Below are 55,672 nucleotides of genomic sequence, written 5' to 3' on the forward strand. Positions count from 1 at the left end.
CGCCATCGCCGCCCAGCCCGGCAAGTTCGAACAGGCCGATGGCGGCACCTTGCTGCTGGACGAGATTTCCGAAATGCCCCTGGCCCTGCAGGCCAAGCTGTTGCGGGTGCTGCAGGAGCGTGAAGTCGAGCGGGTGGGGGCGCGCAAGCCCATCGCCCTGGATATCCGGGTGGTGGCGACCACCAACCGCGACCTGGCCGGCGAAGTGGCGGCGGGGCGGTTCCGTGAAGACCTCTACTATCGCTTGTCGGTATTTCCGCTGGCCTGGCGCCCATTGCGCGAGCGTACCGCCGATATCCTGCCGCTGGCCGAGCGCCTGCTGGCCAAGCACGTCAATAAAATGAAACACGCTGCGGCCCGCTTGTCGGCCCAGGCGCAGGCGTGCCTGCTGGGTTATCCGTGGCCGGGCAATGTGCGCGAGCTGGATAACGCCATCCAGCGCGCGTTGATCCTGCAGCAGGGCGGCTTGATCCAGCCGGAAGATTTCTGCCTGGGCGGACCGCTGGCCTGTGCGCCGCTGCCGACTGTGGCGCCGGCCGTGGCGGCAGCGGTGCGCAGTGCGCCGGTGGAGGCCGAGATGCCGCCAGCCGAGTCGGCGGGAGCCCTGGGCGACGATCTGCGGCGGCGGGAATTCCAGATGATCATCGACACCTTGCGGGCCGAGCGTGGCCGACGCAAGGAGGCGGCCGAGCGCCTGGGTATCAGCCCGCGCACCTTGCGCTACAAGCTGGCGCAGATGCGGGATGCCGGAATGGATGTCGAGGCTTATCTGTTTGCAACATGAAGGGTGTGGGACGACAGCCCATGCCGGCTTTTGTTCGGTGTCTTCATGGAGCTGGCACCCTTGTTGCTAACACCTCACTAACCGCTGCGTGAGTGTCAAAAAATTGCGGGTCGTCGGAGAGAGTAGACCATGAGCCAAGGTATTGAATTTAATCGGTTGATGTTGGACATGCGGGCCATGCAAATGGACGCCATGGCCCAGCCTAAATCGGCCGCGGTGCCGCAGGTGAGCGGCAGCAGTTTTTCCGACATGCTTGGGCAGGCGGTGAACAAGGTCAACGACACTCAGCAGGCGTCCAGCCAGCTGGCCGGTGCCTTCGAGATCGGCAAGAGCGGGGTCGACCTGACCGACGTGATGATTGCCTCGCAGAAGGCCAGCGTGTCCTTCCAGGCATTGACCCAGGTGCGCAACAAGCTGGTTCAGGCGTACCAAGACATCATGCAGATGCCGGTTTAAGGACGAGATTGAGTCATGGCAGAAGCAGTCGCCGATAACGTACCGGCCAAGGCCACTCCGACAGAAGGCAAACCGCCGCTGTTCGGGTTGTCTTTTCTGGAAAACCTCTCCGAGATGACCATGTTGCGTCAGGTTGGCCTCATGGTCGGCCTGGCTGCCAGCGTGGCGATTGGTTTTGCCGTGGTGTTGTGGTCCCAGCAGCCCGATTACCGTCCCTTGTACGGCAGTCTTGCCGGCATGGACGCCAAGCAGGTCATGGACACCCTGGCCTCCGCGGATATTCCCTACACCGTCGAACCCAACTCCGGTGCCTTGCTGGTCAAGGCCGACGATTTGCCGCGCGCGCGTCTCAAGCTGGCGGCCGCCGGCGTGGCCCCGGGCGACGGCAATATCGGGTTCGAGATTCTCGATAAAGAGCAGGGCCTGGGCACCAGCCAGTTCATGGAAGCGACCCGTTACCGTCGCGGCCTGGAAGGCGAACTGGCTCGCACCATTTCCAGCCTGAACAACGTCAAGGGCGCGCGCGTGCACCTGGCGATTCCGAAAAGCTCGGTGTTCGTGCGCGACGAGCGCAAGCCCAGCGCTTCGGTATTGGTCGAGCTGTATTCCGGTCGTTCGCTGGAGCCGGGCCAGGTGGTGGCCATCGTCAATCTGGTGGCGACCAGCGTTCCCGAGCTGAGCAAGTCGCAGATCACCGTGGTCGACCAGAAGGGCAACCTGCTCTCCGACCAGGCGGAAAACTCCGAACTGACCATGGCCGGCAAGCAATTCGATTACAGCCGCCGCATGGAAAGCATGCTGACCCAGCGTGTGCATAACATCCTGCAGCCGATCCTCGGCAACGACCGCTACAAGGCCGAAGTGTCCGCCGATGTGGACTTCAGCGCCGTCGAGTCGACGTCCGAGCAGTTCAACCCGGACCAGCCGGCCTTGCGCAGCGAGCAGTCGGTCAACGAACAGCGCTCCAGCAGCCTGGGTCCGCAAGGCGTGCCTGGCGCCCTGAGCAACCAGCCGCCGTCACCGGCCAGCGCGCCGCAGACCACCGGTGGCGCCACCGCTGCCGCCGGCATGGTGCAGCCAGGCCAGCCGCTGCTGGACGCCAACGGCCAGCAGATCATGGACCCGGCCACCGGCCAGCCGATGCTGGCGCCGTACCCGAACGACAAGCGTCAACAATCCACCAAGAACTTCGAACTGGATCGTTCCATCAGCCATACCAAGCAACAGCAGGGTCGTCTGAACCGGTTGTCGGTGGCGGTGGTGGTGGACGATCAGGTCAAGGTCAACCCGGCCAACGGCGAAACCAGCCGTGCGCCGTGGAGCGCCGACGAATTGGCGCGCTTTACCCGCCTGGTCCAGGACGCCGTGGGCTTTGACGCCAGCCGTGGCGACAGCGTCAGCGTGATCAACGTGCCGTTCTCGGCCGATCGCGGTGAAGTGATCGCCGATATTCCGTTCTACTCGCAGCCCTGGTTCTGGGACATCGTGAAGCAGGTCCTGGGCGTGCTGTTTATCCTGGTCCTGGTGTTCGGCGTGCTGCGCCCGGTGCTCAACAACATCACCGGCGGCGGCAAGGGCAAGCAACTGGCGGGGCTCGGCAGCGATGTCGAGCTCGGCGGCATGGGCGGCCTGGATGGCGAGCTGGCCAACGATCGCGTCAGCCTCGGCGGCCCGCAGAGCATCCTGCTGCCTAGCCCGAGCGAAGGCTATGACGCGCAGTTGAACGCAATCAAGAGTCTGGTGGCAGAAGACCCGGGCCGAGTGGCCCAGGTCGTGAAAGAGTGGATTAACGCAGATGAGTGATAACCGAGCCGCTACCGCCAAACTGACCCGGGTCGACAAGGCCGCGATTCTGCTGCTGTCCCTGGGTTCGACCGATGCCGCGCAGGTGCTGCGCCACATGGGCCCCAAAGAGGTCCAGCGAGTGGGCGTGGCCATGGCGCAGATGGGCAACGTGCATCGTGAGCAGGTCGAGCAGGTGATGAGCGAGTTCGTCGACATCGTCGGCGACCAGACCAGCCTGGGCGTAGGCTCCGACGATTACGTGCGCAAGATGCTCACCCAGGCCCTGGGCGAGGACAAGGCCAACGGCCTGATCGACCGCATCCTGCTGGGCGGCAACACCAGCGGCCTGGACAGCCTGAAATGGATGGAGCCGCGTGCCGTGGCGGACGTGATCCGTTACGAGCACCCGCAGATCCAGGCGATCGTGGTGGCCTACCTCGACCCGGACCAGGCGGGCGAAGTGCTCGGCAACTTCGACCACAAGGCGCGCCTGGACATCATTCTGCGGGTTTCCTCGCTCAATACCGTGCAGCCAGCCGCCCTGAAAGAACTCAACCAGATCCTCGAGAAACAGTTCGCCGGCAACTCCAACGCCTCGCGTACCACCCTGGGCGGTATCAAGCGCGCTGCCGACATCATGAACTTCCTCGACAGCTCGATCGAAGGCCAGTTGATGGACTCGATCCGCGAAGTCGACGAAGACCTGTCCGGTCAGATCGAAGACCTCATGTTCGTGTTCAACAACCTCGCCGATGTCGACGACCGCGGCATCCAGGCGTTGCTACGCGAAGTGTCTTCCGACGTGCTGGTCCTGGCCCTCAAGGGTTCGGACGAAGGCGTCAAGGAAAAGATCTTCAAGAACATGTCCAAGCGGGCTGCCGAACTGCTGCGCGACGACCTCGAGGCCAAGGGGCCGGTGCGCGTCAGCGATGTGGAAACCGCGCAGAAGGAAATCCTCACCATTGCCCGCCGTATGGCCGAAGCCGGAGAAATCGTTCTCGGCGGGAAGGGCGGCGAAGAAATGATCTAAGGTCGCGTTATGTCGTCCAGCAGTGATGAAACCCCCAGCGACCTGATTCGCGCTCGGGACGTCGGTGGTTTCGACGTCTGGGCGCTGCCCAGTTTCGACCCCCATGTGCCTGAGCCCGAGCCTGAGCCGGAACCGGTTGAAGAACCGCCGGCGGAGATCGAGGAAGTGCCGCTGGAGGAAGTCCAGCCGCTGACCCTCGAAGAGCTCGAGAGCATTCGCCAGGAAGCCTATAACGAAGGCTTCGCCACGGGCGAAAAGGAAGGTTTCCACAGCACCACGCTCAAGGTCCGCCAGGAAGCCGAAGTGGCCCTGAACGCCAAGCTGGCCGCGTTGGAAACCCTGATGGGCAATCTGTTCGAACCCATCGCCGAGCAGGACACGCAGATTGAAAAAGCCCTGGTCAACCTGGTGCGGCACATGACGCGCCAGGTGATCCAGCGCGAGCTGGCCATCGACTCCAGCCAGATCGAGCATGTCATGCGCGAAGCCCTCAAGCTGCTGCCGCTGGGCGTGGGCAATGTGCGCCTGTACATCAACCCGCAGGACTTCGCCCAGGTCAAAAGCCTGCGCGAGCGCCATGAGGAAAGCTGGCGCATCGTCGAGGACGAGGCCATGTTGCCGGGCGGTTGCCGGGTCGAGACCGAGCACAGCCGTATCGACGCGACCATGGAAACCCGGATCGCCAAGATCATGGACAAACTCTCCGACCAGCTTCACGAGCAGGCTTTGCATCCCGCCGAATCGGACCTGAGCGTCGAGCTGGGGGCCGCCACGGGCAAGCCCGCCGCGGATGTCGACCCTGTCGACCTCGCGCAGGACCCCGCCGATGCGCCTTGACCGCACCAGCTTCGGCAAGCGCCTGAGCAGCTACGCCGAAGCCACCGAACTGCCGAACCAGCCGATTCTCGAAGGCCGCCTGCTGCGTATGGTCGGCCTGACCCTGGAGGCCGAAGGCCTGCGGGCGGCCATGGGCACGCGCTGCATGGTGGTCAACGACGACAGCTATCACCCGGTGCAGGTCGAGGCCGAGGTGATGGGCTTTTCCGGCAGCAAGGTGTTCCTGATGCCGGTTGGCAGCGTCGCCGGGATTGCGCCCGGTGCCCGGGTGGTGCCATTGGCCGATACCGGTCGCCTGCCGATGGGCATGAGCATGCTCGGACGGGTCCTCGACGGTGCTGGCCGTGCGCTGGACGGCAAGGGCGGGATGAAGGCCGAGGACTGGGTGCCGATGGACGGTCCGACCATCAACCCGCTCAAGCGCGACCCCATCAGCCGGCCGCTGGACGTGGGCATTCGCTGCATCAACGGATTATTGACGGTGGGCCGCGGCCAGCGCCTCGGCCTGTTCGCCGGTACCGGCGTGGGCAAGAGTGTGCTGCTGGGCATGATGACCCGCTTTACCGAGGCCGACATCATCGTGGTCGGGCTGATCGGTGAGCGGGGCCGCGAGGTCAAGGAATTCATCGAGCACATCCTCGGTGAAGAGGGCCTCAAGCGCTCCGTGGTGGTGGCATCGCCGGCGGACGATGCGCCGTTGATGCGCCTGCGCGCAGCCATGTACTGCACGCGTATCGCCGAATATTTTCGCGACAAGGGCAAGAACGTCCTGTTGCTGATGGATTCCCTGACCCGTTTCGCCCAGGCCCAGCGGGAAATCGCCCTGGCCATTGGCGAGCCGCCGGCGACCAAGGGTTATCCGCCGTCGGTCTTCGCCAAGCTGCCCAAGCTGGTGGAGCGTGCCGGCAACGCCGAAGCCGGCGGTGGTTCGATCACGGCCTTCTACACCGTGCTGTCCGAAGGCGACGACCAGCAGGACCCGATCGCCGACTCCGCGCGTGGCGTGCTCGACGGACACATCGTGCTGTCGCGGCGCCTGGCGGAAGAGGGGCATTACCCGGCCATCGATATCGAGGCCTCCATCAGCCGGGTCATGCCGGCGGTGGTGACCCCGGATCACATGACCCGCGCGCAGTATTTCAAGCAGCTGTGGTCGCGTTACCAGCAGGCGCGCGACTTGATCAGCGTCGGCGCCTACGTGCCGGGCGGCGACCGCGAGACCGACACCGCCATCTCGCTGCAGCCCTCGATGGTCGCGTACCTGCGCCAGGGGCTCAACGACAGCATCAGCCTGGGCGAAAGCGAAGCCCACCTGGAGATGGTGTTCGCTCCGGCGCCGGGCGGTTAACCGCTCATGGCCAGCAGCCGTGCCGCGCGCCTGGCGCCTGTGGTCGACATGGCCGAAAGCGCCGAGCGCACCGCCGCCCAGCGCCTGGGGCATTTCCAGGGCCAGGTGCGCCTGGCGGAAAGCAAGCTGGGGGACCTGGAGCGCTTTCGTGCCGAATACCAGCAACAGTGGATCGAGCGAGGCAGCAGCGGGGTTTCCGGCCAGTGGCTGATGAACTACCAGCACTTCCTCAATCAGCTGGAAACCGCCGTGGGGCAGCAGCGGCAAAGCCTGGCCTGGCACCAGAACAACCTCAACCGCGCCCGGGAAACCTGGCAGCAGGCCTATGCCCGGGTCGAGGGCTTGCGCAAACTGGTGCAGCGCTACATCGACGAAGCCCGCCAACTGGAAGACAAGCGCGAGCAAAAGCTGCTCGACGAGCTGTCCCAGCGCCTGCCGCGCCAGGATCCGTACTGATTGCATCCCGTTCGTCGCCGCCAGGCGGTCGCCAGCGACGCTTCGGCGGTTCGGGTTGCCCAGGCCTGTACGGGGTGCTAAACCTTGTACAGATTGCAATCACAAGGAAGCGATGTCATGTCAGTCGTTACTGAAGTATCCCCAGATGGGCAAAAACTGACGATTTCGATCAAGGGGCGTTTCGATTTCGGCCGTCATCAGGAATTTCGCGAGTCTTACGAGCGGCTCAACAAAAGGCCCGACTCCATCGTGGTGGACCTCAAGGACGCCACTTACCTCGACAGCTCTGCGCTGGGCATGCTCCTGTTGCTACGCGATCATGCCGGCGGCGACGATTCCGACGTGCGAGTGATCAACAGCAACTCGGACGTGCGCAAGATTCTCGCCATTTCCAATTTCGACAAACTGTTCGATATCAGTTGACCGACATGCAGCCGATCGAGGCGCCTCTGTGCGTGTTGATCGCCGAGGACGGTGCGACCGACCGCATGCTGCTGTCGAGCATTGTCCGGCGCCAGGGGCATGAGGTGCTGACGGCAAGCAATGGCGCCGAGGCGGTGGAATTGTTTGTCCGGCAGCGGCCGCACCTGGTGCTGATGGACGCGATGATGCCGGTGATGGACGGTTTCGAGGCTGCCCGGCAGATCAAGCGTCTGGCGGGCGAAGCGCTGGTGCCGATCATTTTCCTGACCTCGCTCACCCAGAGCGAGGCGTTGGCGCGCTGCCTGGAAGCCGGTGGCGACGATTTTCTGGCAAAACCCTACAGCCCGGTGATCCTGGCCGCCAAGATCAAGGCCATGGATCGCTTGCGGCGCCTGCAGGAAACCGTGCTGCAGCAGCGCGACCAGATCACCCAGCATCATGACTACCTGCTCAACGAGCAGCGGGTGGCCAAGGCGGTGTTCGACAAGGTGGCGCATTCCGGGTGCCTGAGCGCACCGAACATTCGCTACCTGCAATCGCCGTATGCGCTGTTCAACGGCGACTTGCTGCTGGCGGCCTTTACCCCGACCGGCGACATGCACGTCCTGCTGGGCGATTTCACCGGCCACGGCTTGCCGGCGGCCGTGGGCGCGATGCCCCTGGCGGAGGTGTTTTACGGCATGACGGCCAAGGGTTACGGGCTGCCCGAAACCCTGCGCGAGATGAATGCCAAGCTCAAGCGCATCCTGCCGGTGGGCATGTTCTGTTGCGCGACCCTTTTGTGCCTGAGCTTCCAGCGGCGGGCGGTGGAGGTGTGGAACGGCGGCATGCCGGACGGCTACCTGCATCGCCTGGCAAGCGGCGAGCGGGTGCCGCTGGTGGCGCAGCATTTGCCGCTGGGCGTACTGGGCGCCGAGGCGTTCGACGATCGCACCGAGGTCTTGCCCATGGCCCTGGGCGACCGGGTTTTCCTGTTGTCCGATGGCGTGATCGACACCTGCGACGCCAACGATCAGTTGTTCGGTGTCGAGCGCTTGCAGCAAGTGTTTGCCGCCAACCGCGAGCCCGACCTTTTGTTCGAGGAAATCCAGCAGGCCCTGGGCGAGTTCCGCGGCCAGGTGCGCGACGATGTGAGCATGGTCGAGGTCAGCCTGAGCGAGGCCCGGCTGACGCCGCCGGTGCTGGTGTACTCCGACAGTGGCCAATCCTGCCCGCTGGACTGGTCGGTGAGCTTCGAGTATCGCGCCGCCACCCTCAAGCGCTTCAACCCTTTGCCGTACCTGCTGCAATTGCTGCTGGAAGTGCACGGCCTGCGCACGCAGAGCGGGGCGCTCTACAGCGTGCTGTCCGAGCTGTATTCCAATGCCCTGGAGCATGGCGTACTCGGCCTGGACTCAAGCCTCAAGCGCGACGCCCAGGGGTTTTCCCGCTATTACCGGGAGCGCGCGGTACGCCTGGAGGCGTTGCAGGAAGGTTTTGTGCGGGTGCACCTGCAGGTGGAGCCTCAAGGCGCCGGCGGTCGGTTGCTGATCCGGGTCGAGGACAGCGGCCATGGTTTCGATGTCGGGCGAGTGCTGGCGCGGCCTGTCGACAGCGACCGCCTGTCCGGTCGCGGTGTCAGCCTGATCCGGCAGCTCAGCCGGCGCGCCAGCTGGTCGGACGATGGCCGCAGTGCCTGCGTGGAGTTTTCTTGGGAGCCTCTGGCATAATTCGCCGATTCTTGATCAAGGAGTGAGCAAGTGGCTGAGATTCATCTGGATCACGAGGTGCTGAACGCGTTGCAGGAGGTGATGGAGGACGAGTATCCGTTGTTGCTCGACACCTTCCTCTGTGACTCCGAAGAACGTTTGCGCCAATTGCACAAGGTCGACGATCCCCGTCAACTTGTCGCCACTGCCCATAGCTTCAAAGGCAGCAGCAGCAACATGGGGGCGATTCGCCTGGCCGAGCTCTGCCATCAGCTGGAGCAGCGTGCCCAGGGCTCGTCCCTGCGCGGTATCGAGCAGCTGGTCGGTGAAATCGACGGTGAATTCGCGATTGTCCGGCAACTGTGCGAACAGGAGCGACAGCGTTTTCACTGCTGAATCCGCGCTGCAACCCGGGCTTTTCCCTGCGAGCCAGCAAAGCTGGCTCGACCTTTGCACACAAGTCTTCCAACTGTACCTACGATTCCAGTGCAGCGGAGACCGTCTTCATGCCCCTTACCCCGAACATGCTGCTTCAGGCCGCTTCCCAGGCCAAGACTCAAGCGGCTTCCGCCACCCCCCAGGCGAGCGCCGCCGAGCCCGGGGATAAAGGCGCAAGCTTCGCCCGGGTGTTCGCCAAGGAAGCACTCGGCAAGCCGGTAGCGGCCGCCGACGGCCCGGCCAAGCCGGCCCGCGACAAGGGTGTCGAGGCCGCAGCCACGGCCGGTCCGGGCAAGAGCAAGGCTGCCGCCAGCGAGCCGGCGGTTGCCGATAGCGGCAAAACCTTGCCTGCCGACAAGGCCGCGACCAGCGACGACAAGGTTGCCGATGAGCAAGCAGCGAGCAGCGAGCAACCGCTGGCGGACGGTGCGCCGGTCGATCCCGCGCTCGATCCGGCGCTGATGCAGGCGACCCAGCCGGTGCCGTTGCCGACCCCAGAGCCGCAAGTGGCGGCAACGCCGGCTCCGACGCAGCCACAGCCGCAAGCGCAGCCGGTTGCCCCGGTGCTGGCCGGTAGCGCGGTGCCGGTGCCGGTCGACCCTGAATTCGACCCCGAGGCCGACCCGCTGGATGCCTTGCCGGTGGTGCGCCTGGCCATGGAGCAGAGCGGCCATGTGTCGGCTTCCAGCCAGGCCCAGGGCAAGGCGGCGCCGACCGTGGTGGCCGATGATGGGCCGACTTCGGCGCAGACCTTTGTCAGTGGCATGGCCAACATGCTGGACTTGCAGGTGGACAAGGACAGCACCGAGCAGGGCGGCGAAAAGGCTTTCAGCGGCTTGCTCGATGACGGCCTCAAGGACCTCAAGGGCGCAGCCAGCGACACCCGCGTCGATGATTTCGCCAACCGCCTGGCGGCCCTGACTCAGGCGGCCACGCCCAAGACCGCCAACGCCGTCCCGGTGAACCAGCCGCTGGCCATGCATCAGAGCGGCTGGACCGAAGAGGTGGTCAACCGGGTCATGTACCTGTCCAGCGTCAATCTGAAGTCCGCCGAGATCCAGTTGCAGCCGGCCGAGCTGGGGCGCCTGGACATTCGCGTGAACATGGTGCCGGACCAGCAGACCCAGGTGACCTTCATGAGCGCCCACGTCGGCGTGCGCGAAGCCCTCGAAGGGCAGATGCATCGCCTGCGGGACATGTTCCACCAGCAAGGCATGGGGCAGGTGGACGTCAACGTCTCCGACCAGTCGCGCAGCTGGCAGGGCGGCCAGGAGCAGGCGCAGCAGGGCCAGCATCGCAGCAACGGCACCAGCGCCAGCGGTGGGCGTGTGGATGGCGTGGATGAGGAGCTGGCCCCGAGCGTGGCTGAAGTCGCCGCCAACACCGGCACGGTCATCGGCACCAGCGCCGTCGACTATTACGCCTGACGCTTCGCGCGTCGCAGCACGGAAGATCGCCAGCCGCGTGACAACGCGGCTGGCGATCTTTTGCTTTGGGCCGCGCCATCCTTCAGTTCGGACAAATCTGGCATAACACTTGCTCTTGCCTTGCCGTGCGACTGTGAAAACCCGATTAATGACGGATTATTGGCATGGCGAAGAGCGAAGCAGCAGAGAAAACCCCCGCCGGGAAAGGCAAACTCAAGCTTATCCTCTTGATTGTTCTGGCCTTGTTGCTGGCGATCGGTTTGTCCGTCGGGGCTACCTGGTACTTCATGCACAGCAGTGCCCAGAGCAAGCCTGCCGAGACAGCCGAGGCAACCAGCAACGTCAAGCCGGCGGCCATCTATGAGCCCATGGCGCCGGCCTTTGTCGCCAACTACACGCAGAACGGCCGCCAGCGCTACATGCAGGTGAGCATCACCCTGCTGGCGCGCAACCAGGCCGACCTGGACGCGCTGAAAGTGCATATGCCGGTGATCCGCAACAACCTGGTCATGCTTTTCTCCGGCCAGAGCTTCGACACCCTGGCGACTCCGGTCGGCCAGGAAATGCTGCGTCAGAAGGCCACCGCCAGCGTGCAGGAAGTGGCCCAGAAAGAGGTCGGCAAAGTGGTCGTCGAGCAGTTGCTCTTTACTAACTTCGTACTGCAGTAGGAACACGACATGGCCGTGCAGGACCTGCTGTCCCAGGATGAGATCGACGCGCTGCTGCATGGCGTCGATGACGGTCTGGTACAGACCGAACACGCCGCCGAGCCCGGCAGCGTCAAAAGCTACGACCTGACCAGCCAGGATCGCATCGTTCGCGGACGCATGCCGACCCTGGAGATGATCAACGAACGTTTTGCCCGCTACACCCGCATCAGCATGTTCAACATGCTGCGCCGCTCGGCGGATGTGGCGGTGGGCGGCGTGCAGGTGATGAAGTTCGGCGAATACGTGCACTCGCTGTATGTGCCGACCAGCCTCAACCTGGTGAAGATCAAGCCGCTGCGCGGTACCGCGCTGTTCATCCTCGACGCCAAGCTGGTGTTCAAGCTGGTGGACAACTTCTTCGGCGGCGACGGCCGTCACGCGAAGATCGAAGGCCGTGAATTCACCCCGACCGAATTGCGCGTGGTGCGCATGGTGCTGGAGCAGGCTTTCGTCGATTTGAAGGAAGCCTGGCAGGCGATCATGGAAGTCAACTTCGAGTACATCAACTCCGAAGTGAACCCGGCCATGGCCAACATCGTCGGCCCGAGCGAAGCGATCGTGGTCTCGACCTTCCACATCGAGCTCGATGGCGGTGGCGGCGACCTGCACGTGACCATGCCGTACTCGATGATCGAGCCGGTGCGGGAAATGCTCGACGCCGGCTTCCAGTCGGACCTGGACGACCAGGACGAGCGCTGGAGCAAGGCCCTGCGCGAAGACGTGCTGGATGTGGATGTGCCGCTGAGCGCCACGGTCGCCCGCCGGCAGTTGCGCCTGCGCGACATCCTGCACATGCAGCCTGGGGATGTGATCCCGGTGGAGCTGCCTGAAGACATGATCATGCGCGCCAACGGCGTGCCGGCCTTCAAGGTCAAGCTCGGTTCGCACAAGGGCAACCTGGCTCTGCAGGTGATCGAGCCGATCGAGCGCCGTTGAGCGGCGCTGTTATGAATTCGCTTTGTTAATGATTTTTTGCCCGCCGAGGACAACATGGCTGACGAACACGAAATGACTTCCGCAGAAGACCAGGCCCTGGCTGATGAGTGGGCGGCTGCCCTGCAGGAAACCGGCGACGCCGGACAAGACGACATCGATGCCTTGCTGGCGGCCGATGCGGCCAGCGCGCCGGCGTCCAATCGCCTGCCGATGGAAGAATTCGGCAGTGTGCCCAAGAGCCATGAGCCGGTGACCCTCGACGGTCCGAACCTGGATGTGATCCTGGACATCCCGGTCTCGATCTCCATGGAGGTCGGCAGCACCGACATCAACATCCGCAACCTGCTGCAGCTCAACCAGGGCTCGGTGATCGAGCTCGATCGCCTGGCTGGCGAGCCGCTGGACGTGCTGGTCAATGGCACGCTGATCGCCCATGGCGAAGTGGTGGTGGTCAATGAGAAGTTCGGCATCCGCCTGACGGACGTGATCAGCCCGAGCGAACGCATCAAGAAGCTGCGCTAAGTGAAAAAGGCACTCGCGCTGTTCCTGGCCTGGCCGCTCTGGGCCCTGGCTGCCGAGCCGGCGGCCACTGCCGCCGCGCCGGTCGCCGGCAACAGCGGCGTGGCCGGGCAGTTGACCCAGCTGGTGCTGGGCTTGCTGCTGGTGGTGGGCTTGATCTTCTTCCTCGCCTGGCTGTTGCGCCGGGTGCAGCAGGCCGGGCCGGCCGGCAAGGGGCAGGTCATCGAGCTGATCGGTTCGCGCTCGCTCGGCCCGCGGGACCGGCTGGTGCTGGTGCAGGTCGGCAACGAACAGATTCTGCTCGGCCTGACGCCGGGCACCATCACCGCGTTGCACGTGCTCAAGGAGCCGGTGCAAGTGCCGAGCGCCGAGCAGGCGACTCCGGAGTTTGCCCAGCGCCTGATGGAGCTTTTGGGCAAGGATCAGAAGGATAAGAAGTAATGCCGTTGCGCTTCCTCTTGATGTTGGCCCTGCTGCTGGCGGCGCCGCTGGCGCTGGCGGCCGACCCGTTGTCGATCCCGGCGATCACCCTCGGCACCAATGCCGAAGGCCAGCAGGAATATTCGGTCAGCCTGCAGATCCTGCTGATCATGACCGCGCTGAGCTTCATTCCGGCGTTCGTCATCCTGATGACCAGCTTCACCCGGATCATCATTGTGTTCTCGATCCTGCGTCAGGCCCTGGGCCTGCAGCAGACGCCGTCGAACCAGATCCTCACCGGCATGGCGCTGTTCCTGACGATGTTCATCATGGCCCCGGTGTTCGACCGGGTGAACCAGGATGCCCTGCAGCCGTACCTGGCGGAGAAGCTCAATGCCCAGGACGCGGTGGCCAAGGCCCAGGTGCCGATCAAGGACTTCATGCTGGCCCAGACCCGCAGCAGCGACCTGGAGCTGTTCATGCGCCTGTCCAAGCGCACCGACATCGCCACGCCGGACCAGGCGCCGCTGACGATCCTGGTGCCGGCCTTCGTCACTTCCGAGCTGAAGACCGCGTTCCAGATCGGTTTCATGATTTTCATTCCGTTCCTGATCATCGACCTGGTGGTCGCCAGTGTGCTGATGGCCATGGGCATGATGATGCTCTCGCCACTGATCATTTCCCTGCCGTTCAAGATCATGCTGTTCGTGCTGGTGGATGGCTGGGCACTGATCATCGGCACCCTGGCGGGCAGTTTCGGCGGTGTTTAAAACCTTGTTGGCGGGTGGTGCGCAATGACGCCTGAAGTTGCAGTAGACCTGTTCCGCGAAGCGCTGTGGCTGACCACCATGATGGTCGCCATCCTGGTGATCCCCAGCCTGCTGGTGGGTTTGCTGGTGGCGATGTTCCAGGCCGCCACGCAGATCAACGAACAGACCCTGAGCTTCCTGCCGCGCCTGCTGGTGATGCTGGTGACGCTGATCGTCGCCGGTCCCTGGCTGGTGCAGACCTTCATGGAATACATCCTGCAGCTGTACGGCAGTATTCCGCAGTTGATCGGCTAAGCCATGTCTTTGCTGGCGCTTACCGACACGCAGATCAGCACCTGGGTCGCCAGCTTCATGCTGCCGTTGTTCCGGATCGGCGCCGTGCTGATGACCATGCCGATCTTCGGCACGACCCTGGTGCCGACCCGTATCCGCCTGTATTTCACCCTGGCCATTACCGTCGTGGTGGCGCCAAGCCTGCCGCCCATGCCGGCGGTCAGCGCGCTGGAGCTGAGCGGGCTGCTGCTGATTGCCGAGCAGATCATCATCGGTGCCTTGCTCGGCTTTTCCCTGCAGTTGTTCTTCCAGGCCTTCGTGATCGCCGGGCAGATCATCTCGACGCAGATGGGCATGGGCTTCGCCTCCATGGTCGACCCCACCAACGGCGTTTCGGCGGCGGTGATCGGGCAGTTCCTGACCATGCTGGTGACCTTGCTGTTTCTCGGCATGAACGGGCACCTGGTGGTCTTCGAGGTGCTGACCGAAAGCTTCACCACCTTGCCGGTGGGCAGCGCGCTGCTGCTCAATCACTTCTGGGAAATCGCCGGCAAGCTCGGCTGGGTGTTGGGCGCTGCCCTGTTACTGGTTTTGCCGGCGATCACCGCGTTGCTGGTGGTGAACATCGCCTTTGGCGTGATGACGCGCGCGGCGCCGCAGCTGAACATTTTCTCCATCGGTTTCCCGTTGACCCTGGTGCTGGGCCTGGTGATTTTCTGGGTCAGCCTGGGCGACATTCTCAATCAGTACCAACCGCTGGCCGTCGAGGCCCTGCAGTTGCTGCGCAACCTGGCACAGGCGCGTTGAACCATGGCTGAGAGCGAGAGCGGTCAGGACAAGACAGAAGACCCCACGGAGAAACGCAAGAAGGACTCCCGGGAAAAGGGCGAGATCGCCCGCTCCAAAGAGCTCAATACCCTGGCGATCACCATGATCGGCGCGGCCGGCCTGCTGATTTACGGCGCGGGGGTGGCGCAAGACCTGCTGGAAATCATGCGCCTGAACTTCTCCCTGCCGCGCGAGGTGCTGCTCAGCCCCGGCGCCATGGGCCTGTACCTGCTGCATTCGGGCAAGATCGCGATTATCGCCTCGATGCCGATCCTGCTGCCCTTGGTGCTGGCGGCGCTGATCGGCCCTATCTCCCTGGGTGGCTGGTTGTTTTCCACCAAGAGCCTGGCGCCCAAGTTCAGCCGCATGAACCCGCTCAGCGGCATGAAGCGCATGGTGTCCCCGACCTCGCTGATCGAGCTGCTCAAGGCCTTCGCCAAGTTCGTGGTGGTGCTGATCGTGGCCTTGTCGGTGTTGTCCTCGGACATCGACGACCTGCTGCGGATCGCCCATGAGCCCCTGGAGCAGGCGATTATCCACAGCGTGCAGGTGGTGGCCTGGAGCACCTTGTGGATGGCCTGCGGGTTGATCCTGATCGCCGCGGTGGACGTGCCGGTGCAGTTGTACCAGAGCTACAAGAAGCTGCTGATGACCAAGCAGGAAGTGCGGGACGAGCACAAGGACCAGGAGGGGCGCCCGGAGGTCAAGCAGCGTATCCGCCAGGTCCAGCGCGAGATGTCGCAGCGGCGGATGATGGCGGCGATTCCCGAGGCGGACGTGGTCATCACCAACCCGACCCACTACGCGGTGGCGCTCAAGTACGACGCCGAGAAGGGCGGGGCGCCGGTGTTGCTGGCCAAGGGCAGCGATTTCCTGGCGCTGAAGATTCGCGAAATCGCCGTGGCCAACGAAGTGCTGTTGCTGGAGTCGCCGGCGCTGGCGCGGTCGATCTACTACTCCACCGAGCTGGAGCAGGAAATTCCCGCCGGGCTCTATCTGGCGGTGGCCCAGGTGCTGGCGTATGTCTATCAGATTCGCCAGCACCGCGCGGGCAAGGGCAAGCGCCCCGATCCGCTCAAGGACCTGCCGATTCCGGCGGATTTGCGTCGCGATTCCTGACCCGCGCACTTGCTTGCGCGGGCAGCCAAAGCGCATTGCGCAATCACTGATGGCGCAACGCCATAAATCAGTTCGCGCTCCAGGTCAAAGTTGGAAGGCTTCTTGCAATACCCGCCCTGCGCCGCCTCCAGGCGTCAAAAGTTTGCTTTAGGGAACGGGGAATACCGGTGGATCGCTCTCAGTTAATCAGTACAGCTCGCACTAACCTGGCTGACCTCAGTCGGGGGAACCTGGGTGTGCCGCTGTTGCTGCTGGTCATGCTGGCCATGATGATGCTGCCGGTGCCGCCGTTCCTGCTGGACGTGTTCTTCACCTTCAACATCGCCCTGTCGATCGTCGTGCTGCTGGTCTGCGTGTATGCCTTGCGGCCGCTGGATTTCGCGGTATTCCCAACCATCCTGCTGGTGGCGACCCTGTTGCGCCTGGCGCTGAACGTGGCGTCCACGCGTGTGGTAATGCTGCACGGGCAAGACGGCCACGCCGCGGCGGGCAAGGTGATCCAGGCCTTCGGCGAGGTGGTGATCGGCGGTAACTATGTGGTCGGTATCGTGGTGTTCGCGATCCTGATGATCATCAACTTCGTGGTGGTGACCAAGGGCGCCGGGCGGATTTCCGAGGTGAGCGCGCGTTTCACCCTCGACGCGATGCCGGGCAAACAGATGGCCATCGACGCCGACCTCAACGCCGGCCTGATCGACCAGGCGCAGGCCAAGGCCCGCCGTTCGGAAGTGGCCCAGGAAGCCGAGTTCTACGGTTCCATGGACGGTGCCAGCAAGTTCGTGCGCGGCGACGCCATCGCCGGCCTGCTGATCCTGTTCATCAACCTGATCGGCGGCATGGCGGTCGGCATCTTCCAGCACCACATGTCTTTCGGCGATGCCGGCCGGGTGTACGCCTTGCTGACCATCGGTGACGGTTTGGTGGCGCAATTGCCATCGCTGCTGCTGTCCACCGCGGCCGCGATCATGGTGACCCGTGCTTCCGGTTCCGAAGACATGGGCAAGCAGATCAACCGGCAGATGTTCGCCTCGCCCCGCGCCCTGGCCGTCGCCGCCGGCCTGATGGCGGTGATGGGCCTGGTGCCGGGCATGCCGCATTTTTCCTTCCTGAGCATGGCGGCCCTGGCGGCCGGTGCCGCGTACCTGTTCTGGAAGAAGCAGAACGTGGTCCGGGTCCAGGCGCTGGAAGAGGTCAAGCGCCAGCAGGAGCTGCTGCCTTCACCGGCCCGGGCCATGGAAACCAAGGAGCTGGGCTGGGATGACGTGACCCAGATCGACATGATCGGCCTGGAAGTCGGCTATCGCCTGATTCCCCTGGTGGACCGCAACCAGGGCGGGCAGCTGCTGGCGCGGATCAAGGGCGTGCGCAAGAAGCTGTCCCAGGACCTGGGCTTCCTCATGCCGACCGTGCATATTCGTGACAACCTCGACCTGGCGCCCAGTGCCTACCGGCTGACGCTGATGGGGGTGATCCTGGCCGAGGCCGAGATCTATCCGGACCGCGAGCTGGCGATCAACCCGGGGCAGGTCTACGGCACGCTCAACGGCATCACCGCCAAGGATCCGGCCTTCGGCCTGGAGGCGGTGTGGATCGAGATCAGCCAGCGCGCCCAGGCGCAGTCGCTGGGTTACACCGTGGTCGATGCCAGCACCGTGGTCGCCACCCACCTCAACCAGATTCTGTACAAGCACTCCAGCGAGCTGATCGGCCACGAAGAGGTCCAGCAGCTCCTGCAATTGCTGGCCAAGGGTTCGCCGAAGCTGGCCGAGGAACTGGTGCCAGGCGTTCTTTCGTTGTCCCAGTTGCTCAAGGTGCTGCAGGCGCTGCTGGCCGAACAGGTGCCGGTGCGCGATATCCGCAGCATCGCCGAGGCCATCGCGAACAATGCCGCCAAGAGTCAAGATACTGCCGCTTTGGTGGCCGCGGTGCGCGTCGGTTTGTCGCGCGCCATCGTGCAAAGCATTGTAGGGACTGAGTCCGAGCTGCCTGTGATCACCTTGGAACCCAGGTTGGAACAGATTTTGCTCAATAGTCTGCAAAAGGCAGGACAAGGCTCGGAAGAGGGCGTCCTGTTGGAGCCAAGCATGGCTGAGAAGCTGCAGCGTTCGTTGATCGAAGCCGCGCAGCGCCAGGAAATGCAAGGCCAACCGGTGATTCTGCTGGTAGCCGGTCCGGTTCGCGCGATGCTCTCGCGGTTCGGGCGCCTGGCGGTCCCGGGCTTGCACGTGTTGGCGTACCAGGAAATTCCTGACAACAAGCAAGTGACCATCGTTGCGACAGTAGGCCCCAACGGCTGAGGTAGTGGGTTATGCAAGTTAAGCGTTTTTTCGCCGCCGATATGCGTCAGGCCATGAAGCTGGTTCGTGATGAGCTGGGCGCCGACGCCGCCATCATTGGCAATCGCCGCATCGCCGGCGGTGTCGAGCTGACGGCTGCCCTGGATTACAAACTCTCGGCACTGGCACCGCGGGTCCCGAACATGGAGCTCGAGGACGAACTGCGCAAGACTCAGTCGCGCATTGTCACCGCCCAGGCCGAACTGAGCCTGCGTGGCGATGGCGAAGCCGGCAGCGGCACCAATCGCCAGCTGTTCGCCGGCCTGCCGCTGACCGCCGCCGAGCCGCTGATCGAACCTACCTTCAACGAGCCGCAGCGCCCGGCCCCGGTTGCCGTTGCGCCGGCCGTCGACCAGCGTGCGTTCGACTCGATGCGTTTTGAACTCAACGGCCTGCGCGAGCTGCTGGAAGTCCAGCTCGGCTCCCTGGCCTGGAGCCAACTGCAAGGCAGCCGCCCCGAGCAGGCCAACCTGTGGCGGCGCCTGCAGCGTATTGGCCTGTCCGGCCCGCTGGCCCGCGACCTGCTGGCGCTGATCACTGAAATCGACGAACCCCGCCAGGCCTGGCGCATGCTCCTGGCCCACCTGGCGCGGATGATCGTGACCCCGGAAGTCGAGCCGCTGGAGGAGGGTGGGGTGATCGCCATGGTCGGTCCTGCCGGCATGGGCAAGACCACCACCCTGGCCAAGCTGGCGGCTCGCTATGTGCTCAAGTACGGCGCGCAGAACATCGCGCTGGTGAGCATGGATAGCTACCGTATCGGCGCCCAGGAGCAGCTCAAGACCCTGGGGCGGATCCTCAATGTCTCGGTGACCCATGTCGATCCGGGCCAGTCCCTGGCGCAAGCCCTCGACCCGCTGCTGCGCAAGCGCGTGGTGCTGATCGACACCGCCGGCCTGCAAGCCAGCGACCCGGCCCTGCGCATGCAGCTCGAAAGCCTGGCCGGACGTGGCATTCGGGCAAAAAATTATCTGGTCTTGGCAACCACTAGCCAGAAACAGGTTCTAACCGCCGCATACCACAGCTACAAGCGTTGCGGGCTGGCCGGCTGCATCCTGACTAAACTGGATGAAACCGCCAGTCTCGGTGAGGTGCTGAGCCTGGCGATCAGTCATGAACTCCCCGTTGCCTATCTGACCGATGGCCCGCGGATTCCGGACGACCTGCACTTGCCGCGCCGTCACCAGCTGGTCAGTCGTGCGGTGAGCGTGCAGATGCAGGAAGAACCCAGCGAGGAAGCCATGGCTGACATGTTCGCTGACCTCTACCACAACCCGACCAAGCGGGTTGGCTGAGGGAATCATGAAAAGATTGCAATGTACCTACATCGATGGTCTGCCAGGCATTGTTCCGTTAGTGAACGCGCAGCCAGTTATGTGGCCCCGTCTAAGTAAGACAAGGTAAAGAAAGAACATGGGCAGCATGCATCCCGTACAGGTGATCGCGGTGACCGGCGGCAAAGGTGGCGTCGGCAAGACTAACGTGTCAGTGAACTTGTCCCTGGCCCTAGCGGAGCTCGGCCGGCGCGTCATGCTGCTGGACGCCGACCTGGGCCTGGCCAACGTCGACGTGCTCTTGGGGCTGACCCCCAAACGGACTCTCGCCGATGTGATCGAAGGCCGCTGCGAGCTGCGCGATGTGCTGCTGCAGGGGCCGGGTGGAATCCGCATCGTGCCGGCGGCATCCGGTACCCAGAGCATGGTTCATCTGAGCCCGGCGCAGCATGCCGGCCTGATCCAGGCCTTCAGCGACATCGGCGACAACCTCGATGTGCTGGTGATCGACACCGCTGCCGGTATCGGTGACTCGGTGGTCAGCTTTGTCCGCGCCGCGCAGGAAGTCTTGCTGGTGGTCTGCGACGAGCCGACTTCGATCACCGACGCCTACGCGCTGATCAAGCTGCTCAACCGCGATTACGGCATGAACCGCTTCCGCGTGCTCGCCAACATGGCGCAGAGCCCGCAGGAAGGTCGCAACCTGTTTGCCAAGTTGACCAAGGTCACGGATCGCTTCCTGGACGTGGCCCTACAATACGTCGGCGCCGTGCCTTACGACGAATGTGTGCGCAAGGCCGTGCAAAAGCAGCGCGCGGTCTATGAGGCGTTTCCACGTTCGAAATGCGCGCTGGCGTTCAAGGCCATTGCCCAGAAAGTCGACACCTGGCCGTTGCCGGCCAACCCGCGTGGACATCTGGAATTCTTCGTCGAGCGGCTCGTGCATCAAACAGCGGGACCGGTGCTATGAGCGCCAGCGGCTACAACCTTTACAAAAAGTCGGCACGTGACAGCCAGTACGAATTGATCGAGCGCTATGCGCCTTTGGTCAAGCGCATTGCCTATCACCTGCTGGCGCGCCTGCCGGCCAGCGTCCAGGTCGAAGACCTGATCCAGGCCGGGATGATCGGCCTGCTCGAAGTCTCGACCAAGTACGACGCGAGCAAGGGCGCGAGTTTCGAGACCTACGCGGGTATCCGTATCCGTGGCGCGATGCTCGATGAGGTTCGTAAAGGTGACTGGGCGCCGCGTTCGGTGCACCGCAATACCCGGATGGTGAGCGACGCCATTCGTGCAATTGAAGCTAAAACCGGTCGTGACGCTAAAGATCATGAAGTTGCGGCCGAACTTCAATTGAGTCTCGACGATTATTACGGGATTTTGAACGACACCTTGGGCAGTCGCCTGTTCAGCTTCGACGACCTGTTGCAGGACGGCGAGCATGAAGGGCTGCATGAGGATGGCGCGAGTGCTCATCTCGAGCCGTCGCGCGACCTGGAGGACGAACGTTTCCAGGCTGCGCTGGCGGACGCGATTGCCAATTTGCCGGAGCGTGAGCGACTGGTCTTGGCGCTGTACTACGACGAAGAGCTGAACCTCAAGGAAATCGGTGAGGTCCTGGGGGTCAGCGAATCGCGGGTCAGCCAGTTACACAGCCAGTGCGCGGCCCGTTTGCGGGGGCGTTTGGGAGAGTGGCGAGCGCGCTGACAGGCAGTGTGGGGACACTGCGGACGAGACTGGCACGACGTGGCCGGTCTTGCGGTGTGTATTCCATGCAGTCGTTGAGTGCTCTGCCTGATTGATTGAATGGCGCGTTCAGGTGCTGGACGCGTTTAAGACTGCTTGGAGGTCGAATTGGACAAGAACATGAAAATCCTCATCGTTGATGACTTCTCAACGATGCGGCGGATCATAAAAAACCTGTTGCGTGACCTGGGTTTCACCAACACGGTCGAGGCTGACGATGGCACTACCGCCATCCCGGTCCTCAACAGTGGGAGCATCGACTTCCTGGTAACGGACTGGAACATGCCTGGCATGACCGGTATCGATCTGCTGCGCCATGTGCGCGCCGATGAAAAACTCAAGCACCTGCCGGTCCTCATGGTGACCGCCGAAGCCAAGCGCGAACAGATCATCGAAGCTGCCCAGGCCGGCGTAAACGGCTATGTGGTCAAGCCCTTCACGGCCCAGGCGTTGAAAGAAAAGATCGAGAAGATCTTCGAACGCATCGGTTGAGATGTGGAACCATTCCGCCACGGGGGAGCTATGGAGCACAACGAATCTTCATTGGGCGATTTCGAATCGACCCTGAAAAAACACGCACTGGAGCTGGTCGACAGCCTTGAAAAAGGCAAGTTCGGCGAAGCCGTGCAACTGATCCATGAGCTCAACCAGACCCGTGACCGCGGCCTGTACCAGGAAGTCGGCAAGCTCACCCGCGAGCTGCATAGCGCCATCGTCAATTTCCAGATTGACCCGCATATGCCGCAAGCCGAGGAAGTTTCACAGATCACGGATGCCACCGAGCGCCTGTCCTATGTGGTCAGGCTGACCGAGGCCGCGGCGAACCGCACCATGGATCTGGTCGAAAGCGCCACCCCGTTGGTCAATGGCTTGAGCAGTGAAGCCCAGGCCCTGAGCGCCGATTGGGGGCGCTTCATGCGTCGCGAGCTGGGCGCCGAGGAGTTCCGCGACCTGGCCCGCCGGGTGGACGGATTCCTGGTTCGCAGCGAGCAGGAGACGCGCGCGGTATCGAGCAACCTCAACGACATTCTGCTGGCGCAGGATTACCAGGACCTGACCGGTCAGGTGATCAAGCGCGTGACCCAGTTGGTCACCGAAGTCGAGAGCAACCTGCTCAAGCTGGTCCTGATGGCCAGCCAGGTGGATCGTTTTGCCGGCATCGAACATGACCGTGAATCGATCCTCGCTGAAAAAGATCCGCAAAAACATCTGGCCAAGGGTGAAGGTCCGCAGATTCATGCCGATAAACGTGAAGACGTTGTATCCGGTCAGGACGATGTCGACGATTTGCTTTCCAGCCTTGGATTTTAGGCTCAGACCTAGTAGGAGCACCCATTAATGAGCTTCGGCGCCGATGAAGAAATCCTTCAGGATTTTCTGGTTGAGGCCGGCGAGATTCTAGAGCAACTGTCCGAACAACTGGTCGAGCTGGAAAGCCGGCCGGATGATGCGGATTTGCTCAACGCAATTTTTCGCGGTTTTCACACTGTAAAAGGGGGCGCCGGCTTCCTCCAGCTCAACGAGCTGGTGGAGTGCTGCCACATCGCCGAGAACGTGTTCGACATCCTGCGCAAGGGTGAGCGTCGCGTCGACGCGGAACTGATGGACGTGGTGCTCGAAGCGCTGGACGCGGTGAACGGCATGTTCGGCCAGGTGCGCGAGCGTACCGAGATCACCGCCGCCACCCCGCAGTTGCTGGCCGCCCTGGCCCGTCTGGCCGAGCCTGCCGGCGCCGAGGAAGTCGCCGCACCGGTGGCCGAGGTTGAAGCCGTTGTCGAGCCGGTCGCCGAAAGCGAGTCCGGCGATATCACCGACAGCGAGTTCGAACAGCTGCTCGATTCGCTCAATGCCGCCAAGGCCGAGGCCGAAGCGCCGTCTGCTGTTGCCCCCGTGGCACCCGCTGCCGGCAGCGAAGCGGCCAGCGACGAAATCACCGATGCCGAGTTCGAGTCGCTGCTCGACCAACTGCATGGCAAGGGCCAGTTCGCACCGGATGCGGTGGCCCCTTCGGCCACGCCGCCCGCGGCGGAGAAAGCGCCAGCCAGCGACGAAATCACCGATGACGAATTCGAAGCCCTGCTGGATCAGCTGCACGGCAAAGGCAACTTTGCAGTCGACGCGCTGGACTCCGCAGTCGCCGCGGCGGTACCGCCGGCTGCGCCAAGCGCGGCCGCGGCCGGCAGCGACTTGATCACCGACCAGGAATTCGAATCCCTGCTCGACGAGCTGCATGGCAAGGGCAAGTTCTCTGAAGTACCCGCTGCCGCAGCGACTGTAGGCAGCGCCACCAGCGCTTCGGCCCCGGCGCCTGCCGCCGTCGCCAAGCCGGCGGTGAAGAAAGTCGAAGCCAAGGTCGAAGCGCCGAAGCCAGCCGCCGCTGCGCCGGCGCCTGCGCGTGCCCCGGCTGCCGCCCCGGCGGAAAAACCGGTCAGCGAAGCCGAAACCACCGTGCGCGTCGACACCGCGCGGCTGGACGAAATCATGAACATGGTCGGCGAGCTGGTGCTGGTGCGTAACCGCCTGGTGCGCCTGGGCCTCAACAGCGGCGACGAGGCCATGTCCAAGGCCGTGTCGAACCTCGACGTGGTCACGGCCGACTTGCAGACCGCGGTGATGAAGACCCGGATGCAGCCGATCAAGAAGGTCTTCGGACGCTTCCCGCGCCTGGTTCGCGACCTGGCTCGCCAGCTCAAGAAAGAGATCAACCTGGAGCTGGTCGGCGAAGAGACCGACCTCGACAAGAACCTCGTCGAGGCCCTGGCCGACCCGCTGGTGCACTTGGTGCGCAACGCCGTCGACCACGGTATCGAGTCGCCGGAAGAGCGCGAGGCTTCGGGCAAGTCCCGTGGCGGCAAGGTGGTGCTGGCGGCCGAGCAGGAAGGCGACCACATCCTGCTGTCGATCTCCGATGACGGTAAAGGCATGGACCCGAACGTCCTGCGCGCCATTGCGGTCAAGCGTGGGGTGATGGACAAGGATGCCGCCGATCGCCTGAGCGATACCGAGTGCTACAACCTGATCTTCGCCCCGGGCTTCTCGACCAAGACCGAGATCTCCGACGTGTCCGGCCGCGGTGTGGGCATGGACGTGGTGAAGACCAAGATTTCCCAGCTCAACGGTTCGATCAACATCTACTCGACCAAGGGCCAGGGCTCGAAGATCGTCATCAAGGTGCCGTTGACCCTGGCGATCATGCCGACCCTGATGGTGATGCTGGGCAACCAGGCGTTCGCCTTCCCGCTGGTCAACGTCAACGAAATCTTCCACCTGGACCTGTCGCGCACCAACGTGGTCGACGGCCAGGAAGTGGTGATCGTTCGCGACAAGGCGCTGCCACTGTTCTACCTCAAGCGCTGGCTGGTCAGTTCCGCCGCTCACGAAGAGCAGCGCGAAGGCCACGTGGTGATCCTTTCGGTCGGCACCCAGCGGATCGGCTTCGTCGTCGATCAACTGGTCGGCCAGGAAGAAGTCGTCATCAAGCCATTGGGCAAGATGCTCCAGGGAACACCGGGCATGTCGGGCGCCACCATTACAGGTGACGGCCGCATCGCACTGATTCTCGATGTTCCGAGCATGCTCAAGCGTTACGCCGCACGGCGTATTTGAATACCGGAGGGGCGGGGCCATTTGCCTTGCCCCGCCTAACGGAGTGTTTATGGCAGTCAAGGTCCTGGTGGTGGACGATTCGGGGTTCTTCCGCCGCCGCGTCTCGGAAATTCTTTCAGCGGATATCAATATCCAGGTCGTCGGTACCGCGACCAACGGTAAAGAGGCGATCGATCAAGCTCTGGCGCTCAAGCCGGACGTGATCACCATGGACTACGAGATGCCGATGATGGATGGCATCACGGCGGTGCGGCACATCATGCAGCGCTGCCCGACTCCGGTGTTGATGTTCTCCTCGCTGACCCATGAAGGCGCCCGGGTAACCCTGGATGCGCTGGATGCCGGCGCGGTGGATTTCCTGCCGAAGAATTTCGAAGACATCTCGCGCAATCCCGAGAAGGTCAAGCAACTGCTGTGCGAGAAGGTCCATAGCATCTCGCGCAGCAACCGTCGTTTCAGCAGCTACAGCGCGCCGGCGCCTCAACCGGCGGCGCCACCAACGCCGGCGCCCGTGCCTGCCAGCAGCAGTTTTACCAGCGCGATCCCGGCGCGTCCGGCTCCGGCCCCGATGCCTGCCCGCACGCCGGCCGCTGGCGCGTCCTCCCCGGCACCCAAGCGCAAGGCCTACAAACTGGTGGCCATCGGTACGTCCACCGGCGGTCCGGTGGCCCTGCAGCGGGTGCTGACCCAACTGCCGGCCAACTTCCCGGCGCCGATCGTACTGATCCAGCACATGCCGGCGGCCTTCACCAAGGCGTTTGCCGAACGCCTGGACAAGCTCTGCCGGATCAGCGTCAAGGAGGCCGAGGATGGCGACATCCTGCGTCCGGGCCTGGCGTTGCTGGCACCGGGTGGCAAACAGATGATGGTCGACGGCCGTGGCGCGGTGAAAATCCTCCCCGGCGACGAACGCCTGAACTACAAGCCGTGCGTGGACATCACCTTCGGCTCTGCGGCCAAGTCCTACGGCGACAAAGTTCTGGCGGTGGTGCTCACCGGCATGGGCGCCGACGGTCGCGAAGGCGCGCGCCTGCTCAAGCAGGGCGGCAGCGCGGTCTGGGCCCAGGATGAGGCGAGCTGCGTGATCTACGGAATGCCGATGGCGATCGTCAAGGCAGAGCTGGCGGATGCGGTGTACGGCCTGGACGACATCGGCAAGCATCTGGTCGAGGCCTGTCTCTGATGGATGTTCTAAGCCTCATCGGGATCATCATGGCGTTCGTCGCCATCATCGGTGGCAACTACCTGGAAGGCGGCCATCTGTCGGCCCTGGCCAACGGCCCGGCGGCGCTGATCGTGCTGGGCGGGACCATCGGTGCGGCGTTGCTGCAGTCGCCGCTGAGCGCCTTCAAGCGCGCCATGCAGATTCTCGGCTGGATCCTGTTTCCACCGCGGGTCGACCTGGCGGGCGGCATCGACCGTGTCGTCAACTGGAGCCTGACCGCGCGCAAGGAAGGCCTGCTGGGCCTGGAAGGCGTGGCCGATGCCGAGCCGGACACCTATTCGCGCAAGGGCCTGCAACTGCTGGTGGACGGCGCCGAGCCGGAAGCCATCCGCAGCATCCTGGAAGTGGATTTCTACACCCAGGAAAACCGCGATATCGAAGCGGCGAAAGTCTTCGAAAGCATGGGCGGCTACGCGCCGACCATCGGCATCATCGGCGCGGTCATGGGCCTGATCCATGTCATGGGCAACCTGGCCGACCCTTCGCAGCTGGGCAGCGGCATCGCCGTGGCCTTCGTGGCGACCATCTATGGCGTGGCCAGCGCCAACCTGGTGTTGCTGCCGATTGCCGCCAAGCTCAAGTCCATAGCCTTGCGGCAGTCGCGTTATCGCGAAATGTTGCTTGAAGGAATCCTGTCGATTGCCGAAGGTGAAAACCCTCGTTCCATTGAGTTGAAGCTGCAAGGCTTCATGGACTAAGGGAATAGCCATGGCACGTCGTCGCCGGCATGAAGAGCACGTCAACCACGAGCGTTGGCTGGTGTCCTACGCGGACTTCATCACCTTGCTGTTCGCCTTTTTCGTGGTCATGTACTCGATCTCCTCGATCAACGAGGGCAAGTACAAGGTCATTTCCGAAGCGCTGATCGGCGTCTTCACCGATTCGGATCGCGCCCTCAAGCCGATTCCCATCGGCGAGGAGCGGCCCCAGACCGTGACCCCGGCCAAGCCGCTGGTCAAGGACAGCGAACAGACCGATGCCGGTATCGCCGGCGCCAGCGATCCGCTGAAAAGCATCGCCGACGACATCAGTGCGGCCTTTGGCGACCTGATCAGTTCCAACCAGATGACCGTGCGCGGCAACGAGCTGTGGGTCGAGATCGAACTCAACTCCAGCCTGTTGTTCGGCAGCGGCGATGCCATGCCCAGCGACCTGGCGTTCAACATCATCGACAAGGTGGCGGCGATCCTCAAACCCTTCGACAACCCGATTCACGTCGAGGGCTTTACCGACAACCAGCCGATCCAGACCGCGCAATACCCGACCAACTGGGAGCTGTCGTCGGCCCGTTCGGCGAGCATCGTGCGAATGCTGGCGATGCAGGGCGTCAACCCGCAGCGCCTGGCGTCGGTCGGCTACGGCGAGTTCCAGCCGGTAGCCAATAACGCGACGGCCGATGGCCGTGCGCGCAACCGGCGGGTGGTGCTGGTGGTGTCGCGCAATCTCGACGTACGCCGCAGCCTGACGGGCACCGGCACGGCCCACGCAACACCGGATGCGGCATTGAAGCGGGCTGGCACACAAACTGCACCTACGCCAGTCAAGACGCCGGGACGCGAGAGTGCCGTCAATTCTCCGTCACCGGCTTTATAACGGGTGCTATTTCTCGGTCGGCCCGTGCCGGCCGGGAGGAACAATCTGAATGAGAGTCTGGGCAGTTGCCAATCAAAAAGGTGGTGTTGGTAAAACCACCAGTTCCATCGCTTTAGCCGGGTTGCTGGCCGAGGCGGGCAAGCGCGTGGTCGTGGTCGATCTCGACCCCCACGGCTCCATGACCAGCTATTTCGGCTATGACCCCGACAGCCTGGAACACAGTAACTACGACCTGTTCCTGCACAAGGGCAGCGTCCCCGAGGGCTTGCCCGGGCAGTTGCTGCTGTCGACCAGCGACGAACGTATCTCCCTGCTGCCCTCGAGCACCGCGCTGGCTACCCTGGAGCGCCAGTCGCCGGGGCAGAGCGGCCTGGGCCTGGTGATCGCCAAGAGCCTGGCGCAGCTATGGCAGGATTTCGACTACGCGGTGATCGACAGCCCGCCGCTGCTTGGCGTGCTGATGGTCAACGCCTTGGCGGCGAGCCAGCAACTGGTGATCCCGGTGCAGACCGAGCACCTGGCGGTCAAGGGCCTGGAGCGCATGGTCAATACCTTGGCGATGATCAATCGCTCGCGCAAACAGGCGCTGCCGTTCAGCATCGTGCCGACCCTGTTCGACCGTCGCACCCAGGCGTCCCTGGGCACCCTGCGGGTACTGCGCGACAAGTTTCCGGACGAGATCTGGCAGGGTTATATCCCGGTCGACACGCGCCTGCGCGACGCCAGCCGGGCCGGCCTGACGCCTTCGCAGTTCGACGGCAAGAGCCGCGGTGTACTGGCCTATCGCGCTTTGCTCAAGCACTTGCTGGCCCAGCAACTTGTCCCGCAGGTGGCCTGACGTGGCGGATCATTCAAGTCTGCTGCCAGTCTGGCCGATAAACCCTACAGGTCACTGTGCTGGGTTTTATCCGTGGGCATCCTTATGAACCGTCCTGTCGACGTCACGTCCCGGCCGCAGCTGGCGTTGCAGTCCTACCTGGACGCGTTGCTGCAGGACGCCACCGAAGAAGAATTCACGGTTCCCGAGGCGCTGCCGCAGGTGCCGGCGGTTGTCGAGGACGTCGCCGCTTCGAGCGAGGTCCTGGATGAGTTCCAGGCCGCGGTGCTCGAAGAACAGGCTCGCGATGCCCAGGTCCAGCGTACGACGCCACCGGCCGCGGTAATCGCGCCGCCGGCGCCGGTCGAGGCGCCCGTGGTCGCTGCCGTGCTGGAAGCTCCGGCGCCGCTGCCGGCTTCGCTGTCCAGCGTTGTGCCGTTGCTGCAGGGGCTGGTCGAGCCAGTGGTCGAGGTGCATCGCCCGCCGAGCAATACGCCACCGCCAGCGGCTGACGACCGGCCGAGCTGGGCGGCGGAGCCCTTCGAATGCCTGCTGTTCGATGTCGCCGGGTTGACCCTGGCGGTGCCGTTGGTCTGCCTGGGGTCGATCTACTCCCTGGCGGGGCATGAGCTGACGCCGCTGTTCGGGCAGCCGGAATGGTTCCTCGGCATCCTGCCGAGCCAGGCCGGCAACCTGAAGGTGCTGGATACCGCGCGCTGGGTGATGCCGGACCGCTACCGCGACGATTTTCGCCAGGGCCTGCAATACGTGATCTCGGTCCAGGGCTACGAATGGGGGCTGGCGGTGCATCAGGTCAGCCGCTCGTTGCGCCTGGACCCGAACGAAATCAAATGGCGCAGCCACCGTGGCCAGCGGCCATGGCTGGCGGGCACGGTCATCGAGCATATGTGTGCGCTGCTGGACGTTTCCGAACTGGCCGAGCTGATTGCCAGCGGCGGGGCGAAACACATGGCTATCAGTAAACCGGCGCCCAAGCCGATATAGATCAACAACAGGCTGCGCCGAGGCGCGGCCAGACAGAACGCCACACCGTTTCCAACGGTTTTTTTAAGGGGTCAGGGGTATGAATAAGTCGTCGTCTGCACAGAGTTCCGAAGATCCGATCCTGCAATGGGTAACCTTCAAGCTGGATAACGAGTCCTACGGCATCAACGTGATGCGCGTGCAGGAAGTCCTGCGCTACACCGAGATCGCGCCGGTACCGGGTGCCCCGAGCTACGTGCTGGGCATCATCAACCTGCGCGGCAACGTGGTGACCGTGATCGACACCCGCCAGCGTTTCGGCCTGGTGCCGACCGAGGTCAACGACAACACCCGCATCGTGATCATCGAAGCCGACAAGCAAGTGGTCGGGATCATGGTCGACAGCGTGGCGGAAGTGGTTTATCTGCGTCAGTCGGAAGTCGAGACCGCACCGAACGTCGGTAACGAAGAGTCGGCCAAGTTCATCCAGGGCGTGTGCAACAAGAACGGCGAGCTGCTGATTCTGGTCGAGCTGGACAAGATGATGAGCGAAGAAGAGTGGTCGGAACTGGAGAGTATCTGATTGATTCTCGAGGTTGCGGTAATTGTCCTGTTCTTCCTTTGGGCAGGCACGCTGGCGATGTTCCTGGCCTATATCCGTGCTCAGCGGCAGATCGCGGTGCAGCAGGCCCAGGGCGATACGCTGCGCGATCAGCGCATCAAGGACCTGGCCAAACGCGTCGACGACTATCAGAACGGTACGGTGCGCATGGGCGAAGACCTGCATGAGCTGCGCGCGGTGGTCGGCCCGTTGCCGGACAAGCTGGCCCAGCTGGAACAGCGCGACCCGTCGAGCCTGTCCTTCGCCCAGGCCGCGCGCCTGGTGGGCATGGGCGCCAGCGTCGACGAACTCACCCAGGCCTGCGGCTTGACCCAGGCCGAGGCCGAGCTGATGAGCAAGCTGCACAAAAGCTGAAATCCCTCTGTAGCCGCTGCCGCAGGCTGCGCCAAGGCCGAAGGCCTTCAGCGATCCTGAGATCCCTGCGGCCGTACCGGCCGATCGCAGCCTGCGGCAGCGGCTACAGATCAGTAATCCTCTCCGCTTTCCGTCACATCCATCTCCAGCGCCGCTTCCTGCGGTTCATGCCCGGCCGGGAACTTGCCCTTGAGGTTCCAGGCGAAGGCAATGATTTCGGCAATGGTGCGATACAACTCCTCGGGAATGCTGTCGCCCAGCTCCAGGCGTGCCAGCAGCTTCACCAGCTCGGCGTTCTCATAGATCGGCACTTCACAGTCGCGGGCGATTTTCAGGATGGCTTCGGCCAGCTCGTCGTCGCCCTTGGCGGTCAGCGTGGGGGCGTGCTGGCCGTCGTACTTGAGGGCGATGGCCTGGCGTGGCGGGTTGGGATTATTCATGCGGTTTCATCGACCCAGCGTTGTTCCAGTCGGGTTTTCGGGCCTTGCGGCGGCGTGCCGAGATGGCAGTCCAGGTCGCCGACATCCAGGCCGCAAGTAAGCAGGCGTTCACGCAGGCTGCCCAGGTGGCTTTCTATCAAGCCCGCGGTAAACGGCCGTTCGGCCCACAGCTGGCTGGACAGGCGGCCCTTGAGTAATTGCGCCTGCACCTGCAGCGGGCCCAGCGGCTCGAGGTCGAACGCCAGTTCGACACGCCACAGCTGTTGTTTCGGTTCGCGTTCCTCGCGTTTTTCCTCGGCCGGTTTTTCCGCCGGTTCTTCGCGCTGGAACTTGACCTGCAAGGGCACGACGTCCTGCATCGTGCGCATTGGAATTTCCAGTTGCCAGGTGGTCAGCAGCCGACCGTCGTCGGTCAGGCCGCTCTGTTCCAGGCTTGCCAGCTGGTGGCTCTGCAGGCGAGAAACAGCGGCGGCGGCCAGGCGCAGCAGATGCTCCAGGTCGCCTTCCTCGTCGAGGCTTTGCAGCAGCCGCGAGGGCAGGGGAAAACCACCGGGCTGGGGCTTGGCGCCGACCTGGCCGAGGGTGCCCAGGGCGCTGCGGACAAAGCTCGGCAACACCTGGGCCAGCGTGTTGGCGGCGACGACGGCATTGAAACTGGTACTGGCCGGCAGGCCTGGGGTTATCTGGGCGATCAGGCGCAGCAGGTTGCCTTTCAGGTCGCTCGCCAGCGCCGGATTGTCGCCAGCCAGCAGGCGCGATTCGAGGAACCCGCCACTGTTGGCCAGGGCCTGGGCCAGCGCCTTGGGGTTGCTCAGTTGCTGCAGGTCGGGCAGCCCGGCGAGCAGCTTGTCCACTGCGCTGCGCAACTGGCCTGGCGTGCTGTCGGAGGGCGGCAGGTTCTGCAGTGCATTGATCAGGCCGGTCAGCGAGGCCTGGCGGCTTTGCTGCGTGGCCAATTGCTGGGCGATTGCCAGTTGCTCCTGGCGCCCGCTCAGCGGCACCAGGCTCAAGCTCTGCGAGCCCTGCACCATGGCGCTCAGCAAGCTGCCGATGCGCAAGGGTTGCGGGCTATCGATGCTCAGGGTGCTGCCGCTCAGGGCGGTATTGAGCAGGCTTACCAGCGAGCGGTAGACCGCCGGTTGTCCCGCCGCCTGCGGTAGCAGCTGGGTGGTCACCACCTTGCCTTGCAGCAGGGTGCCGACGGGCAGTTGCGTGGTGTCGAGGCGGGTCAGGGTGGCGACGCTGGCGGCAATCGCCTGCTGCACGGTAATGGCCAGGTTGCCCGCCGACGGCTGGGTCACCGCCAGGCTGGTGCCCAGGGGCAGCGGCTGGTTGCTGGTGGCCTGGACCGTGGTTTGCCGGCCGCTGTCGAGGGTGAGTTTGAGCAGCAGTTGGAAGGTCTGGTCCGTCTGCTTGAGCGACAGCACTTCGGCCTTGGCCGACTGGCCCGCGGCGATCAGCCCTTCCAGCGGCTGCAGCAACTTGAGCAGTTCACCGCTGATCGGCAACGCGCGCACGGTTCCCGGGGTCAGCTGCGGCAGCGGGGGGAGGGTGATTTCGCCTGTCATCTGGACACAACCTGTGGAGAAATAAGCCCTCTTTAGAGTAGGGCATCGCATGTATAATGCCGCCCGTCTTCGGGGGGCGTGCGAAAACATCGCAAAAGTTTGACGCAGCTCTCTGGAACAGGCCGCCGATGCGTTTATTCTGCATCTCTTTAACGGCTGCTCCACTGCCGACTTGAACCGTAAAGGCCCGAGATCATTTGACCAGTCCTCTTCTTGAAGCCGTAGCACTCGCCTGTGAGCGAGACTTGCGGCTGCTCTTCGAAAAGCTCGAATTGCGTCTGGCCAGCGGCGACATGTTGCAGATCAGCGGCCCCAATGGCAGTGGCAAGACCAGCTTGCTGCGCCTGCTCGCGGGGCTGATGCAGCCGACCAGCGGCCAGGTGCTGCTCAACGGCCAGCCGCTCAACGCACAGCGCACGGAGCTGGCGCGCAACCTGTTGTGGATCGGCCATGCGGCGGGCATCAAGGACCTGCTGACCGCCGAGGAAAACCTCAGCTGGCTCTGTGCCCTGCATCAGCCCGCCGGGCGCGAGGCAATCTGGCAGGCCCTGGCGGCGGTCGGGCTGCGCGGTTTCGAGGATGTGCCTTGTCACACCCTGTCCGCCGGCCAGCAGCGTCGGGTGGCCCTGGCCCGCCTGTACCTGGACAGCCCGCCGCTGTGGATTCTCGACGAACCCTTCACCGCCCTGGACAAGCAGGGCGTGGCGCAACTGGAAGAGCACCTGGCCGGTCACTGCGAACGCGGCGGCATGGTGATCCTCACTACCCACCACACACTGAGCCGCATGCCTCGCGGCTATCGCGACATCGATCTGGGGCATTGGGCCGTATGAGTGTTTTCGGACTGCTGGTTGCCCGCGAATCCCGGTTGCTGTTCCGCCGTCCCGCCGAACTGGCCAACCCGCTGGTATTTTTCGCGATCGTTGTCTCACTGTTCCCGTTGGCGGTGGGACCTGAGACACAATTGTTGCAAACCTTGTCTCCGGGCCTGGTCTGGGTAGCGGCCTTATTATCGGTTTTGCTCTCGCTGGACGGGCTTTTTCGCAGTGATTTCGAGGACGGATCCCTTGAACAGTGGGTCCTTTCGTCGCACCCCCTGCCTCTTCTGGTTCTGGCCAAGGTACTGGCACACTGGGCCTTTTCCGGCCTGGCACTGGTATTGCTTGCACCCCTGCTGGCATTGATGCTTGGCCTGCCCACCGCCTGTCTGCCGGTGCTGTTGCTGTCCCTGTTGCTCGGGACGCCAGTGCTCAGCCTGCTGGGGGCGGTGGGTGCGGCCTTGACGGTAGGACTCAAGCGCGGCGGCCTGTTGCTGGCGCTGCTGATCCTGCCCCTGTACATCCCGGTATTGATTCTTGGCAGCGGCGCCTTGCAGGCGGCCTTGCAAGGCATGCCGGCGACCGGTTATCTGCTATGGCTTGGTAGCCTGACCGCCCTGGCAGTAACTCTGACACCCTTTGCAATAGCGGCTGGCCTGAAGATCAGCGTCGGCGAATAATGAGGTCTGATCAAATATTGATCAGTAAAGACCCTGGCTGTGCGTGACAACGCGCGGCACCCGTGATGGAAACAGTATGAACTGGACCTGGTTTCATAAGCTCGGCTCACCCAAGTGGTTCTACGGCATCAGCAGCAGGCTGTTGCCCTGGTTGAGCATTGCAGCGTTGCTGCTGATCACCGTCGGCGCCATTTGGGGCCTGGCCTTCGCGCCGCCGGACTATCAGCAAGGCAACAGCTTTCGCATCATCTATATCCATGTACCCGCCGCGCTCCTGGCCCAGTCCATCTACGTGATGCTGGCGGTATGCGGGGTGGTCGGCCTGGTGTGGAAGATGAAACTGGCCGATGTCGCCTTGCAGTGCGCCGCGCCCATCGGCGCCTGGATGACCGCTGTGGCGCTGGTCACCGGGGCCATCTGGGGCAAGCCCACCTGGGGCTCATGGTGGGTGTGGGATGCACGACTAACGTCCATGCTGATCCTGCTGTTCCTGTACTTCGGTCTTATTGCTCTGGGCAACGCCATCAGTAATCGTGACAGCGCGGCCAAGGCCTGCGCGGTGCTGGCGATCGTCGGCGTGATCAACATCCCGATCATCAAATACTCGGTGGAGTGGTGGAACACCCTGCACCAGGGGGCGACCTTCACCCTCACCGAAAAGCCGGCGATGCCTGTCGAGATGTGGCTGCCGCTGCTGCTGACGGTGCTGGGGTTCTATTGTTTCTTCGGTGCCGTGCTGTTGCTGCGCATGCGCCTTGAAGTGCTCAAGCGCGAGGCCCGCGCCAGTTGGGTCAGGGCCGAAGTGCAAAACAGCCTGGAGGCCGCCCGATGAGTTTCGCTTCCTTCGCCGACTTTCTCGCCATGGGCCATCACGGCCTGTATGTCTGGTCAGCCTACGGCATCTGCCTGGTGGTGCTGGTCCTCAACGTGGCGGTGCCGTTGCTGGCCCGCAAGCGTTACCTGCAACAAGAGGCGCGTCGTCTGCGCCGGGAGAACAATCAGTGAATCCGCTGCGTAAAAAGCGTCTGTTGATCATCCTCGGCGTGCTGGTGGGCGTGGGCGTTGCCGTCGGCCTGGCGCTGAGCGCCCTGCAACAGAACATCAACCTGTTCTACACCCCGACCCAGATCGCCAACGGCGAAGCCCCCCTGGACACGCGGATTCGCGCCGGCGGCATGGTCGAGAAGGGCTCGCTGCAACGTTCGGCCGATTCGCTGGACGTGCGTTTCGTGGTCACCGACTTCAACAAGGGCGTGACCATCACTTACCGCGGCATCCTCCCGGACCTGTTCCGCGAAGGGCAGGGCATCGTTGCCCTGGGCAAGCTCAACGCCGACGGCGTGGTGGTGGCCGATGAAGTGCTGGCCAAGCACGACGAGAAATACATGCCGCCGGAAGTGACCAAGGCCCTGAAAGACAGCGGCCAGTCGGCGCCGGTTCCGGCGAAGGAGGGCTGAGCAATGACTTCCGCACTCTTCATTCCCGAGCTCGGCCATCTGGCGATGATCCTGGCCCTGTGCTTTGCCCTGGTCCAGGCCGTGGTGCCGCTGCTCGGTGCCTGGCGCGGCGACCGCTTGTGGATGAGCCTGGCCCAGCCCGCGGCCTGGGGACAGTTTGCCTTCCTGACCTTCGCCTTCGGTTGCCTGACCTACGCCTTCATGGTCGATGATTTCTCGGTGGCCTATGTCGCCAGCAACTCCAACAGCGCCTTGCCCTGGTACTACAAGTTCAGTGCGGTGTGGGGCGCCCACGAAGGCTCGTTGCTGCTCTGGGCGTTGATCCTCGGTGGCTGGACCTTCGCCGTGTCGGTGTTCTCCCGGCAGTTGCCGCAAGTGATGCTGGCGCGGGTGCTGGCGGTGATGGGCATGATCAGCACCGGCTTTTTGCTGTTCCTGATCGTCACGTCCAACCCCTTCGCGCGGATCCTGCCGCAGGTACCCGGCGATGGCCGCGACCTCAACCCGCTGCTGCAGGACATTGGCCTGATCGTGCACCCGCCGATGCTCTACATGGGTTACGTCGGTTTCTCCGTAGCCTTCGCCTTCGCCATCGCCGCCTTGCTCGGCGGGCGCCTGGATGCGGCCTGGGCGCGCTGGTCGCGGCCCTGGACCATCGTCGCCTGGGCGTTCCTCGGCATCGGTATCACCCTCGGTTCCTGGTGGGCCTACTACGAACTCGGCTGGGGCGGCTGGTGGTTCTGGGACCCGGTGGAAAACGCCTCGTTCATGCCATGGCTGGTGGGCACCGCGTTGATCCACTCGCTGGCGGTCACCGAAAAGCGCGGCGTGTTCAAGAGCTGGACCGTGCTGCTGGCGATCGCCGCGTTCTCCCTGAGCCTGCTGGGAACCTTCCTGGTGCGTTCCGGGGTGCTGACCTCGGTGCATGCCTTCGCCTCGGACCCCGAGCGCGGCGTGTTCATCCTGATCTTCCTGCTGTTCGTGGTCGGTGGTTCGCTGACCCTGTTCGCCCTGCGCGCGCCGGTGGTCAAGAGCCAGGTCGGCTTCAATTTGTGGTCGCGGGAAACCCTGCTGCTGGGCAACAACCTGGTGCTGGTGGTGGCGGCCTCGATGATCCTCCTGGGCACCCTGTACCCGCTGGTGCTGGACGCCCTGACCGGAGCCAAGCTGTCGGTCGGTCCGCCGTACTTCAATGCGCTGTTCATCCCGCTGATGGCGCTGCTGATGGTGGTGATGGCGGTCGGCGTGCTGGTGCGCTGGAAAGACACTCCGGTCAAATGGCTGGCGAGCATGCTGACCCCCGTGCTGCTGGGCAGCGCCGCGCTGGCGGTGGTGGCCGGTATCGCCTACGGCGACTTCAACTGGGCGGTGCTGGCGACCTTCATGCTGGCGGCCTGGGTATTGCTCGCCGGGGTTCGCGACATCCTCGACAAGACCCGCCACAAAGGCCTGCTCAAGGGCCTGCCGGGCCTGACCCGCAGCTACTGGGGCATGCAGCTGGCACACCTGGGTATCGCGATCTGCGCCCTGGGCGTGGTGCTGTCGAGCCAGAACAGCGCCGAGCGCGACCTGCGCCTGGAGCCGGGCGAATCCATGGCCCTGGCTGGTTATCACTTCGTCTTCGAGGGCGCCAAGCATTTCGAAGGCCCCAACTTCACCTCCGACAAGGGCACGGTGCGGGTGGTCCGCGACGGCAAGGAAATTGCCGTGCTGCACCCGGAAAAACGTCTCTACACGGTCCAGAACTCGGTGATGACCGAAGCCGGGATCGATGCCGGTTTCACCCGTGACCTCTACGTGGCCCTCGGCGAGCCGCTGGGCAACGGCGCCTGGGCCGTGCGGGTGCACGTCAAGCCGTTCGTGCGCTGGATCTGGTTCGGCGGCCTGCTCACCGGTCTCGGTGGCCTGCTGGCGGCCCTCGACCGGCGTTATCGGGTCAAGGTAAAAACCCGGGTGCGCGAAGCCCTGGGCATGACAGGAGCCACTGCATGAGACGCTGGATAATGTTGTTGCCGCTGGCGCTGTTCCTGCTGGTGGCGGTGTTCCTGTATCGCGGCTTGTACCTGGACCCGGCCGAGCTGCCGTCGGCGATGATCGGCAAGCCGTTCCCGGAGTTTTCCCTGCCGTCGGTGCAGGGCGACAAGACCCTGACCCGCGCCGACCTGCTGGGCAAGCCGGCGCTGGTCAACGTCTGGGGCACCTGGTGCATTTCCTGCCGGGTCGAGCACCCGGTGCTGAACAAGCTGGCGCAGCAGGGTGTGACCATCTACGGCGTCAACTACAAGGACGTCAACGCCGATGCCTTGAAGTGGCTGGCCGAATTCCACAACCCCTACCAGCTGGATATCCGCGACGAGGAGGGCACCCTGGGCCTGAACCTTGGGGTGTACGGCGCGCCGGAAACCTTCTTCATCGACGCCAAGGGCATCATCCGCGACAAATACGTCGGGGTGATCGACGAAGTGGTATGGCGCGAGAAGCTGGCCGCCAAGTATCAGGCCCTGGCCGACGAGGCCAAGCCATGAAGCGCTGGCTGGCCGCTGCCCTGCTGGGCCTGTGCATCGCCGGCGTGGCCCACGCCGCGATCGATACCTACGAGTTCGCCAACGACGCCGAGCGCGAGCGTTTTCGCGAGCTGACCAAAGAGCTGCGCTGCCCCAAGTGCCAGAACCAGGACATCGCCGACTCCAATGCGCCGATCGCCGCGGACCTGCGCAAGGAAATCTTCCGCATGCTCGGCGAAGGCAAGGACAACCAGCAGATCATCGACTTCATGGTCGACCGCTATGGCGACTTCGTGCGCTACAAGCCGGCCCTGACCGGCAAGACCGCCTTGCTCTGGTTCGGCCCCGCCGGCCTGCTGCTGGGCGGCGTGGTGATCATCGCCGTGATTGTCCGGCGTCGCCGCGTACAGCGCAGCGACAGCCCGAACACTCTTTCTGCCGAGGAGCGTCAGCGCCTCGACCAACTGTTGGATAAAGACCGCGAATGATTGATTTCTGGCTCGCCGCAGGCCTGCTGCTCCTGGTAGCCCTGAGTTTTCTGTTGATCCCGGTCCTGCGCGGCCGCCGCGCCCAGCGTGAAGAGGATCGTACCGCGCTGAACGTGGCGCTTTACCAAGAGCGCGTGGCCGAGTTGCAAGGCCAGCAGGCCGAAGGCGTGCTCAGCGCCGAGCAGATGGACAGCGGCCGCGCCGAAGCCGCGCGCGAATTGCTGGCCGACACCGAGGGTGCGGAACCGGCTGGGGTATCGCGCCTGGGCAAGCCGCTGCCATTGCTGGCGGCGGTGCTGGTGCCGGTATTGGGCCTGGCCCTGTATCTGCATTTCGGCGCCAGCGACAAGGTCGAGCTGACTCGTGAATTCGCCCAGGCCCCGCAATCCATGGAGGAAATGACCCGCCGCCTCGAACGCGCGGTCGCCGCCCAGCCGGACTCCGCCGAAGGCCTGTACTTCCTTGGCCGTACCTACATGGCCCAGGACCGCCCGGCGGACGCGGCGAAGATCTTCGAACGCACCGTGGCCCTGGCCGGTCGCCAGCCGGAACTGCTCGGCCAGTGGGCGCAGGCGCAGTATTTCGCCGACGGCAAGAAATGGTCGGACAAGGTCCAGGCCCTGACCGACGAAGCGCTCAAGGCCGATCCGAAGGAAGTCACCAGCCTTGGCCTGCTGGGCATCGCCGCTTTCGAAGGCGAGCGTTATCAGCAAGCCATCGACTATTGGAACCGCCTGCTGGCGCAACTGCCGGCGGACGACAACTCGCGGGCCGCGCTGCAGGGCGGTATCGACCGGGCGACCGAGAAGCTGCTGGCCAGCGGCGGCCAAGTGGCCCAGGCGCCTGCGCCCAAGGCCGCCGCGCTGCTCAAGGTCCGCGTCGACCTGGCCGCCGATCTCAAAGCCAAGGTGCAGCCAGGCGACAGCGTGTTCATCTTTGCCCGCGCCGTTTCCGGGCCGCCGGCGCCGCTGGCGGCCAAGCGCCTGACCGTGGCCGACCTGCCAGTGACCGTCGAGCTGGGAGACGCCGACGCGATGATGCCGCAGTTGAAACTGTCGAACTTCCCGGAAGTCCAATTGGTGGCGCGCGTTTCCCGTGCCGGCCAACCGACCGCCGGCGAGTGGGTCGGTCGCAGCAAGCCCCTGGCCAGCAGCACCACCGCGCCGCAACAACTGACCATCGACAGCCCGGATAAATAAGAGAAGCCGCCATGACCGCCATTGCTCGTACCACCCTGTTAACACTGGTCCTGGGGTTGAGCGCCTGTGCGGTCCAGCAGCCGACGCCGCCTGGGGCTCCGCCACCGATTCCGCCTGCGCAGCCCAGCACCAAGCCGACGCCAAGCACCCCGAGCAAACCTTCCACGCCGATCAAGCCGGCCAAGCCGCTGCCGCGCACTTCGGCAAGCTTCGCGCCGCCACCGGGCGGTAACAGCCACTGGGACCCGCGCCTGGGTGTCTATGTGCTGGATAACCAGACCAACACTTTCTACCGCCAGCGCACCTATTACCGCTGGAACAACGGCTGGAGCCGCTCCATCAGCCCCAACGGGCCATGGGAAGAAACCGACATCCAGGGCGTGCCCTCGGGCTTGGGGCGCCAGTTCCAGTAAGCGGCTACCTGTAGGCGGCTGCCACTGGGCGGGCGACGGGCCGGTCCGGTTCAAGCAGCCGATTGGATGGCCGATACATCGGGGTGTTCCTGAGTATCGCCATCCGAGCGCCTGATGAAGAAAAGCCTGAACAAACCCTATTTCGCGCCCATGGCCTTGTGGCTCTGCGTCGTCGCTGTCTTGCTCGCCGTGCATGGCTTCGCCGATGCCGAAGTGCCGCAGCTGATTTACTTCTCCCTGGCACCGGCGTCTCTGCTGGCGCTGCTGATCTTCCTCTACTACTTCTTTTGCTGGATCTTCATTTCGGTCTTTCCCCTGGGCGAGATCGGCTGGAAGCGCGCGGACTACGGCTGGCTGTTGCTGGCTTCGCTGGCGCTGATCAGCGAGACCCAGAACGTCAGGACCGAATGGTTCCAGAGCGATTATCGACTGGCCGAATCCTATGAAGCCTCGACCCAGAGACGCCTCAAGGCCGACATCGACGACCTGCTGGGGCCGGAGCACTGCCGTGCCGCTGCGACTGTCCATAGCGCCGCCGATGCCGAGCAGGTGAACGAACTCTGTCAGCGCTTTGCCTCCTTGGAGAGAACGGCGCAGGGGCGGCTGACGCCGCTCTCGGTGGGTACCGTGGTCCAGGCGCTGGATGAGATTCGCGCTCGCTATTCGGCGCCGCCGGTATTGGCCTGGCTCGGCCGGCTCGATGAAACCCTTGGCGACCAGCGCAAGGCCCGTGGCGAGGTTTCCAGGCTGCATGAGCTGACCCGCGCGACCAATGCCGAGACCGTGTATCGCTACTTCGCTCCGGTGTTGCTGGTGTTCGCCCTGGCGCTGCGTGCCTCCAAGGTCACTGGCGAGGTGCTGCTCAAGGCGCCGCGTAAACGCAAGGTGTGGATGATCGTCAACCGACGCATGGTGATCGACGGCCTGGGGTTTGTTCGCGGTGCCCGCAGCCGTTTCGACGAGGCGCTGCGCAACTGGCGCGTGGCGAAGTGGGACGTGGTGCACCTGGCCTGTCCGTTCCTGCCCGAGGTCAGCGCGGTCGATGCCAAGGTCGCTGTGCTGCCCGGCTTCTATGAAAACGAATTCCAGCTGGCGGCGATCGACACCTTCGAGCAGTGCGGGTTTGTCCAATGGGCGGCCGCCCAATCGATCGAAACCTTGTATCTGGTGGGCGAAACCGATCCTTCGCTGATTGAACGGGTGCAACGCTGGGGCGAGGCGGCCAAGGTCGAGGTGTTGGTGCGTGGGCGAATCTGACGTCGCTCAGCCCTGAGTGGCGTCCGCGCGGGCCAGCAGCAGCTGCACATATTCGACGAAGGCCCGGGCCTTGGCGCTGGCCAGCCGCCCGGTAGGGAACACCGCCCATAACTCCTGGCGAGGCAGCGCCCAGTCCGACATCACTTCGCGTACCGCGCCGCTGGCCAGCTCGGGCGCGAACATCCATTGCGAGGCCATGGCCAGCCCCTGGTGGGCCAGCACCGACTCGCGCAAGCCCTCCGCGGCGCTGACGCGAATCCGCCCGCGGACCGTCACCGACTGCTGTTCGGCGCCGCGCTCGAACCGCCAATGGGCACCGCCGCCGAGGCTGTAGATGATCGCCGGGTGCCTGCCCAGGTCGGTGGGGCTGGCGGGTTCGCCGTAGCGGGCGAAGTAGTCCGGGGTGGCCAGCACCACGCGCCGGCATTCGCCGATCTGCCGCGCGGTCAGCCCGGAATCGCTCAGGGGTCCCATGCGCAGGGCGACATCGATACCGGCTTCCACCAGATTGATGTTGTGGTCATCCAGCACCACGTCGATATCGAGGTCGGGGTGGCGTTCGAGAAAGGGCCCCAGGTGCGGGACGATATGCAGGCGAGCGAAGGTCACCGCCGCGCAGACCCGCAGCGTGCCGCTGAGCCCCGCGCCGGCACCGCGCGCCGCCAGATCGGCTTCGTCGGCCTCTTCTATGGTCCGCCTGGCGCGCTCGAAAAACGCCATGCCGGCCTCGGTGGGCGTCAGGCCACGGGTCGAGCGCAGCAACAGCCGTACCGCCAGCCGCGCCTCCAGTTGGGCGATGGTTTTCGATACGGCCGGCTGGCCGATACCCAGCAGTCGGGCGGCGGCGGAAAAGGAACCGCTTTGCACCACATGAACGAAGGTTTGCATGGCTGCCAGCCGGTCCATTGGGACTCCTTGTATTTGCAGGTCGAGCAGGGGGCCAGTACGCTGCCGGGCCCCGCTTGTCGCAAGCCGGGGGCCGGATGCGCTCAGGCGGTAACGGGCAGCGCCTTTTGCGAACGACTCAAAAAGCACAGCAGCGCCAGCAACGGCAAGGCGCTGCCGACGCCGACTATGCCCAGCCAGCCGGCGTGTTCGTACACCGCGCTGGCAATAGACGAGCCGACGGCGCCGCCGATAAAGATGCTGGTCATGTACAGCGCATTCAGGCGGCCGCGGCTATGGGCGTCGAGCGCATAGACCGCGCGCTGGCCGAGGACCATGTTCATTTGCACGCAGAAATCCAGGACCACGCCGGTCACCGCCAGGCCGATGACGCTGTAGGCCGGGTGGATAAAGGCCGGCAGGAAACTCAAGGCGGCGAACAGCATGGCCAGCAACGAGGCGACGCGGGTGTGGCCGGCGTCCGCCAGGCGGCCGCTGATAGGGGCGGCGATGGCGCCGATGGCTCCGACCAGGGCGAACAGGGCGATCTGGCTTTGCGACAGGCCATGGTTGCGCGCCAGCTCCAGCGGTACCGCGGTCCAGAACAGGCTGAAAGTGGCGAACATGCAGGCCTGGTAAAACGCCCGCTGGCGCAGCACCGGTTGCTGGCGCAGCAGGCTGCCCAGCGAGCCCAGCAATTGGCCGTAGGTGGCGCTGTGGGCGGGCTGGCGCTTGGGTACGGTCAGCAGCAGGAGCAGGCTGATGGCGGCCATCAACACGGCGGCGGCGATAAACATCGCGCGCCAGCCGAACAGGTCGGCGACCACGCTGGACACCGGGCGCGCCAGCAGGATGCCCAGCAGCAGGCCGCCCATGATGCCGCCGACCACCCGGCCACGGGATTCCTCGGGCGCCAGGTGGGCGGCCAGGGGAATCAGGATCTGCGCCGACACCGAGCTGAAGCCGATCAGCAGCGAAACCAACAGGAAGGCATTGGGCTGTTCGGCGAACCCCGCGCCCAGCAGGCTGGCGATGGCCAACAGGCTGGTCAGGATCATCAGCCGGCGGTTTTCCAGCAGGTCGCCCAGCGGCACCAGGAAAAATAGGCCCAGGGCGTAGCCGATCTGGGTCAGGGACACGATCAGGCTGGCCATGGCGCTGCTCAGGCCGATGTCCGGGGCGATCAGTTCGATGATCGGCTGGGCGTAGTAGAGATTGGCGACGATGGCGCCGCAGCAGAAGGCGAACAGCAGCACCATGCCGCGGGTGATGTTCGTGGTGGCGGCAGGCAGCGCCTGGGTTCTCGACGTCATGACGGTTCTCGTTGCAGCGAAAGGGATGCGGGCGAGGCTAAAGGGCTGGCCCGTGGCACGGTAGAAGCTGACGAGCGATAGCACTCATGCCCAAAAGGAATAAATGCCTGGCCAGAGCCGGCCGAGAGCGGCAGTGACGGCCGGTGTCGCGCTGCGATGATACATTTACTTACATTCACTTCCATAGTTCGCTCATTGTGCCGCGGGCGCTGGAATGCTTTCTTTCGACGTCGGCGTCACCGTTCACCACAGGGAGCCCGTCCATGAAACCATGTCTTCGCCGCCTGCTCGGCGGCGCCCAAGCGATCACCCTCGGTGCCCTGCTGGTCATCAGCGCGGCCCAGGCCCAGGAAGCGCCAGGCATGCGCATCGGTGTGCGCGGGGAAATCACCAGCATTGCCGGCGACGTGGTGCGGGTCCAGGCCAATAGCGGCGAGAACGTGAGCATCAAGCTCACGCCGCAGACCCAGGTCCGTGCCGTGACGCTGGCCAATATCGAGGACATCAAGCCCGGTAGCTACATTGGTTCGGCCGCCGTGCCGCAGGCCGATGGCAGCCTCAAGGCGCTGGAGGTCCATGTGTTTCCAGCGCAGATGGCCGGCACCGGCGAGGGCCACCGGCCCTTCGACCTGGTCAAGGGCTCGAGCATGACCAATGGCCACGTCGGCGACCTGGTGGTGAGCAACGGGCGGATCCTGACCGTCAACTACAAGGGCGGCCAGCAGAAGATCCTGGTGCCGGACGATGTGCCCATCGTCAACCTGGCCCCGGGCGACCGCAGCCTGCTCAAGGCCGGGGTCAAGGTGGCGATGTTCGTGTCGCAGAGCGCGGACGGCACACTCACCGCGCAGTCGATTGCCGCCGGCAAGGATGGGGTGGCGCCACCGATGTAGCGCTTAGGCGCGCCTATCGCCGCGCAGGCCCCCTGCGTATCGGGCTGCGATTCGCCCGGGGGGCTTCAAGCCCAGGCGGTACGGCCCTGCCGGGCCGCGGATGCTGGCCACTGGCATAAAAAAAGCGACCCGGGGGTCGCTTTTTTTTGGCCTTGGGGCGTTATTTCCCGCCGTAGATCTGATCGAAGATCCCGCCATCGTTGAAGTGGGTCTTCTGCACGGTGCGCCAGTCGCCGAAGGTTTTCTCCACCGAGAGGAAGTCGACTTTCGGGAAGCGGTCGGTGTACTTGGCGAGGATTTGCGGGTCGCGGGGGCGCAGGTAGTTGTTGGCGGCGATTTCCTGGCCTTGCGGCGACCACAGGTATTTCAGGTATTGCTCGGCCACGGCGCGCGAGCCTTTCTTGTCGACCACCTTGTCCACCACCGATACCGGCGGCTCGGCTTCGGCGGAGACGCTTGGATAGACCACTTCGAACTGATCGCGGCCGAATTCGCGGGCGATCATTTCCGCTTCGTTCTCGAAGGTCACCAGTACGTCGCCGATCTGGTTGGTCATGAAGGTGGTGGTGGCGGCGCGGCCGCCGGTGTCGAGCACCGGTGCCTGCTTGAACAGCTTGCCGACGAAATCCTTGGCCTTGTTCTCGTCGCCGCCGTTCTTCAGCACATAACCCCAGGCCGACAGGTAGGTGTAGCGGCCGTTACCCGACGTCTTCGGGTTCGGCACTATCACTTGCACGCCATCCTTGAGCAGGTCCGGCCAGTCTTTCAGGGCCTTGGGGTTGCCCTTGCGCACGATGAACACGGTGGCCGAGGTGAAGGGCGCGCTGTTGTTCGGCAGGCGCGTGACCCAGTTGTCCGGCACCAGCTTGCCGTTGTCCGCCAGGGCGTTGATGTCGGTGGCCATGTTCATGGTGATGACGTCGGCCGGCAGGCCGTCGATCACCGAGCGCGCCTGTTTGCTGGAGCCGCCGAAGGACATCTGCAGCGTGATGTTCTCGTTGTGCTCGGCCTGCCAGTGCTTCTGGAAGGCTGCGTTGTAGTCCTTGTAGAAGTCTCGCATCACGTCGTAGGAGACGTTGAGCAGGGTCGGGGCGGCCTGGGCGACGCTGCCCAGTGCCAGGCCGGCGGCCAGGAGAGAGGCGCTAACGAGTTTTTTCACCGCACATTCCTTTTTGTTGAGCATGAAATATCGAGAGTGAAGGCAATTTGCCGCCGACTATAGCCGGGGACCATATATCTCTTTAAAGATTAAAAAGTACTTTGCTTATTCCGTTTTGTGCGCGACTTTCGGAAACAGCGCATTACCGCAACGCGAGCAGAACGCGGCGCCGTGTTCATGGTTGTTTTTACTGCACACCGGGCAATTGTGCTTGAGCTGTTCGCCGCGCATGGCGTTGGCCAGCTCGGCGGTGAAGATCCCGGTGGGCACGGCGATGATCGAGTAACCGGTGATCATCACCATCGACGAAATGATCTGCCCGATCACGGTCTTGGGCACGATGTCGCCGTAGCCGACGGTGGTCAGGGTGACGATAGCCCAGTAGATGCCTTTGGGAATGCTGGTGAAGCCGTGTTGCGGCCCTTCGACCACGTACATCAGGGTGCCGAACACCGTCACCAACGTGCTGACGCTGAGCAGGAACACCAGGATCTTCTGCTTGCTGCCGCGCAAGGCGTCGAGCAGGTAGTGGGCCTGCTTGAGGTAGGGGCCGAGCTTGAGCACGCGGAAGATGCGCAGCATGCGGATCACGCGGATGATCAGCAGGTACTGGGCGTCGCTGTAATACAGGGCGAGAATTCCCGGCACGATGGCCAGAAGGTCCACCAGCCCGTAGAAGCTGAAGGCGTAGCGCAACGGCTTGGGCGAGCAATACAGGCGCAGGCCGTATTCGACGGCAAAGATCAGGGTAAAACCCCATTCGATATAGGCCAGCACATTGGCGTAGTTCTGGTGCACCTCGTCAATGCTGTCGAGGATCACGATCACCAGGCTGGCGAGGATGATCAACAATAGAATGCTGTCGAAGCGCCGACCGGCCACGGTGTCGGTCTGGAAAATCATCACGTAGAGACGTTCGCGCCAGCGCCTGTTGTTGTCCGTGTTGCTGTCCATGTTGTTCGCCTGAATCGAAGGTCAGCGAAGCCTAGGGGGATTGCCCCCGGTAGCGCAAGGCGTGCTGTCCGCGGCCGCCTGGCGCAGCACCCGCAGCGCGGCGCGGACCAGCCAGCAGGCAAGGATAAAGGGCGCGGTGAGCGCGGGCAGGCCAAGCGCGGCGAAGCCTGGGGCAAGCAGCAGCGCCAGGAGCATGCCCGGCAACGCCAGCCAGGATCGGCGGCGGTCCTGGCTCAGTGCCAGAGCCACCAGCGCGCTGTTGTAGCCGCCAAGGCCCAGCAGGGCGTCGGCGGGGGCCTGTTGCAGCAGGGCGAAGCCCAGGCCCGCCGCCGAGCCGAGCAGGGCCCAGGCGGCCGCGCGGCGATCGGCCGCCAGCAGCCCGAGGGCGATCAGCGCCCCGGCCAGCGGATGCTCGAGGAACATCACCTGGCCAAGCCCCTGGATGAGTGCCTGCAGCAGTTCCAGCACCCCGGGCTCGACCCAGGGCGCGCTGGCGCTGGCGGGCAACGGCGCGGCCAGGTCCAGGAGCAACCAGCCGAGGCCGACGAAAGGCGCGGTGTAGGCCGGCAGGCAGTGTGGGTCGCGGGCGCGCTTGAGCCATTGCCGGGTGAGGATCGCACTGACTCCGCCGCAGGCGATGATCAGCGGCGGCAGCAGCACCGACCATTCGAACCGCAGGCTCAGCAGCAGGCCGAGCAAGACCCCGTTATAGCTGAACAGCCCGGCCTGCCGGTCGGCCTTGGCATAGCCCCGGCGCTGCGCGGTGAGCAGCCCGGCCACGCCGCCCAGCAGCGCACCGCCGAGCAGCGCCGGAGCGGTCAGGAGGATGGCCAGCATGCACAGCAGGCCGCACAGCGGATGGCGCTGCAGGAAGATCTGGCTGAAGCCGTTGAGCAGCGCAGTGGCCCAGTCGGGGCAATGCGCGTTGAAGTGTTCTGAAGGCATGAAGGTGGCTCTTGTAGCCGCTGCCGAGCACAGCAATGCTGCGATCGGGCGCGTAGCGGCCGTCAATCAGGCAATGCCGTGTTCCAGGCAAGTCCCGTGCTCGAGCCTGGCGAAGACTGCGTTTTCGAGCGCAGCCTCGCAGGCTCGGCAGCGGCTACAGGCTCAGATCAGGGTTTCGATACGCAGCGAATTGGTCGACCCCGGCTGGCCGAACGGCACGCCAGCGGTGATCAGCAAGGTGTCGCCGCGTTTGGCCATGCCTTGCGCCTGGGCGATCTCCAGGGCCGTGGAGCAGACCTCGTCGACCTGGCGCAGGCGGTCGTTGACCACCGAATGCACGCCCCAGGCCACCGTCAGGCGCCGCGCCGTGGACAGGTTCGGCGTCAGGTTGAGGATCGGCACCGTCGGCCGTTCCCGGGCCGCGCGCAGGCTGGAGCTGCCGGACTCGCTGTAGTTCACCAGCACCGCCACCGGCAGGATGCTGCTGATACGGCGGATCGCGCAGCTGATGGCATCGGACACCGTGGCCTCGGCCTGGGGCCGGCTGACGTCGAGCTGGGCCTGGTAGTCCGGGCCGCTTTCCACCTGGCGGATGATCTTGCTCATCATCTGCACCGCTTCCAGCGGGTACTCGCCGGAGGCGGTTTCCGCCGACAGCATCACCGCGTCGGCGCCTTCGGCCACCGCGTTGGCCACGTCGGTGACCTCGGCACGGGTCGGGGCAGGGGAGAAGCGCATGGATTCGAGCATCTGCGTGGCCACCACCACCGGTTTGCCCAGCTGGCGGCAGGTGCCAATGATGTTTTTCTGGATCTGCGGCACGCTTTCGGCCGGCACTTCGACGCCCAGGTCGCCACGGGCCACCATGATCGCGTCGCTCAGCTCGGCGATCTCGCGCAGTTGGGCGACCGCCGAGGGCTTCTCGATCTTGGCCATGAGAAACGCCTTGTCGCCGATCAGCTCGCGGGCTTCGCGGATGTCCTCGGGGCGCTGCACGAACGACAGCGCGACCCAGTCCACCCCCAGCTCCAGGCCGAATTCCAGGTCACGGCGGTCCTTGGCGGTCAGCGGGCTGAGGTCGAGCACCGCCTGGGGGACGTTGACGCCCTTGCGGTCCGACAGCTCGCCGCCGTTGAGCACCGTGGTGTCGATGGCATCGGCGTGCTTGGCGGTGACCCGCAGGCGCAGCTTGCCATCGTCCAGCAGCAGGTCCATGCCCGGCTCCAGCGCCGTGATGATTTCCGGGTGGGGCAGGTTGACCCGGCGCTGGTCGCCCGGGGTGCTGTCCAGGTCCAGGCGCAGGGCCTGGCCGCGATGCAGCTGGACCTGGCCTTCGGCGAACTTGCCGACCCGCAGTTTCGGGCCTTGCAGGTCCATGAGGATGCCCAGCGGATAGTTCAGCTGTTTTTCCACTTCGCGGATCCAGCGGTAGCGCTGGGCGTGATCGGCGTGGTCGCCGTGGCTGAAATTGAGGCGAAAGATGTTCACCCCGGCCTCTACCAGCTCGCGGATGTCGTCGATGCCGTCAATGGCCGGGCCGAGGGTGGCGAGGATTTTGACCTTTTTGTCAGGCGTCATGTTTGGGGCTCTCGAGAATCAGGATGGCGCGGAAGTCGTTGACGTTGGTGCGGGTCGGCTCGGTGACGATCAACCCGTCCAGGGCCGCGAAGTAGCCATAGCCGTTGTTGTCGTCCAGCTCGTCGCTGGCGCTCAGGCCCAGGGCGGCGGCGCGGGCGTAGCTGTCCGGGGCCATGATGGCGCCGGCGTTGTCTTCGGAGCCGTCGATGCCGTCGGTATCCCCGGCCAGGGCGTAGATGCCGGGCAGGCCCTTGAGGCAGTCGGTGAGGCTGAGGAGGAATTCGGCGTTGCGTCCGCCACGGCCGTTGCCGCGCACGGTGACGGTGGTTTCACCGCCGGAAAGGATCACGCAGGGCGCCGCCAGCGGCTGGCCGTGCAGGACTACCTGGCGGGCGATGCCGGCATGGACCTTGGCCACTTCGCGGGCTTCGCCTTCCAGGTCGCCGAGGATCAGCGGGCTGAAGCCGGCCTGGCGGGCTTTCACCGCGGCGGCCTCCAGCGACTGCTGCGGCCGGGCAATAAGCTGGAAGTGGCTGCGGGCCAGGCTCGGGTCACCGGGCTTGACGGTTTCCGACTCCGGGCTTTGCAGCCAGGTGCGCACCGCTGCCGGGACCTCGATGGCGTAACGCTTGAGGATCGCCAAGGCTTCGGCCGAGGTGCTGGGGTCGGCCACGGTGGGGCCGGAGGCGATAACCGTGGCCAGGTCGCCCGGGACATCGGAAATCGCGTAGGTGTAGACGGTGGCCGGCCAGCAGGCCTTGGCCAGGCGGCCGCCCTTGATCGCCGAGAGGTGTTTGCGTACGCAGTTCATTTCGCCGATGGTGGCGCCGGATTTGAGCAGGGCCTTGTTGATCGACTGTTTGTCCGCCAGGGTGATGCCCGCGGCGGGCAGGGCCAGCAGTGCGGAGCCGCCGCCGGACAGAAGGAAGATCACCCGGTCCTGTGCCGACAGGTCGCTGACCAGCTCCAGCACCCGCTTGGCCACGGCCAGGCCGGCGGCATCGGGCACCGGGTGGGCGGCTTCGACCACTTCGATTTTTTCGCAGGGGGCGCCGTGGCCGTAGCGAGTGACGACCAGCCCGCTGACTTCACCCTGCCAGCAGCGCTCGACCACCTGGGCCATGGCCGCGGCAGCCTTGCCGGCGCCGATGACGATCACCCGGCCGCTGCGGTCGCTGGGTAAGTGGGCTTCGAGGACGTGTTGCGGGTGGGCGGCGTCGATGGCTGTGGCGAACAGCTCACGGAGGAATTGTTGCGGATCGACCGACATGGCGGGCTCCCGGATTTCTTGTTATTCGAGGTGTGGCTGTCACGCAACCTGTAGCCGCTGCCCACGGCTGCGATAAGGTTCGAAGAACCTTCCTGCAATGTGCAAGTGCACGCCTGCTGCGCAGGCGATCGCAGCCTTCGGCAGCGGCTACAGGGGATTTCCTGGCGTTCTCTTACTGGTCGCGGATCGAGAAGTTGGCCATGTGTTCCAGGCCCTTGATCAGCGCCGAGTGGTCCCAGTTGCTGCCGCCGATGGCCGCGCAGGTGCTGAACACTTGCTGGGCGTTGGCGGTGTTCGGCAGGTTGATGTTCAGCTCCTTGGCGCCTTGCAGGGCCAGGTTCAGGTCCTTCTGGTGCAGGCTGATGCGGAAGCCCGGATCGAAGGTGCCCTTGATCATGCGCTCGCCGTGCACTTCGAGGATCTTCGAGGAGGCGAAGCCACCCATCAGCGCTTCCCGCACCTTGGCCGGATCGGCACCGTTTTTCGCGGCGAACAGCAGGGCCTCGGCCACCGCCTGGATGTTCAGGGCGACGATGATCTGGTTCGCCACCTTGGCGGTCTGGCCGTCGCCGTTGCCGCCGACCAGGGTGATGTTCTTGCCCATGGCCTGGAACAGCGGCAGGGCGCGTTCGAATGCCTGGGCATCGCCGCCGACCATGATGCTCAGGGTCGCCGCCTTGGCGCCGACTTCACCGCCGGATACCGGCGCGTCCAGGTATTGCGCGCCTTTCTCGTTGATCTTCGCGGCGAAGGCCTTGGTTGCGGTCGGCGAGATCGAGCTCATGTCGATCACCACCTTGCCCGGGCCGACGCCCGCCGCCACGCCGTCGGGGCGGAACAGCACGTCGTCGACCTGCGGGGTATCGGGAACCATGACGATGATGAATTCGGCTTCCTGGGCCACTTCCTTCGGGCTGGCCAGGGCGACTGCGCCGGCGGCGACCAGGTCGGCCGGGGCGGCATCGTGATGCTGGGACAGGAACAGGCTGTGACCGGCTTTTTGCAGGTTGCTAGCCATTGGGTGGCCCATGATGCCGGTGCCGATGAATCCGATTTTAGCCATGAGAAAATCCTCTCTTGTTATTGCTCTATAAGGTGCGGGGTACCAAGACATCCGTCTCGCGGGCAAGCCTCGCTCCTACAGGAATGCAGGCTCTTGTAGGCGCGAGCGGGCGGCGATCCGGCTTGCCCGCGATGAACGATGACGCGTTGCCCGATCAGATTGCGTTGTGGCTCTTGAGCCAGCCCAGGCCCGCTTCGGTGGTGGTCAGCGGCTTGTACTCGCAGCCAACCCAGCCCTGGTAGCCGATCTTGTCCAGGTGCCCGAACAGGAAGCGGTAGTTGATCTCGCCGGTCCCCGGTTCGTTGCGCCCCGGGTTGTCTGCCAGCTGGATATGGTTGATCGCATCCAGGTGGCCGGCCATGGTCCGGGCCAGGTCACCCTCCATGATTTGCATGTGGTAGATGTCGTATTGCAGGTACAGGTTGCTGCTGCCGACCTGCTCGCGAATCGACAGGGCCTGGGCCGTGTTGTTCAGGTAGAAGCCCGGGATGTCGCGGGTGTTGATCGCTTCCATCACCAGTTTGATGCCCGCGGCCTGCAACTTCTCGGCGGCGTACTTGAGGTTGGCGACAAAGGTCTTTTCCACCGTGGCCTCGTCCACGCCCTGGGGGCGGATGCCGGCCAGGCAGTTGATCTGGGTATTGCCCAGCACCTGGGCGTAGGCGATGGCCAGGTCGACCCCGGCGCGGAACTCTTCGACCCGGTCAGGCAGGCAGGCGATACCGCGCTCGCCTTTCGCCCAATCGCCCGCAGGAAGGTTGAACAGCACCTGGGTCAGGCCGTGGGCATCGAGTTGCGCCTTGATCTCGGCGGAGCTGAATTCGTAGGGGAACAGGTATTCGACACCACTGAAGCCGGCCTCGGCGGCGGCCTGGAAACGGGCGAGGAAGTCCTGTTCGGTGAACAGCATGGACAGGTTGGCGGCAAAACGCGGCATGGTGGTCTCCTGTAGAGGTATCAATCCCTGTAGCCGCTGCCGCAGGCTGCGATAAGGCCGAAGGCCTTCGACGATCCTGAGATCTTGCGCATCCTTCGGCAGCGGCTACATAGGGGTCAGTCGAGCAGGGAAATCGCGGTCGGGGCGTCGTTGCCGACCAGGGCCAGGTCTTCGAATTCGTTGACCGCGTTGATCTCGGTGCCCATGGAGATGTTGGTGACACGCTCCAGGATGATCTCGACGACCACCGGCACCTTGAACTGCTCGAGCATTTCCTGGGCCTGGCGCAGGGCCGGTTGGATGCCCGCCGGCTCGAATACCCGCAGCGCCTTGCAGCCCAGGCCTTCGGCGACCGCGACGTGGTCCACGCCGTAGCCGTTGAGTTCCGGCGCGTTGAGGTTGTCGAAGGACAGCTGCACGCAGTAGTCCATGTCGAAACCGCGCTGCGCCTGGCGGATCAGGCCCAGGTAGGAGTTGTTCACCACCACGTGGATGTACGGCAGCTTGAACTGCGCGCCGACCGCCAGCTCCTCGATCATGAACTGGAAGTCATAGTCGCCCGACAGCGCCACTACCTTGCGGCTCGGGTCGGCCTTGACCACGCCCAGCGCCGCCGGAATGGTCCAGCCCAACGGGCCGGCCTGGCCGCAGTTGATCCAGTGACGCGGCTTGTACACGTGCAGGAACTGCGCGCCAGCAATCTGCGACAGGCCGATGGTGCTGACGTAGCAGGTGTCCTTGCCGAACACCTGGTTCATTTCTTCATACACCCGCTGCGGCTTGACCGGCACGTTGTCGAAGTGGGTCTTGCGTTGCAGGCTCGACTTGCGCTGCTGGCAATCCTGCAGCCAGGCGCTGCGGTTCTTCAGCTTGCCGGCGGCCTGCCATTCGCGAGCGATTTCGATGAACACGGTCAGGGCCGAGCTGGCGTCGGAGACGATGCCCAGGTCCGGGGTGAAGACGCGGCCGATCTGGGTCGGTTCGATGTCCACGTGAATGAACTTGCGGCCCTCGGTGTAGACGTCCACCGAACCGGTGTGGCGGTTGGCCCAGCGGTTACCGATGCCCAGCACCACGTCCGACTTGAGCAGGGTGGCGTTGCCGTAGCGGTGGGAAGTCTGCAGGCCGACCATGCCGACCATGAGCGGGTGATCGTCGGGAATGCTGCCCCAGCCCATCAGGGTCGGGATGACCGGGATGCCGGTCAGCTCGGCGAACTCCACCAGCAGTTCGCTGGCGTCGGCATTGATGATGCCGCCACCGGCCACCAGCAGCGGGCGCTCGGCCTGGTCCAGCAAAGCCAGGGCCTTTTCGACCTGGACCCGGGTCGCCGAAGGTTTGGCTAGCGGCAGTGGCTGGTAGGCGTCGATATCGAATTCGATCTCGGCCATCTGCACGTCGAACGGCAGGTCGATCAGCACCGGGCCGGGGCGGCCGGAGCGCATTTCATAAAAGGCTTTCTGGAAGGCGTAAGGCACCTGGCCCGGTTCCAGGACGGTGGTCGCCCACTTGGTCACCGGCTTGACGATGCTGGTGATGTCGACGGCCTGGAAGTCTTCCTTGTGCAGGCGGGCCCGCGGGGCCTGGCCGGTGATGCAGAGAATCGGGATCGAGTCGGCCGAGGCGCTGTACAGGCCGGTGACCATGTCGGTGCCGGCAGGGCCGGAAGTACCGATGCACACGCCGATATTGCCGGCCTTGGTGCGGGTGTAACCCTCGGCCATGTGCGAGGCGCCTTCGACGTGGCGAGCGAGGACGTGATCGATGCCGCCGACCTTTTGCAGGGCGCTGTACAGCGGGTTGATGGCGGCACCGGGGATGCCAAAGGCGGTATCGACCCCTTCACGGCGCATCACCAGAACGGCGGCTTCGATTGCTCTCATTTTGCTCATGGTTTTGTGCCTCTTACGTTTTGTAATTGTATACAAGTGGCTTTGCGCAGAGTGTATTCACGGCAAGCGTCGCAGGTCAATCCATTTTCTCTAGCGCTTGGGTGCGTTCGTCTGGTGCCGATAAACCGGCAGCTTTTCGTCGGCTGGATAGCTTTGCGGGAATTATTGTATACAAAAACAAATGTTGTTGTGTTCTATTTGTTGTATCGATCTTCTTATCGGAACACCCGAAAAAACTTTCCCAATAACAAAATAAGGACGGCACCCATGAGCGCTTTAACCTTGAAAGTTGCAGTCAGCCTGGCCAGCAAGGCCATAGCCTTCGGCCGCGAGATCGGCGCGGCCCCCCTGACCATTGCAGTGCTCGATGCCGGCGGGCATCTGGTGGCCTTGCAGCGGGAGGACGGGGCCAGCCTGCTGCGGCCGCAGATCGCCATCGGCAAGGCCTGGGGCGCGATCGCCCTGGGCAAGGGCTCGCGCCTGCTGGCGCTGGATGCGCAGCAGCGGCCGGCCTTCATTGCCGCGCTCAACAGCCTGGGGCAGGGCAGCGTGGTGCCGGCGCCGGGTGGGGTGTTGATCCGGGACCAGGCAGGGCATGTGCTGGGTGCGATCGGCATCAGCGGCGATTTGTCGGATGTCGACGAGCAGGTGGCGATCCAGGCCGTGGAAGCAGCGGATTTGCAGGCGGATGCGGGGGTGGCGGCCTGAGGTGAAATACCACCTCGCACGGCCAGGACGATGATGACGAAGCGGGGCGGCAGTCGATAGACTGCTGCCCCTCTCGTTTTTGTATCAAGGAAGATCTGCGTGAAGACGTTGCTTGGCATCACTCTGGCCGCGGCCATGACCCTCTGTGCTCCTTTACTCCACGCCGACGAAACCCCGGACGCCGAAGACATTGCGTTCCAGGCGCTCAAGCCGGTGGTCACGGCGCTGATGAATGCCGACAACGCCGAAGAGCTGATGACCAAGGCTGATGCGCTCGAAGGCGCCGATAGCTTGCAGGCCATTGCGCTTTACCTGGCGGCCAGCCGTGAAGATCCCAAGCAATTGCGCGCGCCTTATCAGGTCGCCGCGCTGTTTGCTCGTCGCGGCGACGACACGCTGGCCGAGCGCTTCCTGCAGGAAGCCGACGATCGCGGCTTGTGGTTTGGC

59 protein-coding genes (2 of these 59 only partly in view) are annotated in these 55,672 nt (G+C 64.2%); 47 read left to right on the forward strand and 12 right to left on the reverse strand.

What is annotated here, in order from left to right; all coding sequences use genetic code 11:
* From fleR to BLV20_RS16995, 33 genes are all read left to right on the forward strand, one after another.
* On the forward strand, positions 1–784 hold the 3' portion of the coding sequence (gene fleR / locus BLV20_RS16835) for a sigma-54-dependent response regulator transcription factor FleR (protein WP_092303335.1). It extends 626 nt beyond the left edge of the window; 784 of the gene's 1,410 nt are visible here — the last part of the coding sequence; the start codon falls outside the window, past its left edge; it ends in the stop codon at positions 782–784.
* 129 nt (positions 785–913) lie between these two features.
* Positions 914–1,240, forward strand: a complete 327-nt coding sequence (gene fliE / locus BLV20_RS16840; RefSeq protein ID WP_092303337.1) for a flagellar hook-basal body complex protein FliE — start codon at positions 914–916, stop codon at positions 1,238–1,240.
* 15 nt (positions 1,241–1,255) lie between these two features.
* On the forward strand, positions 1,256–3,043 hold the full coding sequence (gene fliF / locus BLV20_RS16845) for a flagellar basal-body MS-ring/collar protein FliF (protein ID WP_092303339.1): 1,788 nt from the start codon (positions 1,256–1,258) through the stop codon (positions 3,041–3,043).
* Positions 3,036–4,055, forward strand: coding sequence for a flagellar motor switch protein FliG (gene fliG, locus BLV20_RS16850; protein WP_007922630.1), 1,020 nt, complete (start codon positions 3,036–3,038; stop codon positions 4,053–4,055). Before fliF ends, fliG begins: the two co-directional genes overlap by 8 nt.
* 9 nt (positions 4,056–4,064) lie before the next feature.
* On the forward strand, positions 4,065–4,892 hold the full coding sequence (gene fliH, locus BLV20_RS16855; RefSeq protein WP_092303341.1) for a flagellar assembly protein FliH: 828 nt from the start codon (positions 4,065–4,067) through the stop codon (positions 4,890–4,892).
* Positions 4,882–6,240 carry a flagellar protein export ATPase FliI gene (gene fliI / locus BLV20_RS16860; protein WP_092303343.1) on the forward strand — a complete coding sequence of 453 codons (1,359 nt, stop codon included), beginning with the start codon at positions 4,882–4,884 and terminating at the stop codon, positions 6,238–6,240. Before fliH ends, fliI begins: the two co-directional genes overlap by 11 nt.
* A 6-nt stretch (positions 6,241–6,246) precedes the next feature.
* On the forward strand, positions 6,247–6,696 hold the full coding sequence (gene fliJ, locus BLV20_RS16865) for a flagellar export protein FliJ (protein WP_092303345.1): 450 nt from the start codon (positions 6,247–6,249) through the stop codon (positions 6,694–6,696).
* A 117-nt stretch (positions 6,697–6,813) separates the two neighbouring features.
* Positions 6,814–7,119, forward strand: a complete 306-nt coding sequence (locus BLV20_RS16870) for an STAS domain-containing protein (protein WP_075118564.1) — start codon at positions 6,814–6,816, stop codon at positions 7,117–7,119.
* Between the two features lie 5 nt (positions 7,120–7,124).
* Complete coding sequence (locus BLV20_RS16875; protein ID WP_092303646.1) at positions 7,125–8,828, forward strand: ATP-binding SpoIIE family protein phosphatase; 1,704 nt, start codon at positions 7,125–7,127, stop codon at positions 8,826–8,828.
* Between the two features lie 30 nt (positions 8,829–8,858).
* Positions 8,859–9,203, forward strand: coding sequence for an Hpt domain-containing protein (locus tag BLV20_RS16880; protein WP_092303347.1), 345 nt, complete (start codon positions 8,859–8,861; stop codon positions 9,201–9,203).
* Positions 9,204–9,313: 110 nt separating this feature from the next.
* Positions 9,314–10,672: a flagellar hook-length control protein FliK gene (locus tag BLV20_RS16885; RefSeq protein WP_092303349.1), complete on the forward strand. Its 1,359-nt coding sequence runs from the start codon at positions 9,314–9,316 to the stop codon at positions 10,670–10,672.
* A 164-nt stretch (positions 10,673–10,836) separates the two neighbouring features.
* Positions 10,837–11,340 (forward strand): flagellar basal body-associated protein FliL, encoded by a 504-nt coding sequence (gene fliL / locus BLV20_RS16890; RefSeq protein ID WP_092303351.1) that lies wholly within the window; start codon positions 10,837–10,839, stop codon positions 11,338–11,340.
* 9 nt (positions 11,341–11,349) lie between these two features.
* A complete protein-coding gene (fliM, locus tag BLV20_RS16895) occupies positions 11,350–12,318 on the forward strand; it encodes a flagellar motor switch protein FliM (RefSeq protein WP_009042741.1) in 969 nt (322 codons plus the stop codon).
* Positions 12,319–12,372: 54 nt separating this feature from the next.
* Positions 12,373–12,840, forward strand: a complete 468-nt coding sequence (gene fliN, locus BLV20_RS16900) for a flagellar motor switch protein FliN (RefSeq protein WP_092303648.1) — start codon at positions 12,373–12,375, stop codon at positions 12,838–12,840.
* The gene (gene fliO, locus BLV20_RS16905; RefSeq protein ID WP_092303353.1) at positions 12,841–13,278 is read left to right on the forward strand and encodes a flagellar biosynthetic protein FliO; all 438 of its coding nucleotides are present in this window, start codon (positions 12,841–12,843) and stop codon (positions 13,276–13,278) included.
* Positions 13,278–14,027, forward strand: a complete 750-nt coding sequence (gene fliP, locus BLV20_RS16910) for a flagellar type III secretion system pore protein FliP (protein ID WP_092303355.1) — start codon at positions 13,278–13,280, stop codon at positions 14,025–14,027. Before fliO ends, fliP begins: the two co-directional genes overlap by 1 nt.
* A 24-nt stretch (positions 14,028–14,051) precedes the next feature.
* Complete coding sequence (gene fliQ / locus BLV20_RS16915) at positions 14,052–14,321, forward strand: flagellar biosynthesis protein FliQ (RefSeq protein WP_003184009.1); 270 nt, start codon at positions 14,052–14,054, stop codon at positions 14,319–14,321.
* A gap of 3 nt (positions 14,322–14,324) precedes the next feature.
* Positions 14,325–15,107: a flagellar biosynthetic protein FliR gene (gene fliR / locus BLV20_RS16920; protein WP_092303357.1), complete on the forward strand. Its 783-nt coding sequence runs from the start codon at positions 14,325–14,327 to the stop codon at positions 15,105–15,107.
* A gap of 3 nt (positions 15,108–15,110) precedes the next feature.
* Positions 15,111–16,247, forward strand: a complete 1,137-nt coding sequence (gene flhB, locus BLV20_RS16925) for a flagellar biosynthesis protein FlhB (RefSeq protein ID WP_092303359.1) — start codon at positions 15,111–15,113, stop codon at positions 16,245–16,247.
* 167 nt (positions 16,248–16,414) lie between these two features.
* Positions 16,415–18,544 carry a flagellar biosynthesis protein FlhA gene (gene flhA, locus BLV20_RS16930; RefSeq protein ID WP_092303361.1) on the forward strand — a complete coding sequence of 710 codons (2,130 nt, stop codon included), beginning with the start codon at positions 16,415–16,417 and terminating at the stop codon, positions 18,542–18,544.
* An 11-nt stretch (positions 18,545–18,555) separates the two neighbouring features.
* Positions 18,556–19,878, forward strand: a complete 1,323-nt coding sequence (gene flhF / locus BLV20_RS16935; protein ID WP_092303363.1) for a flagellar biosynthesis GTPase FlhF — start codon at positions 18,556–18,558, stop codon at positions 19,876–19,878.
* 118 nt (positions 19,879–19,996) lie between these two features.
* The gene (gene fleN, locus BLV20_RS16940; RefSeq protein WP_007922506.1) at positions 19,997–20,827 is read left to right on the forward strand and encodes a flagellar synthesis regulator FleN; all 831 of its coding nucleotides are present in this window, start codon (positions 19,997–19,999) and stop codon (positions 20,825–20,827) included.
* Complete coding sequence (gene fliA / locus BLV20_RS16945; protein WP_007922505.1) at positions 20,824–21,564, forward strand: RNA polymerase sigma factor FliA; 741 nt, start codon at positions 20,824–20,826, stop codon at positions 21,562–21,564. Before fleN ends, fliA begins: the two co-directional genes overlap by 4 nt.
* Positions 21,565–21,723: 159 nt before the next feature.
* Positions 21,724–22,095, forward strand: a complete 372-nt coding sequence (locus BLV20_RS16950) for a chemotaxis response regulator CheY (RefSeq protein WP_003183998.1) — start codon at positions 21,724–21,726, stop codon at positions 22,093–22,095.
* Between the two features lie 30 nt (positions 22,096–22,125).
* Positions 22,126–22,914 (forward strand): protein phosphatase CheZ, encoded by a 789-nt coding sequence (locus BLV20_RS16955; protein ID WP_092303366.1) that lies wholly within the window; start codon positions 22,126–22,128, stop codon positions 22,912–22,914.
* A 27-nt stretch (positions 22,915–22,941) separates the two neighbouring features.
* A complete protein-coding gene (locus BLV20_RS16960) occupies positions 22,942–25,209 on the forward strand; it encodes a chemotaxis protein CheA (protein ID WP_092303368.1) in 2,268 nt (755 codons plus the stop codon).
* Positions 25,210–25,258: 49 nt separating this feature from the next.
* Positions 25,259–26,392, forward strand: coding sequence for a protein-glutamate methylesterase/protein-glutamine glutaminase (locus BLV20_RS16965; RefSeq protein ID WP_092303370.1), 1,134 nt, complete (start codon positions 25,259–25,261; stop codon positions 26,390–26,392).
* Positions 26,392–27,132 (forward strand): flagellar motor protein, encoded by a 741-nt coding sequence (locus tag BLV20_RS16970; RefSeq protein ID WP_092303372.1) that lies wholly within the window; start codon positions 26,392–26,394, stop codon positions 27,130–27,132. The genes BLV20_RS16965 and BLV20_RS16970 overlap by 1 nt, the downstream gene beginning before the upstream one ends.
* Positions 27,133–27,142: 10 nt before the next feature.
* A complete protein-coding gene (gene motD, locus BLV20_RS16975) occupies positions 27,143–28,027 on the forward strand; it encodes a flagellar motor protein MotD (RefSeq protein ID WP_092303374.1) in 885 nt (294 codons plus the stop codon).
* Between the two features lie 49 nt (positions 28,028–28,076).
* Positions 28,077–28,865 (forward strand): ParA family protein, encoded by a 789-nt coding sequence (locus tag BLV20_RS16980; RefSeq protein ID WP_007922498.1) that lies wholly within the window; start codon positions 28,077–28,079, stop codon positions 28,863–28,865.
* Between the two features lie 84 nt (positions 28,866–28,949).
* Positions 28,950–29,849 (forward strand): CheW domain-containing protein, encoded by a 900-nt coding sequence (locus BLV20_RS16985; protein ID WP_092303376.1) that lies wholly within the window; start codon positions 28,950–28,952, stop codon positions 29,847–29,849.
* A 79-nt stretch (positions 29,850–29,928) separates the two neighbouring features.
* Entirely contained in the window at positions 29,929–30,411 is a 483-nt protein-coding gene (locus BLV20_RS16990) for a chemotaxis protein CheW (RefSeq protein WP_007922496.1), read from the forward strand.
* Entirely contained in the window at positions 30,412–30,804 is a 393-nt protein-coding gene (locus tag BLV20_RS16995) for a DUF2802 domain-containing protein (RefSeq protein ID WP_092303378.1), read from the forward strand. It abuts the gene before it with no gap.
* Between the two features lie 110 nt (positions 30,805–30,914).
* Here the strand turns inward: BLV20_RS16995 and BLV20_RS17000 are convergent, their stop codons facing one another.
* Complete coding sequence (locus tag BLV20_RS17000) at positions 30,915–31,244, reverse strand: EscU/YscU/HrcU family type III secretion system export apparatus switch protein (protein ID WP_092303380.1); 330 nt, start codon at positions 31,242–31,244, stop codon at positions 30,915–30,917.
* Positions 31,241–32,812 carry a flagellar hook-length control protein FliK gene (locus BLV20_RS17005; RefSeq protein WP_092303382.1) on the reverse strand — a complete coding sequence of 524 codons (1,572 nt, stop codon included), beginning with the start codon at positions 32,810–32,812 and terminating at the stop codon, positions 31,241–31,243. Before BLV20_RS17005 ends, BLV20_RS17000 begins: the two co-directional genes overlap by 4 nt.
* A 197-nt stretch (positions 32,813–33,009) precedes the next feature.
* Between BLV20_RS17005 and ccmA the strand changes: the two genes are divergently transcribed.
* From ccmA to BLV20_RS17060, 11 genes are all read left to right on the forward strand, one after another.
* Positions 33,010–33,645 carry a cytochrome c biogenesis heme-transporting ATPase CcmA gene (gene ccmA / locus BLV20_RS17010; protein ID WP_092303384.1) on the forward strand — a complete coding sequence of 212 codons (636 nt, stop codon included), beginning with the start codon at positions 33,010–33,012 and terminating at the stop codon, positions 33,643–33,645.
* The gene (gene ccmB / locus BLV20_RS17015; protein ID WP_009047725.1) at positions 33,642–34,310 is read left to right on the forward strand and encodes a heme exporter protein CcmB; all 669 of its coding nucleotides are present in this window, start codon (positions 33,642–33,644) and stop codon (positions 34,308–34,310) included. The genes ccmA and ccmB overlap by 4 nt, the downstream gene beginning before the upstream one ends.
* 76 nt (positions 34,311–34,386) lie before the next feature.
* On the forward strand, positions 34,387–35,142 hold the full coding sequence (locus BLV20_RS17020; RefSeq protein WP_092303386.1) for a heme ABC transporter permease: 756 nt from the start codon (positions 34,387–34,389) through the stop codon (positions 35,140–35,142).
* Positions 35,139–35,315 (forward strand): heme exporter protein CcmD, encoded by a 177-nt coding sequence (gene ccmD / locus BLV20_RS17025; protein WP_009047727.1) that lies wholly within the window; start codon positions 35,139–35,141, stop codon positions 35,313–35,315. Before BLV20_RS17020 ends, ccmD begins: the two co-directional genes overlap by 4 nt.
* On the forward strand, positions 35,312–35,767 hold the full coding sequence (ccmE, locus tag BLV20_RS17030; protein WP_092303388.1) for a cytochrome c maturation protein CcmE: 456 nt from the start codon (positions 35,312–35,314) through the stop codon (positions 35,765–35,767). Before ccmD ends, ccmE begins: the two co-directional genes overlap by 4 nt.
* Positions 35,768–35,770: 3 nt before the next feature.
* A complete protein-coding gene (locus BLV20_RS17035) occupies positions 35,771–37,759 on the forward strand; it encodes a heme lyase CcmF/NrfE family subunit (protein WP_092303390.1) in 1,989 nt (662 codons plus the stop codon).
* Entirely contained in the window at positions 37,756–38,292 is a 537-nt protein-coding gene (locus tag BLV20_RS17040) for a DsbE family thiol:disulfide interchange protein (RefSeq protein ID WP_092303392.1), read from the forward strand. The genes BLV20_RS17035 and BLV20_RS17040 overlap by 4 nt, the downstream gene beginning before the upstream one ends.
* Positions 38,289–38,759, forward strand: a complete 471-nt coding sequence (locus tag BLV20_RS17045) for a cytochrome c-type biogenesis protein (protein ID WP_092303394.1) — start codon at positions 38,289–38,291, stop codon at positions 38,757–38,759. The genes BLV20_RS17040 and BLV20_RS17045 overlap by 4 nt, the downstream gene beginning before the upstream one ends.
* The gene (gene ccmI / locus BLV20_RS17050) at positions 38,756–39,958 is read left to right on the forward strand and encodes a c-type cytochrome biogenesis protein CcmI (RefSeq protein WP_092303396.1); all 1,203 of its coding nucleotides are present in this window, start codon (positions 38,756–38,758) and stop codon (positions 39,956–39,958) included. The genes BLV20_RS17045 and ccmI overlap by 4 nt, the downstream gene beginning before the upstream one ends.
* 11 nt (positions 39,959–39,969) lie before the next feature.
* Positions 39,970–40,371 carry a hypothetical protein gene (locus BLV20_RS17055; protein WP_092303398.1) on the forward strand — a complete coding sequence of 134 codons (402 nt, stop codon included), beginning with the start codon at positions 39,970–39,972 and terminating at the stop codon, positions 40,369–40,371.
* Between the two features lie 114 nt (positions 40,372–40,485).
* Positions 40,486–41,628 (forward strand): hypothetical protein, encoded by a 1,143-nt coding sequence (locus tag BLV20_RS17060; RefSeq protein WP_092303400.1) that lies wholly within the window; start codon positions 40,486–40,488, stop codon positions 41,626–41,628.
* Between the two features lie 6 nt (positions 41,629–41,634).
* Here the strand turns inward: BLV20_RS17060 and BLV20_RS17065 are convergent, their stop codons facing one another.
* Both BLV20_RS17065 and BLV20_RS17070 read right to left on the reverse strand, forming a co-directional pair.
* The gene (locus BLV20_RS17065; protein WP_092303402.1) at positions 41,635–42,534 is read right to left on the reverse strand and encodes a LysR family transcriptional regulator; all 900 of its coding nucleotides are present in this window, start codon (positions 42,532–42,534) and stop codon (positions 41,635–41,637) included.
* A gap of 83 nt (positions 42,535–42,617) precedes the next feature.
* A complete protein-coding gene (locus BLV20_RS17070) occupies positions 42,618–43,826 on the reverse strand; it encodes an MFS transporter (RefSeq protein ID WP_092303404.1) in 1,209 nt (402 codons plus the stop codon).
* 263 nt (positions 43,827–44,089) lie between these two features.
* Between BLV20_RS17070 and BLV20_RS17075 the strand changes: the two genes are divergently transcribed.
* Positions 44,090–44,719, forward strand: a complete 630-nt coding sequence (locus BLV20_RS17075; RefSeq protein ID WP_092303406.1) for a DUF5666 domain-containing protein — start codon at positions 44,090–44,092, stop codon at positions 44,717–44,719.
* Between the two features lie 160 nt (positions 44,720–44,879).
* Here the strand turns inward: BLV20_RS17075 and BLV20_RS17080 are convergent, their stop codons facing one another.
* The 8 genes from BLV20_RS17080 to gcl all read right to left on the reverse strand — a co-directional run bounded on the left by BLV20_RS17080 (position 44,880) and on the right by gcl (position 54,517).
* On the reverse strand, positions 44,880–45,878 hold the full coding sequence (locus BLV20_RS17080; protein ID WP_092303650.1) for a sulfate ABC transporter substrate-binding protein: 999 nt from the start codon (positions 45,876–45,878) through the stop codon (positions 44,880–44,882).
* 105 nt (positions 45,879–45,983) lie between these two features.
* On the reverse strand, positions 45,984–46,832 hold the full coding sequence (locus tag BLV20_RS17085) for an ion transporter (protein ID WP_092303408.1): 849 nt from the start codon (positions 46,830–46,832) through the stop codon (positions 45,984–45,986).
* 21 nt (positions 46,833–46,853) lie between these two features.
* Complete coding sequence (locus BLV20_RS17090) at positions 46,854–47,777, reverse strand: urea transporter (RefSeq protein ID WP_092303410.1); 924 nt, start codon at positions 47,775–47,777, stop codon at positions 46,854–46,856.
* A 162-nt stretch (positions 47,778–47,939) separates the two neighbouring features.
* Complete coding sequence (gene pyk, locus BLV20_RS17095; RefSeq protein ID WP_092303412.1) at positions 47,940–49,355, reverse strand: pyruvate kinase; 1,416 nt, start codon at positions 49,353–49,355, stop codon at positions 47,940–47,942.
* Positions 49,345–50,625, reverse strand: coding sequence for a glycerate kinase type-2 family protein (locus BLV20_RS17100; protein WP_092303414.1), 1,281 nt, complete (start codon positions 50,623–50,625; stop codon positions 49,345–49,347). Before BLV20_RS17100 ends, pyk begins: the two co-directional genes overlap by 11 nt.
* 172 nt (positions 50,626–50,797) lie before the next feature.
* Complete coding sequence (locus BLV20_RS17105) at positions 50,798–51,688, reverse strand: 2-hydroxy-3-oxopropionate reductase (RefSeq protein WP_092303416.1); 891 nt, start codon at positions 51,686–51,688, stop codon at positions 50,798–50,800.
* A gap of 154 nt (positions 51,689–51,842) precedes the next feature.
* Positions 51,843–52,625 carry a hydroxypyruvate isomerase gene (gene hyi, locus BLV20_RS17110; RefSeq protein WP_092303418.1) on the reverse strand — a complete coding sequence of 261 codons (783 nt, stop codon included), beginning with the start codon at positions 52,623–52,625 and terminating at the stop codon, positions 51,843–51,845.
* Between the two features lie 116 nt (positions 52,626–52,741).
* Positions 52,742–54,517: a glyoxylate carboligase gene (gcl, locus tag BLV20_RS17115; RefSeq protein ID WP_092303420.1), complete on the reverse strand. Its 1,776-nt coding sequence runs from the start codon at positions 54,515–54,517 to the stop codon at positions 52,742–52,744.
* A gap of 267 nt (positions 54,518–54,784) precedes the next feature.
* On the opposite strand from gcl, the gene BLV20_RS17120 reads away from it, so the two are divergent.
* Entirely contained in the window at positions 54,785–55,225 is a 441-nt protein-coding gene (locus BLV20_RS17120) for a GlcG/HbpS family heme-binding protein (protein ID WP_092303422.1), read from the forward strand.
* Positions 55,226–55,324: 99 nt separating this feature from the next.
* Positions 55,325–55,672, forward strand: the beginning of a protein-coding gene (locus BLV20_RS17125; protein ID WP_092303424.1) for an alpha/beta hydrolase. Its footprint extends 723 nt past the window's final position; 348 of the gene's 1,071 nt are visible here — the first part of the coding sequence; it begins with the start codon at positions 55,325–55,327; its stop codon lies beyond the right edge, outside the window.

Source organism: Pseudomonas sp. NFIX28, from assembly GCF_900107395.1.
Taxonomy (GTDB): domain Bacteria; phylum Pseudomonadota; class Gammaproteobacteria; order Pseudomonadales; family Pseudomonadaceae; genus Aquipseudomonas.

Excerpts from the sequence above, each read along its gene's own strand:
- fliE (WP_092303337.1), top strand. The coding sequence starts at position 914 with ATGAGCCAAGGTATTGAATTTAATCGGTTGATGTTGGACATGCGGGCC.
- fliF (WP_092303339.1), top strand. The coding sequence starts at position 1,256 with ATGGCAGAAGCAGTCGCCGATAACGTACCGGCCAAGGCCACTCCGACA.
- fliG (WP_007922630.1), top strand. The coding sequence starts at position 3,036 with ATGAGTGATAACCGAGCCGCTACCGCCAAACTGACCCGGGTCGACAAG.
- fliH (WP_092303341.1), top strand. The coding sequence starts at position 4,065 with ATGTCGTCCAGCAGTGATGAAACCCCCAGCGACCTGATTCGCGCTCGG.
- fliI (WP_092303343.1), top strand. The coding sequence starts at position 4,882 with ATGCGCCTTGACCGCACCAGCTTCGGCAAGCGCCTGAGCAGCTACGCC.
- fliJ (WP_092303345.1), top strand. The coding sequence starts at position 6,247 with ATGGCCAGCAGCCGTGCCGCGCGCCTGGCGCCTGTGGTCGACATGGCC.
- BLV20_RS16870 (WP_075118564.1), top strand. The coding sequence starts at position 6,814 with ATGTCAGTCGTTACTGAAGTATCCCCAGATGGGCAAAAACTGACGATT.
- BLV20_RS16875 (WP_092303646.1), top strand. The coding sequence starts at position 7,125 with ATGCAGCCGATCGAGGCGCCTCTGTGCGTGTTGATCGCCGAGGACGGT.
- BLV20_RS16885 (WP_092303349.1), top strand. The coding sequence starts at position 9,314 with ATGCCCCTTACCCCGAACATGCTGCTTCAGGCCGCTTCCCAGGCCAAG.
- fliL (WP_092303351.1), top strand. The coding sequence starts at position 10,837 with ATGGCGAAGAGCGAAGCAGCAGAGAAAACCCCCGCCGGGAAAGGCAAA.
- fliM (WP_009042741.1), top strand. The coding sequence starts at position 11,350 with ATGGCCGTGCAGGACCTGCTGTCCCAGGATGAGATCGACGCGCTGCTG.
- fliN (WP_092303648.1), top strand. The coding sequence starts at position 12,373 with ATGGCTGACGAACACGAAATGACTTCCGCAGAAGACCAGGCCCTGGCT.
- fliP (WP_092303355.1), top strand. The coding sequence starts at position 13,278 with ATGCCGTTGCGCTTCCTCTTGATGTTGGCCCTGCTGCTGGCGGCGCCG.
- fliQ (WP_003184009.1), top strand. The coding sequence starts at position 14,052 with ATGACGCCTGAAGTTGCAGTAGACCTGTTCCGCGAAGCGCTGTGGCTG.
- fliR (WP_092303357.1), top strand. The coding sequence starts at position 14,325 with ATGTCTTTGCTGGCGCTTACCGACACGCAGATCAGCACCTGGGTCGCC.
- flhB (WP_092303359.1), top strand. The coding sequence starts at position 15,111 with ATGGCTGAGAGCGAGAGCGGTCAGGACAAGACAGAAGACCCCACGGAG.
- flhF (WP_092303363.1), top strand. The coding sequence starts at position 18,556 with ATGCAAGTTAAGCGTTTTTTCGCCGCCGATATGCGTCAGGCCATGAAG.
- fleN (WP_007922506.1), top strand. The coding sequence starts at position 19,997 with ATGGGCAGCATGCATCCCGTACAGGTGATCGCGGTGACCGGCGGCAAA.
- fliA (WP_007922505.1), top strand. The coding sequence starts at position 20,824 with ATGAGCGCCAGCGGCTACAACCTTTACAAAAAGTCGGCACGTGACAGC.
- BLV20_RS16950 (WP_003183998.1), top strand. The coding sequence starts at position 21,724 with ATGAAAATCCTCATCGTTGATGACTTCTCAACGATGCGGCGGATCATA.
- BLV20_RS16955 (WP_092303366.1), top strand. The coding sequence starts at position 22,126 with ATGGAGCACAACGAATCTTCATTGGGCGATTTCGAATCGACCCTGAAA.
- BLV20_RS16960 (WP_092303368.1), top strand. The coding sequence starts at position 22,942 with ATGAGCTTCGGCGCCGATGAAGAAATCCTTCAGGATTTTCTGGTTGAG.
- BLV20_RS16965 (WP_092303370.1), top strand. The coding sequence starts at position 25,259 with ATGGCAGTCAAGGTCCTGGTGGTGGACGATTCGGGGTTCTTCCGCCGC.
- BLV20_RS16970 (WP_092303372.1), top strand. The coding sequence starts at position 26,392 with ATGGATGTTCTAAGCCTCATCGGGATCATCATGGCGTTCGTCGCCATC.
- motD (WP_092303374.1), top strand. The coding sequence starts at position 27,143 with ATGGCACGTCGTCGCCGGCATGAAGAGCACGTCAACCACGAGCGTTGG.
- BLV20_RS16980 (WP_007922498.1), top strand. The coding sequence starts at position 28,077 with ATGAGAGTCTGGGCAGTTGCCAATCAAAAAGGTGGTGTTGGTAAAACC.
- BLV20_RS16985 (WP_092303376.1), top strand. The coding sequence starts at position 28,950 with ATGAACCGTCCTGTCGACGTCACGTCCCGGCCGCAGCTGGCGTTGCAG.
- BLV20_RS16990 (WP_007922496.1), top strand. The coding sequence starts at position 29,929 with ATGAATAAGTCGTCGTCTGCACAGAGTTCCGAAGATCCGATCCTGCAA.
- BLV20_RS17000 (WP_092303380.1), bottom strand. The coding sequence starts at position 31,244 with ATGAATAATCCCAACCCGCCACGCCAGGCCATCGCCCTCAAGTACGAC.
- BLV20_RS17005 (WP_092303382.1), bottom strand. The coding sequence starts at position 32,812 with ATGACAGGCGAAATCACCCTCCCCCCGCTGCCGCAGCTGACCCCGGGA.
- ccmB (WP_009047725.1), top strand. The coding sequence starts at position 33,642 with ATGAGTGTTTTCGGACTGCTGGTTGCCCGCGAATCCCGGTTGCTGTTC.
- BLV20_RS17020 (WP_092303386.1), top strand. The coding sequence starts at position 34,387 with ATGAACTGGACCTGGTTTCATAAGCTCGGCTCACCCAAGTGGTTCTAC.
- ccmD (WP_009047727.1), top strand. The coding sequence starts at position 35,139 with ATGAGTTTCGCTTCCTTCGCCGACTTTCTCGCCATGGGCCATCACGGC.
- BLV20_RS17035 (WP_092303390.1), top strand. The coding sequence starts at position 35,771 with ATGACTTCCGCACTCTTCATTCCCGAGCTCGGCCATCTGGCGATGATC.
- BLV20_RS17040 (WP_092303392.1), top strand. The coding sequence starts at position 37,756 with ATGAGACGCTGGATAATGTTGTTGCCGCTGGCGCTGTTCCTGCTGGTG.
- BLV20_RS17045 (WP_092303394.1), top strand. The coding sequence starts at position 38,289 with ATGAAGCGCTGGCTGGCCGCTGCCCTGCTGGGCCTGTGCATCGCCGGC.
- ccmI (WP_092303396.1), top strand. The coding sequence starts at position 38,756 with ATGATTGATTTCTGGCTCGCCGCAGGCCTGCTGCTCCTGGTAGCCCTG.
- BLV20_RS17055 (WP_092303398.1), top strand. The coding sequence starts at position 39,970 with ATGACCGCCATTGCTCGTACCACCCTGTTAACACTGGTCCTGGGGTTG.
- BLV20_RS17060 (WP_092303400.1), top strand. The coding sequence starts at position 40,486 with ATGAAGAAAAGCCTGAACAAACCCTATTTCGCGCCCATGGCCTTGTGG.
- BLV20_RS17065 (WP_092303402.1), bottom strand. The coding sequence starts at position 42,534 with ATGGACCGGCTGGCAGCCATGCAAACCTTCGTTCATGTGGTGCAAAGC.
- BLV20_RS17070 (WP_092303404.1), bottom strand. The coding sequence starts at position 43,826 with ATGACGTCGAGAACCCAGGCGCTGCCTGCCGCCACCACGAACATCACC.
- BLV20_RS17075 (WP_092303406.1), top strand. The coding sequence starts at position 44,090 with ATGAAACCATGTCTTCGCCGCCTGCTCGGCGGCGCCCAAGCGATCACC.
- BLV20_RS17085 (WP_092303408.1), bottom strand. The coding sequence starts at position 46,832 with ATGGACAGCAACACGGACAACAACAGGCGCTGGCGCGAACGTCTCTAC.
- BLV20_RS17090 (WP_092303410.1), bottom strand. The coding sequence starts at position 47,777 with ATGCCTTCAGAACACTTCAACGCGCATTGCCCCGACTGGGCCACTGCG.
- pyk (WP_092303412.1), bottom strand. The coding sequence starts at position 49,355 with ATGACGCCTGACAAAAAGGTCAAAATCCTCGCCACCCTCGGCCCGGCC.
- BLV20_RS17100 (WP_092303414.1), bottom strand. The coding sequence starts at position 50,625 with ATGTCGGTCGATCCGCAACAATTCCTCCGTGAGCTGTTCGCCACAGCC.
- BLV20_RS17105 (WP_092303416.1), bottom strand. The coding sequence starts at position 51,688 with ATGGCTAAAATCGGATTCATCGGCACCGGCATCATGGGCCACCCAATG.
- hyi (WP_092303418.1), bottom strand. The coding sequence starts at position 52,625 with ATGCCGCGTTTTGCCGCCAACCTGTCCATGCTGTTCACCGAACAGGAC.
- gcl (WP_092303420.1), bottom strand. The coding sequence starts at position 54,517 with ATGAGCAAAATGAGAGCAATCGAAGCCGCCGTTCTGGTGATGCGCCGT.
- BLV20_RS17120 (WP_092303422.1), top strand. The coding sequence starts at position 54,785 with ATGAGCGCTTTAACCTTGAAAGTTGCAGTCAGCCTGGCCAGCAAGGCC.